Consider the following 56,036-nt stretch of genomic DNA (forward strand, 5'->3'; position numbering starts at 1 on the left):
AGTCGAAGCTCTGAAGCAAGCCTTTGAAGTTGCAGGGCTTCAGGTCAGCGGGGCAATTTTGAACGCCTTTGATCCCAAGAAATCGAAGAGTGGTCAGTATTACTACTACAATTATAGGTATAGTTACACGAACCGGAAGGAATGAGGCGTCGCAGCGTCTCTCGGTCGAAGTATGAAGATCCTATACAGGGTTTTTGGTGCTCCGTGCTGAATAGACGTATGTTTGCGTCTTGCAATCTTTGGCTGTATCTTGAGCATGTGCGCGCTTGAGATGTATTTGAGTCGGATCCGACTCGTGGCCGGAATACGCTCATGATCCAAGGTGGGGTTGTGATCTTGGCCAAGGGTGTCGAAGGTGACACATAGACGACATTGAGAGGAGCTAAGCTGCTCTCGTTCACTGGGTGATTGTCAGTGATCAGGTTTGTAAGGCGGTTCAGAGTATAGTGATGTCAGAGTTTGGCGAGACCCATTTAACCCTATTCCTACCCGTGTTTCTCGCGGCTCTGGTCGTCTCTGGGGTGATCGTCCTCACACGAAGCGCGCATATTCATCGCACGGCCAAAGGGCACGCCGATCTCGAAATCCAGAGTGTCCATCAGCAGCCGACACCACGTGTCGGAGGTCTTGCCGTTGCGGCGGGTCTCTTTGTCGCCTCTTGTTTGCTCTATGAGGTCTATGGAAACTTGCTTAGCCTGGTCTTGGTGGCGGCGATCCCTATATTTTGCGCGGGTCTCCTAGAGGATATCGGATCCTATTCCAGCCCCCGGACGAGACTGTATGTGGCAATCCTGAGTAGTCTGACGATGGTTGTCTTTACCGGCCAGACCCTGAACTCAGGTCTCGCGCCTGGTCTCGATCAATTGCTTCAGGTTTTCGCTGTTGGTGCTCTCTTTACTGTTCTTGCCACTGTCGCAGTCTGTCATTCTTTCAACTTGGTTGATGGGATGAATGGTCTCGCGATCAGCGTCGCGTCGATTGCGGCTCTTGCTTTGGCGGCCATTGCATACAGCGTCGGGGACTTTCAGGTCGCAGCAATGTCAGGGGCCATTGCGTCCGCGGCGCTGGGCGTGTTCTTCCTGAATTTCCCCTATGGGCGTGTGTTCCTCGGAGACTCGGGTGCCTACCTACTAGGCTTTAGTGTCGCTTGGACCGGGGTCTTGTTGCTGTCTCGGAACCCGGACGTCTCGAGTTGGGCCGTTCTATTGACGATCTTTTGGCCTTTCATTGATACGACGGCTGCAGTCCAGCGACGTGTCTTGAAGCGTGTACCGATTAGCAAGGCTGACAGACTGCATTTCCATCACGTGGTGATGCGCGGACTCGAAGCGAGTCCTCAACTGGGTGTCAGCAAGCGGATCGCGAACCCTCTCACGACCTTCATTCTCTTGCCTTTCGTCGCGATCCCTGCCGGTCTTGGTGTCTTGACGGCGCAGGACAACAGGTTGGCGCTTCTTTGTTTATTGCTATGTGTGTGTGGATATTTCGCGATTAAAAGCGCGGTTATTCGCCATTTCCGTGAGGTCTCCAGAAGCGCGACTCTCCGGTACGTCTTCGATGGCTGGAAAGACGAGTCCGTCGATAGTTTCGGCTGAGATACCCTGCCGCGCTATCGCGTGATCCGGTGGATCGCTCTCCCGACCCAGGCGCCAAGACCAATCCCGACGCCATCCGCGACAAAATCAAGCCACTCGCCAGATCGTCCGACATAGGGCTGGATCAATTCTATCGCTCCGGCGAAAATTAAGGCGCTAACCATGAACCAAGTAAGCCGCTCCCTCGAGAAAAGCGCGCAGGGCAGGATCAAGGTTCCAAAAGCAATCAGGTGATAGACCTTGTCGATATGTGAGAGTGCCGGCGGCGGGCCTGAAACAGGCGTCAGAGTCAGCCAGGCAATGAGGGCGGCAAGCCCGAGCGTTGCGGCATCTACGCTTCGATGCCGGTTGAGGAATGGCATTGTGAATTTCGGCAAAGGCATGGTTTTCGGTTTCTAGAGTTTGGTGGCCCAAGGGGCAACAGGCGCGCGACACCCTTTCAGGCAGATCAGGATGCTATGCTCCCAAGGCGCTTGAGGCTTCTCGGGCCAGCGTGGCGACGATATCACCAACCTGATCAATGCGATCTCGGGTCAGGCGAAATCCCGGCCCGGAAACCGAGAGCCCTGCAACCGCTTCACCATAGGCATTGGTGATTGGCGCTGCGATACAACGCATCCCCTCATTCGCTTCCTCGTCATCAACGGCAAATCCCTTCGCCTGAATCGTCGAAAGCTCCTTGTCGAGAGCGGCGCGTTCAACGATCGTCTTGCTTGTTAGGGCAGGCATCCCATGGAGCGAAAGGATTGCGTCGAGCCGGTCAGCCGAGAGTCGTGACAACAGCACTTTTCCAATACCGGATGCATGCATGAGGCTAAGAGTTCCGGGCGCGAAGAAGGCGCGGATCGTTTCCGGGGTCTCGACTTGGCTCAGGAACATCACGCGCCCGTCTCGCTCGATGCCAAGGTTGGCCGTTTCCCCCGTTTCCCTCATGAGCCGTTGCATGATGGGACGCGTTGCGGTGAAGAGATTGGTACGGTTTAGGAAGGTCGATCCAATGCGAAATGCGCCGGGTCCGATGTTCCAGATTTGCAAGTTCTGATCAAAGCTCACGATATCATGTTGCAAGAAGGTTGACAGGACTCGGTAAGCGGTCGTTGGAGATTGCGCAGTACGCTCGGACAATTCCGTCAATGATGCGCCATCCTCTTCTGCCAAAGCGGCAAGAATATGCAGCGCGCGATCTAACGATTGTATCGTGTTCGCGTCGCTCTTTTCATAGAAGGCACGTGGGCGCCCACGGTTCCGCTTTTTTGTTTCATCTGTCATTGGATCGCTATCCTCAATGTTTTCGAAAAATTATTTCGGCAGAAGAAAAAATGCAAGGCAATGATAATAAATGAATAATCCTAGAGTCTACCAAAACGAAAAAATTTTTCGAAAAAATTGAAGACTGATGGCTGGGCTTGCTACTGATGCATGAACATCAAAAAGGCCGCTGTCCCATGTCAGATCAGAACCCCATATTCATCCCCGGACCGACCAATATCCCCGAGGCCATCCGTCGCGCTTGCGATATTCCGACTTTGGACCATCGCTCGACCCTGTTCCGCGATATCTTCTTTCCTGTCTTGGAGAACATTAAACGGGTGCTCAAGACGGAGACTGGCGAGGCCGTGATCTTCCCGGCGTCGGGGACTGGCGGTTGGGAGGCGGCGATCTGCAACACGCTGTCGCCAGGCGACGTTGTTCTTGCTTCCGATTTTGGCATGTTTTCCCGAAAATGGATCGACATGTGCATGCGCCACGGGCTCGAGGTGCGCCGCGCCGATGCAGATTGGGGGCAGGGGCTTCCTGTCGAAGCGTTTGCCGATGTCCTGCGTGCGGACCACGCGCATGAGATCAAGGCCGTACTTGCAACCCACAATGAGACCGCAACCGGGGTACGCTCTGACATCGCTTCGCTACGGGCCGCTTTGAATGAGGCCAAACACCCTGCGCTGCTCCTCGTGGATGGGGTGAGTTCCATCGCCTCCATGGATTTTCGCATGGATGAGTGGGGCGTCGATGTGGCGGTGACCGGAAGCCAGAAAGGATTCATGCTGCCCGCCGGGTTGGCGATTGTCGGTGTGAGCCCGAAAGCGATCGCTGCAATGGAACACGCGCGTCTGCCCCGGTTCTTTTTCGATTTCAGAGATATGCTCACGATGAACCCTTCGGCGGGTTACCCCTACACCCCTGCTGTTGGGCTTTTGAACGGGCTGAAGGCGTCTTCGGAGATGTTGCTAAGCGAAGGGCTCGAGCAGGTTTTCGCACGACACAAGCGTCTCGCCGAGGGGGTGCGGCGCGCCGTTCAGGCGTGGGAACTGCCGATCTTTGCGGCGGACCCAGCCCTCTACTCGGACACGGTGACGGCGATTGCCTTGCCCCAAGGGATCGACGGCAACGCGCTCGTGGCCCATGCAGATGAAACCTATGGCGTTTCCTTTGGTGCCGGGCTTGGCGAAGTGGCGGGACGAGTGTTCCGCATCGGTCATCTTGGAAAACTGACAGAGGTACAGGCTCTTGCGGGGATTGCCACCGCTGAAATGGCCTTGGCTGATTTCGACGTCCCAATTGTGCCGGGGGCTGGCGTGGCAGCTGCGCAGTCCTACTTCCGCAAGTCCAAAGGAGCGTAAGCATGACGATACCGTCTTTTCAGGATGCGCTCGACGCGCGTGAGCGGATCGCGCCCTATATCCATCACACGCCCGTTCTGACGTCGCAAAGATTAAACGCCGCAGCCGGAGCAAAGCTGTTCTTCAAATGCGAGAACTTTCAGAAGGCGGGCGCATTCAAGGTACGCGGAGCGTCCAATGCGGTGTTTGGCCTTAAGGATTGCGATGCTACGAAAGGGGTTGCGACACATAGCTCTGGCAACCACGCTTTGTCCCTCTCCTATGCGGCAGGACAACGCGGCATTCCCTGTCATGTCGTGATGCCACGCACTGCGCCGCAGGCGAAGAAAGACGCGGTTAGAGGATACGGTGGCCTCATCACCGAGTGCGAACCGTCGACGTCTTCGCGTGAGGCCGTGTTTGCCGAGGTGCAGGCCGACACCGGCGCGAACTTTGTCCATCCTTATAACGATCCACGCGTTATTGCAGGACAGGCGACATGCTCGATGGAACTACTCGAGCAAACAGAAGGTCTTGATGCGGTCGTCGCGCCGATTGGAGGTGGTGGGATGATTTCCGGCACCTGCCTGACGCTTTCGTCGCTTGCGCCAGACGTTGAGATTTATGCCGCCGAACCTACACAGGCAGACGATGCTGCACGTAGCTTCGCTGCGGGGCATATCATCGCTGACGATGCACCAGAGACCGTGGCTGATGGTCTCAAGGTGCCCCTGAAAGACCTGACATGGCATTTCGTCAAGAACCATGTCTCGGCGATTCCGACAGCCTCCGAACAGGAGATCGTCGACGCCATGAAACTGCTCTGGAAGTATCTGAAGATCGTCGTCGAACCATCTTCTGCTGTACCGCTAGCGACAGTTCTGAAGACCCCAGATACCTTTGCCGGCAAACGTGTCGGTGTCATTCTTACCGGTGGCAATGTCGATCTTGATCGCTTGCCTTGGATGCCTCAGCAAGGAGACTTCACATGACCGCAGATATCTATACTGACCTCGAGGTTGGCTACGATGTGCCTGCTCTTCCGGGTATGGCGGAGGGGGACATTCAAACGCCGTGCCTTGTCCTTGATCTCGATGCGTTGGAGCGCAACATCAAGAAAATGGGCGACTATGCCAAGGCGCACGGGATGCGCCATCGCGTGCACGGCAAGATGCACAAATCTGTGGACGTGGCCAAGCTTCAAGAGCGGCTCGGTGGCGCGGTTGGTGTATGTTGCCAGAAGGTCAGCGAAGCTGAGGTCTTCGCCCGCGGTGGCATTAAGGACGTCCTCGTCTCAAACCAAGTGCGTGATCGGGCAAAGATTGACCGTCTTGCCCGACTCCCGACGTTTGGCGCGCGAACCATTGTATGCGTCGATGATCTGGCCAACGTCGGTGACCTCTCCGAAGCAGCGCAGGCCCATCAGACGACAATCGAATGCCTTGTCGAGATCGACTGTGGGGCGGGGCGTTGTGGTGTGACGACGACCGAGGATGTCGTCGCGATTGCCAAGGCGATCAAAGCTGCTCCTGGCCTCGATTTCACCGGAATTCAGGCCTATCAGGGTGCAATGCAACATCTCGACAGCTATGCGGATCGACAGGCCAAGCTCGACGTTGCGATCGCCATGGTGAAGGATGCGGTTCAGGGGCTAAGAGACGCGGGGATCACCTGTGAACTCGTTTCTGGCGGCGGCACAGGGTCGTATTATTTCGAGGCGAACTCTGGTGTCTATAACGAGCTTCAATGCGGTTCTTACGCGTTCATGGATGCAGACTACGGGCGGATCCTTGATGCAGAAGGCAACCGCATCGATCAAGGTGAATGGGAAAATGCCTTCTTCATTCTGACCTCGGTCATGAGCCATGCCAAAGCCGATATCGCGATCTGCGATGCGGGTCTCAAGGCGCAATCTGTCGATAGCGGACTTCCTGTCATCTTTGGACGTGAGGACGTGACGTATGCGAAATGCTCTGATGAGCATGGTGTGATCTCTGATCCGCAGGGCGTTCTCAAGGTCAATGACAAGCTGCGTCTTGTGCCGGGACATTGCGATCCGACCGCCAATGTTCACGATTGGTATGTCGGTGTGCGCAACGGCAAGGTCGAAACCCTTTGGCCGGTCTCCGCACGCGGCAAGGCGTATTGATCCGCAAGGCACGTTGTCAAATCGGGCTTGTGAAATCTCAATAGGAAGAATCTGATGATCATCGTCCCAGAAAAGGATGTCGCGCGTTTCGTCGGTCGTGAAGATGCCTTTCGCGCCGTCGAGCAGGTCTTTGCCTCAATGGCTGCGCGTGAGGCTGGGAACTTCCCCGTGATCCGAGAAGCAATCGGTCATGCGGAGGCTCTCTATGGCTTCAAGTCTGGCTTTGATAAATCGTCACTGGCGCTTGGGTTGAAGTCCGGCGGCTATTGGCCGGGCAATGAGGCTAGGGGCCTGACCAACCACCAATCGACCGTCTTCCTGTTCGATGCCGACACCGGGCGCGTCAAAGCGGTCGTCGGCGGGAACTACCTCACCGCAGTGCGGACTGCAGCCGCCTCCGCTGTATCGATCGCGCATCTCGCGCGCGAGGATGCTCGGGTTCTCGGCATCGTCGGGGCCGGACACCAATCCGCGTTCCAACTCCGTGCCGCTGCGGAACAACGCCCTTTCGAGAAGGTCGTGGGCTGGAACCGCAGTCCTGAACGCCTGGTGCGCTTGGCTGAGGCGGCAGAAGAGATGGGTCTCCCCTTCGAGGCCGTTGATCTTGACGCTCTGGGCGCGCAGTCGGATGTGATTATCACGATCACATCGTCCTACGCCCCGATCCTCTCTGACGCACAGGTGCGACCAGGAACGCATGTGGCGTGTATGGGAACGGATACGAAAGGCAAGCAGGAGGTGGACGCCGGATTGGTTGCGGCGGCACGCGTCTTCACAGATGAGCACGCGCAAGCGGTGAGTATAGGCGAATGCCAGCACGCCATTCGCGACGGCCTGCTTCAAGAGAGGGCGATCACCGAATTGGGCGCGGTCATCAATGGCACCGCAAAAGGACGCCAGTCCGCGGAGGAGATCACGCTCTTCGATGGCACCGGTGTTGGACTACAGGATTTGGCCGTCGCAAACAGCGTCGTGTTGCGCGCGTCGGAAGCAGGAAGCGCCATAGAAGTTGAGTTCTAAGCGGCTTAATCGTCTTCACGGATTGACGGCAATCGTCGAAGAACGCGCACCTTCCCATCATGGCCAAAGGCAACAACCCGACGGTCTCCGTGGCGGGAGGGGCGCAGCACGTGAATCGGGTCATGATCCTTAAACAGGTCGCCCTTGATATCATCAACGACCTGCCGGTAGTGGCCGCCATTCGCGATCATGCTCAGCAGCCACAAGTCTTTCCCCGAAGTCCAAGCTGCAACATTGGGCAGGCGCCCTCGACTGAGGTATTCTTCTGTCATCTCGTCATTCAAGAACGCCCAGATCAACGCTGCAGACGGGCGCTCGTTCTGATCGAGATAGATACGATACTGCCCCGTCATTAGAGCCGCGTGCAGGATCGATATGGCCTGATCCAGCCGGTAGGCGCCAAAAGAGGGCGTCGTCGCAGCCAATAGGGCAAGCCTGCCCAAATCGCGGTCATAGTCAGCCGGGTTTTCTTTCGGATTGGCATTAAGGTAGGTGAGTTTGGTCACAGGACTATCAAAAACGCTTTGAGAATGAAGGAAGTTGGGGCAGGGTAGATGGACTAGTGCCAACGATAATTCATTGGAGAGCGAAAATGTATAGCAAAATGACCGCTGCGGCTGAGAGCGCCAAAGACCTCATCCAAAGCAGACCAAGATGGCCGAGCGAGATTGAAGACCTCAAGAAGGGACGGCGTATTGCTGAGCCGCTTTCGAAAGAGCAGTTCAAAGAACTGCTGACCATGACCGGTACGTCGCAGACGGCCTAAGGGGCGCTGGGCTGTTCCGTGCCTTGATGGCGCGCGGTTTGCTGTCCCTTTTGTCCGATCAAGAGATAATCAGGAGGAAAGTAATGTATACCAAAGTTAAAGAAGCTATTGAGAACTCTATCTCTCTCGAGAAAAGCGCGTTCAAGATCCCGCGCGAACTGGGCGATCTCAAGAAGGAAGTACGTATTACCGAGCCTCTGACCGAGGAACAGTATGAAGAGCTTCTGACCATGACAGGCCCGCCGCAGACGGCCTAAGGTTTTTCGTCCGATTACATCGATCTTGAACCGGCAGCGCGCTATCACACGCTGCCGGTTTTTCTTTGAAGGTTACAGATTTGGCGGTACTGGGCGCGATTGCCGTTCGCAGCCGAAAGCAGCCTAAAAGTGTGTCCTACGGCGATCTGCTCATCCGGGGCTCGGCAGTGCTGAGCCAGCACCGCTGGTATTCGCCTCCGCTTGCCGGGATTGCGCGCGCTTGAACCCGTCGCGATCCTTCAGTCGGTCAAGATAGGCGCGTGTTTGCGGCGCATAGTCTGAGGCCGCCCCGGTGAACTCTCCAAGGTAAAGCGCATAGCCCACTGCGATATCTGCGACCGTGAAGCGATCCGCGACAAGCCATTCCCGACCGTCAATATGCTGATCGAGCCACCTTAGCCGCGCGAGGTACCATGCCCGATAGTCCCCGGCGACCTGTGGCTGTTTGCGCTCGTCCGGCTCAAAGACGCCGTAGCGCAGCATGAGCGCTTGCGGAAATGTAAGCGTTGCGTCGCTTTGATGTAGCCAGTTGAGATAGGCGCCATAGTCGGGATGATTTGAGGCAACGGACAGATTTGGCGCATAGCGATCTGCGAGGTATTGGCACATCGCGGCGCTCTCGGTCATACTGGTTTTTCCGTCCTTGAGGAATGGCACGGTGCCCAGTGGATTCACATCAAAATAGGGTTTGTGAAAGGCGCGCGGTGGGAAAGGAAGGACCACAAGGTCATAGTCCAGTTCCATTTCCTCCAAGGCCCAGAGCGGTCGAAAAGAACGGGCATCCAGACAATGCCATAGGGTAACGGTCATACGTGTGACTCCGATGAATCTGTGGCGTCGGGTGAAACAGTCGCAAGAAGCTGGCGCATCCGGACTTGATCTCCTTCGCGGATTGGTAGCTCTGAAAGAGTGCCGTCGATATCTGCTTTGATGGGATGTTCCATCTTCATCGCTTCAAGAACCGCGAGGGTTTGACCCCTTGCAACCCGCTCACCGGGTTTGGCGCGCAATGCAACGATTGCGCCATCCATGGGGGCCAAGAGGCGCCCGCTTCCCGTGGCTCGCGCGCTGGCCTTCGGGGCATGGGTGATGTTCTCGAAGTGGACCGCCCCAGAAGGAGTCTCAAGGTGTAGAATATCGCCATCTAGGACGAACGAGCGCTTACGGCGCACGCCGTCCAACATATAGATACATTGGTGGTCTCCCACCTCGACAAGGTCGAGGCTGACTTTTCCCGCATCGCTTTGCACTTCGTATGAGAGCGTGTCCCTCTCGCGCACAACTGAGAGGTTTAGCGCGACCTCTCCAGTCTCGCTCCGGAAACGATAGCGCCAAGGTGTGGCTGGCGTGTTTCGCCAATCTTGCAAGTCCTGATGAGCGGCCCTTGTGGAAGTATGGGTGAGAGCTGTGGCCAAAGCACAGCTTTCCATATCCGGCGCAACAGCGCGCAATGTGGTGTCCTCCGTAAAGACGGACCCTAGGAAGTCGGTGGTCGCTTCGCCCTCGGCGAATGTCGGGTGACGCAAGACTTTCGCTAGGAACGCGAGGTTGTTCCGCACGCCAAGCAAAGATGTCTCCTCGACCGCGCGCGCAAGCTTGCGCCGGGTGTCCTCGCGGGTCGCGCCCGATGCCACGAGCTTGGCAAGCATCGGGTCGTAGTGCGATGAGACCGCTTGACCGGTCGCGATACCGCTATCCATCCGCAGCCCCGGTCCTTCGGCAGGCTGCCAATGCAAAATAGGCCCGGTCTGCGGCAAGAACCCGTTCTGTGGATCTTCCGCGTACAAGCGTACTTCCATGGCCCAGCCAGAGAAGGTGATCTCGTCTTGTGCAAGGGGCAGGGTCTCTCCCTGCGCCACACGAAGTTGCCACTCGACAAGGTCGAGACCGGTGATCGCTTCGGTGACAGGATGTTCGACCTGGAGGCGTGTATTCATCTCGAGGAAGTAGAACGCGCCCTCGGTATCGACGAGGAATTCCACCGTGCCTGCGCCGCGATAGTCACAGGCTCGCGCCGCATCAACCGCCGCCGCCCCCATTTTCGCGCGCAACTTCGGGGTGACGAACGGAGAGGGCGCTTCTTCGACGACCTTCTGGTGACGGCGTTGAATAGAGCAATCGCGTTCGCCAAGATGCACGACATTGCCTTGGGCATCGGCAAAGACCTGAATCTCGATATGGCGGGGGCTAAGCACGGCGCGTTCGAGGATCAACTCGTCCGAACCGAAGGCAGAAAGCGCCTCTGAGCGGGCGGCCACAAGGTTCTCGGCAACCTGAGACGGTTCCGTTACGATCCGCATGCCGCGTCCGCCTCCTCCGGCGGAGGCCTTGATCATCAAGGGAAATCCGATACGCGCGGCTTCTTCGAGAAGCGTGTCATCCGATTGATCCGCGCCTTGGTAGCCCGGCACACAGGGCACGCCCGCCTCAAGCATTGCGAGCTTGGAGAGGCGTTTCGACCCCATGAGCGCGATGGCTTCCGGGGAGGGGCCAATAAAGACCAGCCCGGCCTCGCCGCAGGCACGCGCGAAATCCGCGTTCTCAGACAGGAACCCGTAGCCGGGATGCACAGCCTCGGCACCAGTGCTGCGCGCCGCGTCGAGGATGGCCTCGGGGTTCAGATAGCTCTCCCCGACCGCGGCAGCACCAATCAGCACCGCTTCGTCGGCAGCCTGCACATGTGGTGCGTCCTTGTCGGCCTCTGAGTAGACTGCAACCGTGCGAAACCCTAAATCATGGGCAGTGCGGATCACCCGCATAGCGATCTCGCCGCGATTGGCGATCAGGATCTTGTCGAACCTCGTCATTTTGCGCTCCCTAGATCCTAGCCGCGCCCTGGCGCGATCCCCATCAGCTTGCAGATGATGCCTTGCATGATCTCATCCGCACCGCCGCCAATCGGCACGATGCGCAGATCGCGGTAGAGCTGGTTCACGAGACTGTCCTCAACATATCCCATCCCGCCCCAGAACTGCAGGCATTGATCGGGGATCGTGCGCGTCAGGCGCCCAGCCTTGAGCTTTGCCATCGACGCCAGAAGCGTGACATCCTGCCCGGCAACATACGCCTCGGTCGCACGGTACGTGAGCGCACGTAGAGCCTCGACCTCGGTCTGCATCTCTGCGAGCTGGAAATGCACCATCTGATTGTCGAGGATCGAACGTCCAAAGGCTTTGCGGTCTCGCGTGTACTCGATGGTTGAACTTACACAGAGCTCGAGCCCCTTGATCGTCATCGCGGCGCCGAAGAGGCGCTCCTCCTGGAACTGCTGCATCTGGTAGGTAAAGCCCATGCCTTCCTCACCGATGCGAAACCGTTTCGGCACGCGCACGTTGTCAAAGAACACCGGGGCTGTGTCTGATCCACGCATACCAAGTTTCTTGAGCTTTGCGCCGGTGCTCACACCTGGCGTGTCGGCAGGCACAATAATGAGGGATTTGTTCCTGTGCCGATCCGCATCGCCGGTATTGGCGAGCACACAGAAGAAATCCGCCTGTGTCGAATTGGTAATCCACATCTTTTGGCCGTTGATGATGTAGTCGTCCCCATCGCTCTCGGCACGGGTCTTGATAGCGGCGACATCGGATCCCGCATGTGGCTCCGAAACGGCGATCGAAGCGATCTTCTCGCCGCTGATAGCAGGCGTCAGGAACTCATCGCGCAATGCGTCGCTGCCGTGCAGGGCAAGCGCCGGGGTGGCCATGTTGGTATGTGCCCCCACCGCCATGCCGATGGCACCAGCGCGCGCGCCGCCAATCTCCTCGGCAAAGATGGTCTCAAAGCTATAGTCGAGCGCCAGCCCGCCATTGGCCTCGGGACGCGAAATACCCAGAAGGCCGAGCGCGCCAAGCTTGGCAAAGATGTCGTGTAGCGGCATCGCGCCTTCTTTTTCCCAAGCCTCGCAATGCGGGTTGATTTCAGTTTCGACAAAACGTCGGACCGTTTCGCGCAGGTCTTTCTGTTCCTGTGACTCGAGCATGGTGTCCTCCCTCAGAACCGTGCGATGCCAAAACTATTGGCGTTGAGATCCCGCCGCTCGGCGCAGCGGCAGATGTCGAGAACGTAGGCCAGGATGCGCCGCGTATCGCGCGGATCAATCAGGCCGTCGTCTTCCATTCGTGCGGTAGAGGCGAGCGCGGAGGTCTGGGCCTCCATCATGTCGCGGGTTTGGGCTTCCATCGCCGTGAGCTTCGCCTCGTCCACTGCGCCTGCCTTGGCCATCTTTGCCTCGGCCACGATACGCAGGACCATTCCAGCCTGCGCCCCGCCCATGACCGCGGTGCGGCTATTGGGCCATGAGAACAGGAAGCGCGGATCAAAGCCGCGACCGCACATAGCATAGTTCCCGGCGCCATAAGAGCCGCCAACATTGATTGAGATCTTCGGTACTTTCGCGTTGGCCACCGCTTGGATCATCTTCGAGCCATGTTTGATGATGCCGTTCCTCTCGGGATCGGTGCCGACGAGAAAGCCGGTGATATTGTGCAAGAACAGGATTGGGATACCCGCCTGTTCACAAAGCTGGATGAACTGCCCACCCTTCGCCGCGCCCGGCGCGGTGATCGGTCCGTTGTTGGCAATCACCCCACAGGGCTGCCCCTCGATACGAATATGGCCACAGATTGTCTGGGCGTCATATTCGGGTTTGAAATCGAGGAAGTCCGAGCCGTCCGCGATCCGCGCAATGATCTCGCGACAATCATAAGGTTGTTTCGGATCGGCGGGCACCACGCCAACAAGCTCTTCGGCGGAGAACTTCGGTTCGCTGAAACCAGTGTTGGTGTTGTGCGCCGATTGCCAGCCGAGATTGGCGAGAATGTCGCGTGCAATGCGGATGCCGTCGGCATCGTCCTCGGCAAGGTAGTCTCCGACGCCCGAGATCTGCGTATGCATCTCTGCACCACCAAGCTCTTCATCCGTCGCAACCTCGCCCGTCGCGGCCTTGAGGAGGGGCGGGCCGGCGAGGTAGGTCGTTGCCTGCTGCTTCACCATGATGATGTAATCCGAGAGGCCCGGTTGGTATGCGCCACCCGCCGTCGCCGAGCCATGCACGACCGTGATTTGCGGCAGACCCGCCGCCGACATGCGCGCTTGATTGGCAAAGGCGCGTCCGCCCTCTACGAACATTTCCGCCGCATGAGCAAGGTTCGCACCGCCCGATTGCGCAAGTGTCACCACGGGGAGCTTGTTCTCGAGCGCGATCTCCTGAAGCCGGAGTTTCTTGCGCAGGCCCACGGGAGAGATCGTGCCGCCTTTGATCGCAAAGTTATCGACGATGACAACGGCCCGCGTCCCCGATATGTAACCGATCCCCGCGATACAGCCTGCACCCGCGCCGGTGCCATCCTTATCGTCGAACATTTTGTAGCCTGCGAGTGCGCTTAACTCGAGAAAGGGAGACCCGGAATCCAAGAGAAGATTGAGCCGGTCTCGCGGCATGAGGTTGCCGCGTTTCTCGTATCTCGGGCGTGCAGCCTCGGCGGCCTCTTCGACCTTTGCTTCTATGGCGCGGAAGTGATCGACATGAGCCTGCATCGCCTCGGCGTTGGCGTGGAACTCGGGCGAATGCGGGTCAAGGAGGCTCTCGAGTTTCGGCATGTGGGTCTCTCCTGAAAACGGTTCAGAGGAACAGGGCGCGGGCCTCGTCCGGTGAGGCGATGCTACGACCGGACTCTTCGGCGATCTTGGCAAGCGCCTCGATCAAGGGTCCATTGCCTGAGGTGCGGCTCCCGTCGGGGAGGTAGAAGGTATCCTCAACCCCTGTGCGCAGGTGGCCGCCCAACTCGGCGACCCGGCGGTGCACAGGCCAGATTTCCTGACGCCCGATCAATGTCGCCTGCCATCGCGCGTCCTTGGCCATGTATTTGCGCAGGAGCGGCAGGAGCTCCGCGTCGCAGGGCATGCCCGAGGCGACGCCCATCACGAGGTTGATATCGGCCTGATCGACAAGGTCAACTTGCCGGAACATCTCGACCGAGCGCACGATCCCAAGGTCGAAGCACTCGAACTCGGGCCGCGTGCCTGTTTCGCGCATTACAGCGAGCAGCTCCTCAATCTTCTCTACCGGGTTCTGGAAGAGCATTGGCGGCCAGGCCCAGCTTCCGTCGGATTTGGCTTTGAGGTAGTTGAGGCTCCCGGCGTTGCAGGCGGCGATTTCGGGTTTCGCGGCCCTGAGGCAGGCGATCGGGCCGCTTTGGTCGCTATCCATGGTGCCGGTGGTGAAATTCAGGATCACGCCGGGGCAGGCGGCGCGCACCGCGTCTGCGATCTCGGTGGCGACAGACGGATCCCATGACATGAGATGCCCCTTGCCCGGTTCCTGCTGGCGGAAATGCATGTGAATGACGGAGGCCCCGGCATCATAGGCCTCGCGCGACGCCTGCGCCATTTCCTCCGGAGTGACGGGGACCGGGTGTTGCTTTGGGTTGGTAAGGACGCCCGTGACGGCGCAGGTGATAACGACTTTGTCTGACATTGCTTTCCCTCCCACGGAACCAGCAGGACGCAACGGCGATTCCCGGTTGATCTTGCCATCAGGGTAAAGTTCAAACAGTATACCAAGCAAGCGCTTGGTTGGGAATCTTTCTATGACGTTGGGTCACAGCTGGGTGCGGGTTTGTGTGAAAGGAATGATGGCCGATGTCCCTGAGCTATTTCAACGAGACCCACGAGATGGTGCGCGATGCCGCGCGGCGCTTTGTCGAACGCGAGGTGAAACCCTACGTAGATGATTGGGAAGAGGCCGGGCACTTTCCGCGCGACCTATATGAAAAGGCCGGTGCGCTCGGTCTTCTTGGCATTGGTTATCCAGAAGACATTGGTGGCTCAGGTGGCGACGTGTTTCAGAAGGTTGCTTGGATCGAAGAGTTGATGCGTGCGGGGTCAGGTGGTCTTGCCGCGAGCCTTGGGTCACTCGATATCGGCTTGCCGCCGATGGTGCGCTTTGGGTCAGAGGATTTGCGGCGCAAGGTCGTGCCACAGGTACTCTCGGGCGAGAAGATCGCGGCCCTTGCAATCACCGAGCCTGGCGGCGGCTCGGATGTCGCCAACCTCCAGACCAAAGCCCACCGCGAGATGGTCAATGGGCGAGAGGTTTTCGTCGTCAATGGTGCCAAGACCTTTATCACGAGCGGCTGTCGTGCGGATTTCTACACGGTCGCGGTGCGCACGGGCGCGGAAGGCTATGGTGGTGTGAGCCTCCTGCTTGTGCCGCGCGAGACACCGGGGTTTTCAGCAAGCGCACCGCTTCGCAAGATGGGTTGGTGGGCGTCCGACACTGCGGAGTTGAGCTTTGAGAACTGCGTCGTGCCGGTCGAAAACCTCATTGGGGAAGAGAACCAAGGCTTCCGCATCATCACATCCAACTTCCAATCAGAGCGCCTGACACTTGCTGTCATGGCGAACATGACCGGGGAACTCGCCTTTGAGGCGGCGCGCGCGTATGCACAAGAACGAAAGGCCTTTGGCGCAGCCCTGACAGCGCATCAAACCATCCGCCACAAGCTTGCCGATATGGCGACGTTGCTCGAAGCGAGTCGCGAGTTTACCTACCGCTGCGCCGCTCGGATGGAGGCCGGAGAGGTGATCTTCAAGGAAATTTCCATGGCCAAGAACGTCGCCACAGATATGTGCGACAAGGTGACATATGACGCTGTGCAGATCCTTGGCGGCATGGGGTATATGCGCGAGACACTGGTCGAGCGGCTCTATCGCGATGCGCGCATTCTATCGATCGGTGGTGGCACGCGCGAGATCATGAACGAGATCATTGCGAAACAACTCTCTCTATGAGGGACAGGCACAGGATGGAGATGCGTCTATGAAAGCGGAGCAGTCAAAGGCGAATGCAAAGACGTCGCACGCAGCGCCAAGCGCTGCGAAGCGCCGCATTCTCGACGCGGCTGCGCGGCTCTTCCGACAACATGGGTTTGCCCGCTGCACGGTGCGAGAACTGGCTGAAGAGGTGGGGATTCTGTCGGGGAGCCTATTTCACCACTTCCGGAGCAAAGACGAGATCCTCTTTGCTGTCATGGAAGAGGTCATCCTCGAGATGGATCGTGCGTTGGAAGAAGGCTTGGGGCGTGCTGAGACCTCCGAGGCGCGTATCCGCGCACTCGTTCATAATCAGTTGCACTTTACCCATGGCCCGCGCGCCGATGCGACGGCGGTGCTCGTGCATGAATGGAACGCGCTTTCGCCTGAGGGGCAGGCGGATCTTCTGAAGCGCCGGGATCGCTACTTCGCGCGCTGGCACGCAGTTTTTATTGAGGCCAAGGTCGAGGGCCTTGTCGATGTCGAGCCGACCGTGCTGCGTCAGTTGCTGCATGGCGCGGTTGTCTGGACCGCCTACTGGTATGATCCGAATGGAGCGATGAGCCTCGAAGAGCTCGAAGAATCCGCGTTGTCGCTCGTGCTCAAGTAAACAGCAATCATGAGGGTGGGTGGATGTTTTTGAGAATCGTTCGCATTTAGCTTGACAGTTGCGAGTGATTTGCATTTACAGTGCGCAAAGATCGTCTATATTTCGACTGAAAGGAAACGCGCATGTCTCAATCTCTCTTAAAGGCAGCCACGCTCGCTGCTGCTCTGACAGCCACGGCTGGCATTGCAGTTGCGGAAGACAAGATGAAGGTGGTTACGACCTTCACGGTACTCGCTGATATGGCCGCCAACGTGGCGGGCGATGCGGCGGAGGTGGTCTCGATCACCAAGCCAGGCGCCGAAATCCACGGCTATGAGCCGACACCGCGCGACATCGTGCGCGCCTATGATGCAGACCTGATCCTGTGGAACGGGATGAACCTCGAGCTCTGGTTCGAACAGTTCCTTGCAAACCTTGGTGATATTCCCTCTGCGACGCTGAGCGACGGGGTCGACCCAATTCCGATCGCCGAAGGCTCTTACGAGGGCAAACCCAACCCACACGCTTGGATGGGGCTCGACAATGCGCTGATCTATGTCGACAACATCGCGACTGCATTCGCAGAGCAGGATCCGCAGAACGCGGAGCTCTACCAAGCCAATGCCAAAGCCTACAAAGACAAGATCCGCGCCACGATCGAACCGCTTCGCGAATCTGTCAGCGCCATCCCCGACCAGCAACGCTGGCTTGTCACCTGTGAAGGCGCGTTCAGCTATCTGGCGCGAGACTTCGGTATGAAAGAGCTCTATCTCTGGCCGATGAACGCCGATCAGGTCGGTACGCCGCAACAGGTGCGCGCGGTGATCGACGGGGTGCGCAGCAACGAGATCCCGGTGGTCTTTTGCGAAAGCACGGTCAACACGGCCCCGGCCAAGCAGGTCGCGCGCGAGACGGGTGTCGCCTATGGGGGTGAGCTCTATGTCGATAGCCTGAGCGAGGCCGACGGCCCTGTGCCAACCTATCTGGACCTTCTGACCGTCACTTCGCGCACAGTCTCGGATGGGCTTGCGGCGGCCATGAACTAAATCTCCTGCGCGGCACCGGTACCATAATGAAACGGCGCCGCGCACATACGAAGACAGGACGACCAAATGCTAGACGCCAAGACCGCTTCCGTTGAGCCGATGGAGGACAGCACCCACGCGGCAGGGATATCCGCTCGTGACGTGACGGTGACCTATCGCAACGGCCACACCGCCATGTGGAACGCAAGCTTTGAAATCCCGCGTGGCACGGTCACGGCGCTTGTTGGGGTGAACGGGTCCGGGAAATCTACGCTCTTCAAGGCAATCATGGGTTTTGTGCCTGCCGCAAAAGGCGATATCCGCATCCTCGGCATGAGCGTCCGTGACGCGCTGCGCAAGAACCTTGTTGCCTATGTGCCGCAAGCCGAAGAGGTCGACTGGGCCTTTCCGGTGTTGGTGGAAGATGTGGTGATGATGGGGCGCTATGGGCATATGGGTTTTCTGCGCCGTCCGAGCGCGAAAGACCATGCAATGGTCGATCAGGCCTTGGGGCGGGTCAATATGCAGGATTTCCGCCACCGCCAGATCGGCGAGTTGTCCGGTGGCCAACGTAAGCGCGTCTTCCTTGCCCGTGCGCTCGCGCAGGACGGGCAAGTAATTCTGCTTGATGAGCCGTTTACAGGCGTGGATGTGAAAACAGAAGATCAGATCGTTGCGCTTCTGCGCGAGCTGCGCGACGAAGGTCGTGTCATGCTGGTTTCGACCCACAACCTCGGCTCCGTGCCTGAGTTCTGTGATCGGACGGTCTTCGTCAAAGGCACAGTGTTGCGCTATGGTCCGACGGAAACCACCTTCACACGCGAAAATCTTGAGGAAGCCTTCGGCGGCGTCCTGCGTCACTTCACCCTTGGCGGCACGGACTTGCACGAGGATGAAGACGCGCGCTCGGTCACAATCCTGACCGATGACGAACGCCCCTTCGTCCAATATGGCGACAAGACCCGGACTCAGGAAGACGGCCCGACCGAGCCGGAGGGCGGCGCATGATTGACCTCATGCTCGAGCCGTTTTCCTACGGCTACATGACCAACGCCATGTGGGTCTCTGCCCTTGTCGGCGGGGTTTGTGCCTTCTTGTCGGCCTATCTCATGCTCAAGGGCTGGTCCTTGATCGGCGACGCTCTCTCGCATTCCGTCGTGCCAGGGGTGGCCGGGGCCTATATGCTCGGACTTCCCTTCGCACTCGGCGCGTTTATCGCGGGCGGTTTGGCCGCTGGGGCTATGTTGTTTCTCACGGAGCGCTCGGGCCTCAAGGTTGACGTGATCATCGGGCTGATCTTCACGTCCTTTTTTGGCCTTGGTCTCTTCATTGTCTCCATCAACCCAATGTCGATCTCAATTCAGACGATCACTATGGGCAATATCCTGGCCATCACTCCAGAAGATACCCTGCAGCTCGCGGTGATCGGGTTTGTCTCCCTCGCTGTGCTTTTGGCCAAATGGAAAGACCTCATGGTGACGTTCTTTGATGAAAGCCATGCGCGCGCGATTGGCTTACGTCCGGGGCTGCTCAAGGCCATATTTTTTATTCTCTTGTCGGCCTGCGTCGTTGCGGCAATGCAAACGGTCGGCGCTTTTCTCGTGATTGCGATGGTCGTCACACCGGGCGCGACCGCCTATCTCTTCTGTGACCGCTTCCCGCGCTTGATCGTCCTGTCGGTCTTGATCGGCACCCTGACAAGCTTCTTCGGCGCCTATATCAGTTACTTCCTCGATGGCGCGACAGGGGGCATTATTGTCACCTTGCAGACGCTGATCTTCCTTGCGTCCTTCGTCTTCGCTCCCAAGCACGGTCTCCTTGCCGCGCGACGCAAGGCCGAACAGGCGCTACGCAGTGGACCGAACACCACTCAGGAGGCATCGTGATGGAATACGATCTCGCCATGGCGCTCATGCCGTTCAAATTTCCCTTTATGCAGAACGCTTTCCTGATCTCGATGATCGTGGCGATCCCAACGGCGCTCCTGTCCTGCTTCCTCGTCCTCAAGGGCTGGGCACTGATGGGCGACGCAGTGAGCCACGCGGTCCTGCCGGGCATCGTCCTTGCCTATATACTTGGTATTCCGCTCATTGTTGGCGCCTTTGCCGCCGGAATGTTCACCGCGGTCGCGACCGGTTACCTCGCGGGCAATAGCCGGATCAAACAGGATACCGTGATGGGCGTCGTCTTTTCCGGCATGTTCGGGATCGGCATCGTTCTGTTCGTCTCGGTCGAAACCAATGCGCATCTCGATCATATCCTCTTTGGCAATATGCTAGGTGTCGGATCGGGCGATCTCTGGACCGCCGGGCTGATCTCGCTCGCGGTCGGCCTTATCCTGGTGGTGAAGTGGAAGGACTGGCTCCTGCATAGCTTCGACCCGGCTCAGGCACAGGCCTCCGGTCTCTGGGTCCATTGGTTGCACTACGGCATGCTTGCTGCGCTGTCCCTAACCATTGTCGCGACTCTCTCCGCGGTCGGACTTATCCTCGCCATCGGTCTCCTGATCGCGCCCGGCGCGATTGCCTTCCTGCTCGTGCGCAAGTTCTCGACCATGCTCTGGGTGGCAGTCGTGGTCTGTATGTCCTCGATGCTCGCAGGCACGTATCTGAGTTTCTTCCTCGATAGCGCACCGGCACCGACCATTGTTTTGATTCTTACTGTGCTCTTCATCATCGCCTTCATGCGCCGCCAAGTGCTCACGCGGCGCACCACGCGACAGGGAACCGAGACGCCCCAAGAGGGCTAAGCGCGACGCTACGGCCGCTGGCATGGGGTTGTGGGATCGGGTAAACACGAGGGGTTCAAACGCCGGGAGACACGATGCATATGCAGGCCCCTTTGCCCCTGACCCGTGATCTCGTGTTGATTGGCGGAGGCCACACCCACGCGCTCGTTGCGCGCATGTGGGGTATGAAACCGCTTCCCGGCACCCGTGTGACGATCATCAACCCCGGCCCGACCGCGCCCTATTCTGGCATGTTGCCGGGCCATATCGCGGGACACTACAGCCGTCAGGAACTCGATATCGATCTGGTGCAGCTTGCCCGCTTTGCTGGGGCTCGCCTGATCCTTGGTGCGGCGACGGCGATCGATCCTGTTAAGAATCTCATACATGTCGAGGGCCGGGGCGAGATCGCCTATGACGTGGCCTCGATCGATGTTGGCATCCACGCCGAGATGGCGAGCTTGCCGGGTTTTGCAAACCACGCCACAGGGGCCAAGCCGCTCGATCAATACGCGACGCGCTGGCAGGCCTTCCTTGCCCAAGCGGTGGCGGGCGACGTGGCCCCGGAGGTCGCCGTGATCGGAGGCGGCGTCGCAGGAATGGAACTCGCGCTTGCTATGTCGCATGCGCTGCGACAAGATCTTGGTGAGGCGCGCGTTTCTGTCGTCGAAGCCAGCACCGAAATCGCCGGAAAGAACCGGCCCGCTGCCGCGCTTTTGACCAAAGCCGCCGAAAAGGCGGGTATCGCGCTGCATACCAATGCCGAAGTATCCCGGATTGGGCCGAAGACCGTCTCGCTGGCCGATGGTACAGAGATCGCGAGCCGATTTACCGTTGGCGCGGCAGGGGCTTTCGCGCACGGCTGGCTCTCCGAAAGCCCTTTGCCCCTGACTGCGGATGGCTTTGTACTGGTCGAGCCGTCCTTGCGTGTGGAAGGTTGTGATGGCCTCTTTGCGACCGGCGATTGCGCCCATATGAGGCACGCGCCACGCCCCAAGGCCGGGGTCTTTGCAGTGCGCGCTGCGCCTGTTCTGCGCGACAACCTCGTGGCGGCGCTTTCGGGTGGGACGTTGAAGCCCTTCAAGCCGCAAAAGGACTATCTCAAATTGATCTCGCTTGGCGGCAAGAAAGCCCTTGCCGAAAAATGGGGGCGGACGATCTCTGGCCCTGGCCTCTGGGGTTGGAAGAATCGCATCGACCAGAAATTCATGGAGCAGTTCCGCAGCCTGCCAAAGATGAAACCACCTGCGCTTCCCGCCCCCGTGACTCTCGGCGTGGCAGAAGAATTGCAGGGAACAGGAAAACCCCTCTGTGCGGGATGTGGCGCGAAGGTTGCACCGGGCGCTCTGAGCGCTGCCTTGGAACAGGTCACACAAACGAGTCGCACGGATGTGCTTTCCGGCCCCGGCGATGATGCGGCGATCCTGTCGATAGGAGGAAAGCGCCAAGTCTTGACAACAGATCACTTGCGCGCCTTTACCGAGGATACTGGCCTCTTTGCACGTATCGCGGCGCTACACGCGCTGGGCGATATCTGGGCGATGGGCGCCAAGCCGCAGGCCGCGCTCCTCTCTATCACCTTGCCGCGTATGTCCGAGCCGCTACAAAGCCGAACCATGGCCGAGATCATGCGCGCCGCGCAGGAGGTGCTTGGTCGTGAAGGGGCCGAGATCGTCGGTGGTCACTCGACCATGGGGGCCGAGATGACCCTCGGATTGACCCTGACCGGTCTTTGTAACCGCGACCCGATCACCAATGCAGGCGCGCGTCCCGGAGATGTTCTTCTCCTGACCCGCCCCCTCGGCAGTGGCGTGCTGTTGGCGGCCGAGATGCAGGGCGAAGCGGACGGGAGCGATATCGCCTCACTTCTCGACATCTTGGCTACCCCCCAAGCCGACGCCGCGGCGTGTTTGGCCGAGGCGCACGCAATGACTGACGTAACTGGGTTTGGCCTTGCAGGGCATCTTCTCGCGATGTGCCGCGCCTCTGGGGTACGCGCGAGCGTGGGTCTTGATGATCTACCGATTTACGAAGGGGCGCTGGACCTTGCGGAAGAGGGGCACCGCTCCTCTATCTATGATGCCAATCTCGCCGCCGCACCGGTGATCAACGCGCATGACGCCCGCGCAGTCTTTCTGCATGATCCTCAAACCGCTGGCGGCCTGCTCGCGGCCCTTGCGCCCGAGGTGGCCGAAAGGGCATTGGCGTCTCTACAGGCCGCAGGTCATTCTGCCGCGATCATCGGGACCATCGACGAAGGCGCGCCCGAAATCATCTGCCGTGAGACGTGATAATGCGCGCTGCCGTCTTGGAAAGCTCGGCCTCCGAAAGGCTCTCAAGTGCGATCGTCTCAGAAGGTTCTTGCCGTGAGATGCGCGCATACCTCGGGTCATAATGCGCCTCAATAAGCTGTTGCGCCAGTGACGCGAAAGCGCCCGCCTTGGCGAGCGCACGCCACGCATCAACCTGCTCATGCCCATGATACCGCACCAGCATCCCAAGCACAGCGTCGAGCTTTTCGTGATCCTCGATCATATCCGGGTAGGCATTCAGCAAATGCGCTGCCCGTGCTGTGACCGGCGCGGCAAGAGCGATCGACCGCGCTTCGGTCATCGGCTTCCAAAGGCTCGGCGGCAGGATGAGACGCCCGATCTTTGAGCTTTCCGCCTCGACGTAGACCGGCTTCGATGGATCGAGACCGGCAAGCGTCATGGCAAGATGGCTTTCAAAGGATTTTTGAGACGGCTGTGTTTTCCCCATCGGGCCGAAAAGCGACCCACGATGCTCTGCCATTGCCTCAAGATCAAGAACCTGGCCGCCTTGCTCTGCAATATGGCCCAAGAGGCGCGTCTTCGCCGTTCCCGTGCCGCCATCAATGAGGACAACCTCATGCGGGAGCGGATCGTCATAAAGCGCGCGCACGACGAGGCGGCGATAGCTTTTGTAGCCACCTTCCAACACATCCGCGCGCCAACCGACCTGTTGCAGGATCGAGGTGAAAGACCCCGACCGCTGACCGCCGCGCCAGCAATAGACCAAGGGCCGCCAGCCGCCCGAACGATCCGCGAGCGGCCCCTGTAAATGCGCCGCCGCGTTGCGCGCGACAAGCGCCGCGCCAATCTTGCGGGCAAGGAACCGATCCTCTTGCACATAGATCGTGCCAACCTTCGCGCGTTCTTCGTTGGAAAGAACCGGCAGGCTGATCGCGCCCGGTACGTGGTCCTCTGCAAACTCTGCGGGCGAGCGCACATCTATGATGTCCTCAAAAGGCAGGGCGGTGAGGTCGGAGAGAGAGGCGATCTTGACGGGCATGGAAACCAGGTGAGGACAGAGTGTCCCCCGTCCTAGCGCGATTTCCCACGTCGCACCAGACGCGTTACCCTTGGAGCGCGTCGGGCGCGATCGCCGTTTTCAACGCATCGACAATCAGCCCGATATGCGCCTCTTCCATGATAAAGGGCGGCGCGAGGAGGATGTGGTTGCCCCGTTTGCCATCAAGCGTGCCCCCCATCGGATAACAGATCAGCCCCGCGTCGAACGTCCGCGCCTTGATCCCATCTTGGATCTTTAGGTTTGGATCAAAGGGTTCTTTGCTGTCGCGATCTTCTACGAGCTCGATTCCGATGAAGAGCCCGCGCCCGCGAATGTCCCCCACATGAGGATGATCCTCAAAAGCGTCGTCAAGGGCTGTGCGGAGTTTTTCGCCCATCGGGGCCACGCGCTCGGCGACGCCCTGATCAACAAGACGGTTCAACACGGCCAGCCCCGCCGCCGCCGCAGTGGGGTGCCCTAGGTAGGTGTGGCCATGCTGGAAAAAACCGCTGCCGTCGCGAATGCAATCATAGATTTCGCCGGTGCAGAGCATCGCACCAATCGCCTGATACCCCGCGCCAAGCCCCTTCGCGATGGCGCAGATATCGGGCGCAACGTCGTCCTGTTCACAGGCAAAGAGCGTCCCAGTGCGCCCCATCCCACACATCACCTCGTCAAGGATCAGAAGGATGCCATAGCGGTCGCAAATCTCACGGATACGCTTGAAATACCCCGGGGCAGGGGGCACTGCGCCCGCCGTCGCACCGACCACCGGCTCGGCGACGAAGGCGAGGACATTTTCCGCGCCTAGTTCCTCGAGCTTTGCTTCAAGTTCGTTGGCGACCCGTAGCCCATAGGCCTCGAGGCTCTCGCCCGGCTCTTGTCCGCGATAGGCAAAGCAGGGGGCGATGTGATGTGTTTCCATGAGGAGGGGCGCAAAGGGTTCGCGCCGCCATGCATTGCCACCGGTCGCAAGCGCGCCGAGCGTGTTGCCGTGATAGCTTTGTCGCCGCGCGATGATATGACGGCGGTTCGGTTCGCCCTTCTCGAGCATGTATTGCCGGGCGAGTTTAAGGGCGCTTTCCATCGCCTCCGATCCGCCAGAGACGAGATACACCCGTTCTAGCCCCTCCGGCGCATTCTCGATGAGCTTATCCGCAAGTGCCTCTGCCGGAGCCGAGGTAAAGAAACTTGTATGGGCAAATGCCACTTGGTCGACCTGTCCCTTGATGGCGGCGATCACCTCAGCGTCGGAATGTCCAAGGCAAGAGACCGCCGCGCCGCCGGACCCGTCGAAATAGGCTTTGCCGGTCGTGTCGTAGAGAAATGGACCCTCACCATGCGAAACGACGGGCGGATGTTTGTGGCAGTGACGGGGAAAAATGTGGCTCATGTCTCAAAAACCTTGTTGAGCTTGGGGGGCGGAGCAGGATTTGCGTAACAAGCAATACCGAGGAAAATCTGGGCAACCCGTTGAAAAAACAGGTCTCTTTCTTCAGGATAGGTGAGGCGATCTGCGGCTGCCAGCATGGCGCGCGAACTCCGTTTGCTCACGTGAAACAAATGTTTCTGTTGTTGACTTGAAATAATACGGATGGAAAATGCGAGTCAATAGGAGGGATTCGTGAACCTGTCTGCTCGGATCGAAGACCGAATTGCTGATTCATACGCCGACCTCAGCGCCAAGCTGAAGGATGCGGCAGACTATGTCGTGGCCAACCAGATGGATGTGGCGGCACGGTCTCTGCGCTCGGTCTCGGCGGCAAGCGGTGTTTCCCCTGCAACGCTCTCGCGCCTTGCGCGGACCCTTGGGTTCGACACCTACGAGGACATGCGCGAGCTGTGTCGCGGAGCGATGGGCGGACGCGCGATGTCTTTCTCGGAGCGTGCGGAACGCCTCAAGCTCGACAAGGATGAGGGCGCCACCTTCCTTCAGCGTCAGTCCGGAGCCTGCATCTGGAACATCACTGATCTGGCAGAAACCGTAGACCGCGCGCGCCTCGAGGCTGCTGTCGATGCTCTTGCGGAGGCGCGCAACGTGGTGCTTTTTGGCGCGCTGAGTTCGACGGGAATCGCGGAATACATGGCTTATCTCGCCAACTATTTCTGCACCAACTGGACGCTGGCCGGACGTATGGGGGCTTCGCTTGGGGCCTCCCTTTCGTCACTGGACGAAAACGATGCGCTTCTTGTTGTGACCAAGACACCCTATGCCTCACGCGCGATTTTTGCGGCTGAAATGGCCCGTGCGGCGGGGGCGCAAACCATCGTATTGACCGACAGCCATACCTGTCCGGCTTTACAACATGCGTCTTTCTCGTTCATCGTACCCTCAGAGAGCCCGCAGTTCTTCTCCTCCTACGCGGCGACCTTGGTCCTGATGGAGACGATGATCGCCATGCTTGTGGCGCGGTCAGGGGAAAGCGCCAGCCAAAGAATACGGGATGTAGAAGCCCGGAACCGTCGCCTCGGGGAATTCGGGGCGCTCGAATAAGCGATTTCGCAATCAACAAAGTCATCAACAAGGGAGCTTAAGATGATTTCCAAACTGAAACTGGCAGGTGCGGCACTGGTCGCATCCATGACCTTCTCCACGGCGGCCACCGCTCAGGAGTTCATTTCGATCGGGACCGGCGGTGTGACCGGCGTGTACTACCCGACCGGTGGTGCAATCTGTCGCCTCGTGAACAAGTCGCGCAAAGAGCACGGCATTCGCTGCGCCGTAGAATCGACGGGCGGCTCGGTCTACAACATCAACACCATTAAGGCCGGAGAGCTCGAGTTCGGTGTGGCCCAGTCCGACTGGCAGTACCACGCCTATAACGGCACCTCGAAATTCGCCGACAACCCGTTCCCGGATATCCGCGCGGTGTTCTCCGTGCACCCGGAACCCTTCACGCTTCTGGTGCGCTCCGATAGCGGCATCGAGAACTTCGAAGGCCTGAAGGGCAAGCGCGTCAATGTCGGCAACCCCGGTTCCGGCCAGCGCGCAACCATGGAAGTCGTGATGGACGCTTTCGGCATCGCGATGGACGACTTCGCTCTCGCGACCGAGTATAAAGGCTCGGAAATGGCCAAGCAGCTTTGCGATGGCAACATCGACGCGATGATCTACACCATCGGTCACCCGGCCGCTGCCATCAAAGAAGCCACCACAACCTGTGACGTGACCCTCGTTGACGTGGCCGGTGCACCGATCGAAAAGCTGGTCGCCGACAACCCCTACTACCGTGTCGCAACGATCCCGGGCGGTATGTATGCTGGCAATGATCAGGACACCACGACCTTCGGTGTCGGCGCGACCTTTGTGACCTCGGCCAAAATCTCGGATGATGTGGTCTATGTCGTAGCGAAATCCGTGATGGAGAACATCGACGATTTCCGCAACCTGCACCCGGCGTTCAAGCATCTTGACCCGAACCAGATGGTCAATGACGGTCTCTCCGCACCGCTGCATCCGGGTGCCGAGAAGGCCTACAAGGAGCTTGGTCTCAAGTAAGCTTCTCCTCGGAGACGTATGACAAACGAATGCGCCCCCGCAAAGAAGGGGCGCATTCACGTATCAGTTCAACGGGGACAGACACATGGCACAAGATCATCAGAACGATGGCACCTCCGCCGCAGACGCCATGGTGGCAGAAGCCGATACCGGCGCACGTAATCCAATCGGCATACAGGGGCGGGCGATCATCGCCATCTGCATCCTGTGGTCGCTGTTTCAGCTATATATAGCCTCCAAGGTGCCGGGTGTCGTGGCCCAGCTGACAGGGCTTTCCGATTTCGCCAATGTCGTTGCGCAGGCGCGCTATATCCACCTCGCTTTTGCCATAACGCTGGCGACGCTGGCCTTTCCCCTATTCAAATCCTCGCCGCGTGATCGCATCCCCGCCTATGACTGGGGCCTTCTCATCCTCGGGGTAAGCGCCTGTCTCTACCTCGTTGTTTTCCGCTACCAAATCGCGGATCGCCCCGGCCTCTGGACGAACACTGACGTCATCATGTCCGCGATCGGCATGATCGTCCTTCTCATCAGCGTCTATCGCTCGCTTGGCCTGCCGCTTGTCATCATTGCCTCGGCCTTTGTGATGTTTGCCTTCTTCGGTGGCTATTCTGAATGGGCCCGCAATATCACCAACTATGGCGGCGCGTCGCTGACGAAGGCACTCGGCCACTACTGGATGCAGACCGAAGGGGTCTTCGGCGTCGCGCTCGGCGTTTCGACAACGATGATCTTTCTCTTCGTCCTCTTTGGTGCGCTTCTCGATCGCGCGGGCGGCGGCAACTGGTTCATCAAAGTCGCCATTGCGCTCCTCGGCGCACTGCGTGGAGGGCCGGCCAAGGCCTCGGTCCTATCCTCGATGATGACCGGCATGATCTCCGGCTCGTCCATTGCCAACACTGTGACCACCGGTACGTTCACCATCCCGCTGATGAAACGGATCGGCTTCCCGGCAGAGAAGGCGGGCGCGGTCGAGGTTGCCTCGTCGACCAATGGTCAGCTCACCCCGCCCGTCATGGGCGCGGCGGCCTTCCTCATGGTCGAGTATGTCAACATCCCCTATATCGATGTGGTAAAGCACGCTTTCCTTCCGGCGGTGATCTCCTACATCGCGCTTCTGTATATTGTGCACCTCGAGAGCCTGAAGATGGGCCTCGAAGGCCTCAAGAAGGACGGTCGCAAGATCGGCGTGTTGATGATCCTGATCCTGTTCCTGACGGGGTTCATCTTCCTTGGCGCCGCGACCTACCTGATGGTGTTGGTGCGGATGCTTCTCGGCCCGTTCATGGCGGAAACCGTCTATGCCGCTCTGATCCTGGTGGCGGTGCTCTACGTCTTCCTCGTTGCGGTGGCGGCGCGTTACCCGGATATCGAGGTGGACGATCCGAACGCGCCCGTGCCACAGGCACCGCGCCTGACGCCGACGCTCATCGGTGGGGCATATTACGCGCTGCCAATCTTCATCCTGGTCTGGAACCTCATGGTGCGCACGGAGGAGCTTGAACGCTTGTCGCCCGCGCTTTCGGCCTTCTGGGCGACCGTGTTTATGGTCATCATTGCCCTGACGCACCGCCCGCTGAAAGCCTTCTTCCGCAGTGGCGATATCGGCAGTGAAGCCCGCGCTGGCTGGCAAGACTTTGTGCAGGGTCTCATCATGGGCGCGCGCAACATGATCGGCATCGGCGTCGCGACCGGCGCGGCCGGGATCATCGTCGGCACCATCTCTCTCACCGGCGCGCATCAGGTCATTGGCCAAGTGATCGAGGTGATCTCGGGGGGGAACCTGATGATCCTCTTGATCCTCGTCGCGGTCCTGTCGCTGATCCTCGGGATGGGCTTGCCGACCACGGCGAACTATATCGTGGTCTCTTCTCTGATGGCCCCGGTGATTGTCACTGTTGGCGCACAGGCGGGCCTCGTCGTGCCGCTTATCGCGGTGCATATGTTCGTGTTCTACTTCGGCATCCTAGCGGATGATACGCCCCCTGTGGGCCTCGCCGCCTATGCGGCGGCGGCGATTTCGCGCGGGGACCCGATCAAGACAGGTGTACAGGGCTTTGCCTATGACATCCGCACCGCGCTCCTGCCGTTCCTGTTCATCTTCAACACCGATCTTCTCTTGATCGACGTAGGGCCGCTCAAGGCCGTTGTGGTGTTCTTCGTGGCGCTTCTGGCGATGTTGCTCTTCGCCGCGGCGACACAGGGCTATTTCATTGCCAAGTCGCGCCGCTGGGAAAGCGCAGTGCTCTTGGTCATCGCCTTTACCCTGTTCCGACCGGGCTATTTCCTCGACCAAGTGTCAGAGAAATACATGAGCGCCTCCGGTCCCGCCGCCTTCGAGCTCATCGAGGCGCAAGAGACCGGTAAGGATATCCGCCTCCTGATCGAAGGTCCGGATTTCGACACGGCGAAGGTCCGCCCGACCACCGTCGTCATCCCGGCGTTGTCTGGCGATGCGAGCGGTGCGCTCTCTGCCGAGGGACTCACGGCCTTTGCCGAGGGCGAGGCGCTTCTTCTGGAAGAGCCGTTCCCAGGCACGCCGCATTTCGAGACGCTTGGCACAGAGTATGATTTCTATGGCGACAGCCCGGTGATCATCGCCGAGGTGCAGGTCGAGAACGATCGCTTGCCCAAGGAAATCTTCTTCATCCCGGCCTTGCTGCTCTTGGCCGGTATTGTCCTGATCCAGCGTCGCCGTGCGACCCAGCCGGCCTTTTGAGGAGTGAACGAGATGTTTGACACCATTCTCCTGACCGTCGACCTGAACGACCTCAAGGGCTCGGAACGCCCGGCGCAGGCGGCATTGCGCATGGCCAAGACCGAGGGCGCCACGTTGCACGTTGTCAACGTCGTGCCTGACTTCGGCATGTCTATCGTCGGAAGTTACTTTGACAAATCGCACAACAAGACAATCCTCTCCGACGCGAAAAAGGCGCTCGAGGCATGGGCCGGTGACACGTTCAAGGACATCGGCCCGGTGACGCTACACGTGGATCAGGGCACGATCTATGATCGCGTCTTGAAGGTCGCGCGTGAAGTGGATGCCAAGGCGATCGTGGTCGGTGCGCATAAGTCCCAGCTTCAGGATTATCTGATCGGCCCCAATGCCTCGCGTATTGCACGCCATGCGACCCAATCGGTCTTCGTGGTGCGATAAGAGGTGACGCTCTTCGGTTGACCATGCGGTGCAGGGCGCTTTTGTCGCGGCTGGCCGCTGGTCAAACTGGGAAAAAATCCAGTAAAGCTTGCGGGACCCGAGACGCGAACAAAACCAACGCTAGATCCCATGAGCCGCAACTCGTCTGCAAAATCCGCCGCATTGGCTAGGATTGATCGCGCCGCGCGCCCGGCGCTCAAACGCGCTTCTTACGCGCTGACGTTGGCGGGGGTGCTATGGCCGGTTCAGGCAGGTGCCGCCGCACTTTCCATTCAAGCGTGGGCCCAAGGCAACCCCGATGGACTTCTTTGGGCAGCACTGCTTTTTGTCGCGATCGGTGCCCTGCGCGCGCTCCTTGATCATTGGGCTGGTGGAGTTCTATTTCGCATGGCGGACGGCCTCATCTCGGAAGAGCGTCACGAATTGCTCGCCCGCGAGGCCGGGCGCGCCGAGCAAGCGGCGAGTTCGGCTGCCTTGGCCGCGCTGGCGGCGCAGAAGTTGCCGCTTCTTACGCCATATCTGACGCGCTACTACCCAGCGATGACCCGCGTGAAGGTGGTGCCGGTCGTCCTGCTTGCGCTGACTTTCTACATAAGCTGGGCGGCAGGGCTGGTTCTGCTGGTGGCCGGTCCGCTGATCCCGGTCTTCATGGCCCTGATCGGCATGGCGGCGAAGCAGGCGAGCGAACGCCAGATGGTCGAGATCGGCGCTTTGAACGACCTTCTGATTGACCGCCTCTCGGCGCTCGCCGATATCCGTCTTCTCGATGCGACGAAACAGGCCGAGGATGATTTCGAGGCCCGCGCCGAAGGCCTGCGCCATCGCACCATGGCGGTGCTGCGCGTGGCGTTCCTCTCCTCAACCGTGCTCGAGCTTTTCTCTGCGCTTGGGGTGGCGATGGTCGCCGTCTATGTCGGCTTTTCGCTTCTCGGCGAGATGCAGTTCGGCACGTGGGGCGGTGAACTGACGCTCTATTACGGCATCTTCATCCTGCTGCTCGCGCCCGAATATTTCCAACCCCTACGCGATCTTGCCGCCGCTTGGCATGACCGCGCCGCCGCGCTGGCCGTGGCCGAGGAGATGGACGCGCTCGAAGCCATCGAAAGCGACACCGTGCCGGGGCAGGGCGGCAAAGCTGCGCCGCTGGCAGGTATCGCCACGCTGTCGACCCGCGGCGCAGTGGTCTTACGTGGCGGGCAACCCGTCGCGCTTCCCGAAATTGATCTCGTACAGGGCGAGACCGTGGCTCTCTGCGGCCCAAGCGGTGCTGGCAAGACAAGCTGTCTTCTGGCGCTGGCAGGTCTTGTACCGCTCGCGGAGGGGCGGATTGTCGTTGCGGGCACCGATCTTGACGAGGCCACTGCCGACGCATGGCGCACGCGCCTGACACTCATCCCGCAGGCCGTCCACATGCCCGACATGACCTTGCGCGCCTTCCTCGATCCGGACGCGACCGGGGGTGGCCTCGACACAGCCCTCAAAGCGGCCCATGCGGACGGCATCGTTGCTGCGCTGCCTGACGGGCTCGAAACCCGGCTGGGTGAAACCGGCGCAGGCGTCTCAGGCGGGGAGGCGCGGCGCTTCCTCGTGGCCCGTGCGATCCTGCGTGGGGCCGATGTGGTCCTTGCCGACGAACCAACTGCTGACCTCGACCCCGACACAGCCGCGACCCTGATCGCCAGCCTCAAAGACCTCGCACAGGCGGGCGCAACAGTGCTTGTGGCCTCTCATGATCCCCAAGTCATTGCGGCGATGGATCGACATATCGATATGCCGCCTGCGCAAAAAGGGGAGAGCGGCGCATGAAACTCCTCTGGACCGCCTTTCGTCTGATCTGGTCCGCCGCGCCCGGTGCGATGTGGCGCGGGGCGTTGATGTTTGTCGCCGTGCTGCTCATGGGCGCCGCGCTTCTCGGCCTTTCGGGGTGGTTTATCACCGCAACGGGGCTCGCTGGCATCGCCGGGATCGGTATCGCCTTTGATGTCTTCCGCCCCAGCGCCGGTGTGCGCCTTCTCGCCCTTGGACGGGCCGGCACACGCTATGGCGAACGCCTCCTGACTCATGATGCGACGCTGCGTGCGCTCTCGGCCCTGCGCACGAGCCTCATGCGCCGCCTGTCGCGCCTGTCTCTGCCCGCGATGCAGCGCCTGCGTGGCCCTCTCGCCCTGACGCGGATCACGGCGGATGTGGATGCGCTTGACGGGATCGTGTTGCGCCTGGGCCTGCCGGTTGCTGCCGCGCTCTTGACGCATGCGCTTGTCTTCCTCGTGCTGCGCTGGCTGACAACGCCGGAAATGGCGCTGACGATTGCGCTTGGCTACCTTCTTGGTGGGGGGCTCGTGATGCTGCGCCTTGTGGGGGTGACCTTTGCCCCCTCCCGCGACGCCGAACGTGCCAATCAGACATTGCGGCAAGACACCATCGGCATGATGCGGGGCCGTGCCGATCTCTTCGTCCAAGGACGCCTGCAAACGCACCTTGCCGCCCTGCGCGAAACCGATGACGCGATGCGCGAAGCCATGACTCGCCTCGACCACGTGGACCGCGAAGCAGGTCTCATCCTGTCGCTTCTCGTCACCGTGATCGCAGGCGCGGCGCTGGCGCTTGGTGGTCATCTCGTGGCGACCGAGGCGCTCGATCCCGCTCGCGCGGCGATCGGCTTTTTCGTCGCCCTCGCGCTTGGTGAAACCGTGATGCCCCTGCGCCGCGGTATCGCCGAGATCGGGCGCATCCGCGATGCCGCTGAACGTATCCTCGAACATGACGAGCAAGGCACCGAAGCACCCCGCATTGGTGGCGCAGCACATGGGGCAGGGATCGCCGCCAAGGCGCTCTCATTCCGCCGGGAAGGAGCCTCTGCCGACCTGATCCATGACCTCTCCCTGCGTATCGCCCCCGGCGAGACCGTCGCCCTTGTGGGGCCAAGCGGGTCCGGTAAATCGACGCTCCTTGCCCTTCTGGCCGGGACCGAGCCGGGCTATCGCGGCGAGATCGAGGTGCTTGGTCAGGACCTGCGCGCTTTTGGCGAACGCGAGTTGCGCGCCGTGCTTACCATGGTGCCCCAGAGAAGCGCACTTGTGGGTGGCACGGTGTTTGAAAACCTCGCCCTCGCCAAGCCGGACCTCACCACGCAAGAGGCCGACGCCGTGCTCGAAGCCGTGCAACTTGCCAAGGTTGTCGCCCGGATGGGCGGGCTTGATGGAACGCTTGGCGAAAGCGGGGCAGGGCTTTCCGGAGGCGAAAGTCGCCGCCTCGTCCTTGCCCGCGCCTTGTTGCGCCACCCGGACGTCCTGCTGCTCGACGAGCCGACAGAGGGTCTTGATACCCAGACCGCGGAGAGGGTTCTTGCGGGCATCCGAGCCTGGTTGCCCGAAGCGGCGATCCTCATGGCCTCGCATCGTCGTGCCGAAATCTCGAGTGCCGACAGGGTGTTCCGCCTTTCTTAACGAAAAACATTTATCTTTGATTTATCTTTTGACCTAGATCAAAGGCATTGGCGCCCGACGGGAGTATGCCAACACTGAAAAGGTGAATTATTCACGCACCTTTGTGTTGCAATCTATTGAGGAGCGCTCGTTATGGAGTTGGATCTCGTCGAGCTGTCGCGGCTGCAATTCGCGATGACAGCGATGTATCACTTCCTCTTCGTGCCGCTGACGCTTGGTCTTTCGATCATCGTCGCGATCATGGAGACTGTCTATGTCATGACCAACCGCCCGATCTGGCGGCAGATGACAAAATTCTGGGCAACCCTGTTTGGCATCAACTTCGTGCTGGGCGTGGCGACCGGGATCACCATGGAATTTCAGTTCGGCATGAACTGGTCCTACTACTCCCATTACGTCGGTGACATTTTCGGCGCGCCGCTCGCGGTTGAGGGCCTGATGGCGTTCTTCCTCGAAGCGACTTTCGTGGGCCTGATGTTCTTCGGCTGGGACAAGCTGAGCAATATTGGCCACCTGATCGTGACGTGGCTCGTCGCGATCGGTTCAAACTTCTCGGCGCTCTGGATCCTGATTGCCAACGGCTGGATGCAGAACCCGGTTGGTGCTGAATTCAATCCGCTCTCGATGCGTATGGAGATGACCTCGTTCTTCGACGTGGTGTTCAACGAAGTGGCACAGGCCAAGTTCGTGCACACCGTCTCGGCAGGTTACGTCACGGCGAGCGTCTTCGTTCTCGGTGTCTCGGCTTGGTATCTGCTCAAAGGTCGTCACCTCGAACTTGCTCGTCGGTCCATCGCCGTGGCTGCGTCTTTCGGCCTGATGGCGGCGATTTCGGTGGTCATCCTTGGGGACGAATCCGGTTACTCCGCAACGCACAGCCAAAAGATGAAGCTCGCGGCGATCGAAGGCATGTGGCACACCGAAGTGGCTCCGGCCTCCTTTACCGTCTTCGGTTTCCCCGACGATCTCGCCCGTGAGACCCACTACGCCGTGCATATTCCTGCGGTGATGGGCCTTATCGGCACCCGGTCGCTCACCAAGGAAATCCCCGGCATCGCAGAACTCGTCGAGAACGCCGAGGCGCGAATTCGCACCGGTCTTATCTCTTATGACGCCCTGATGAAGATCCAAGCCCTCAAGGGCGCGCCGATCCCGGAAGACCTTCAGGCGCAGTTCGAAGCGCATAGCGCCGATCTCGGTTTTGCCTTCCTACTCAAACGCTATGTGGACGACCCGCGCGAAGCGACCGAGCATCAGATCGCTCTGGCCTCCAATGACACGGTGCCGACTGTCTGGCCGCTCTTCTGGGCCTTCCGCATTATGGTCGCGCTTGGCTTCGGCTTTATCGGCACGATGCTCTACTTCTTCTACCGGGCCTCGTTCCGCAAGATGGAGTTCCCGCGTCCCGCCCTGCGCCTTGCGGTCATCATGATCCCGGCGCCGTGGATCGCGGCCGAGCTTGGTTGGTTCGTGGCGGAATTCGGGCGTCAGCCTTGGACCGTGGACGGCATCCTGCCCACGGCGCTCTCGGCAAGCCACCTGAGTATCGCGGATCTTCTCATTACGCTCGCGGGCTTTGTCACCTTCTATTCTGTCCTGTTCGTCATCGAGATGAGCCTGATGGTGAAATACATCCGGAAGGGCCCGTATATGGACGTGGAAGAAACCGACGCTTGGACAGCCGCGCATACCGCCCGCCTGTCGGCGGATAACGCAACCCCTGCGGAGTAAGAGACATGATCCTGCATGAACTGATCGATATCGAAATCCTTCGCGTGATCTGGTGGGCGCTGCTGGGTGTCCTGCTGATCGGATTTGCCCTGACCGACGGGTTTGACATGGGCGTTGGTGCGCTGCTGCCCTTTGTCGGCAAGACCGACGTGGAACGCCGCATCGCCATCAACACGATTGGTCCAGTCTGGGAAGGGAACCAAGTGTGGTTCATCCTTGGCGGCGGCGCGATCTTCGCCGCTTGGCCACCGCTCTACGCGGTGAGTTTCTCAGGCTTCTACCTCGCCATGTTCGTCGTCCTCGCGGCGCTGATCCTGCGTCCCGTGGGCTTCAAGTACCGCTCCAAGCGCGATAGCCAATCTTGGCGCAACGGCTGGGATTGGGCGCTCTTCATCGGCGGTGCGGTGCCCGCGCTGATCTTTGGCGTGGCCGTGGGCAATGTCCTGCAAGGCGTGCCCTTCCACCTCACCGACAGCCTGATGCCGATGTATGATGGCACGTTCTACGGCAAGTTCCTTGGCCTCCTGAATCCCTTCGCGCTTCTGGCAGGTGTGGTCTCGCTCTCCATGCTCCTGATGCATGGTGCCGCGTGGCTGAGCCTCAAGGCTGAAGACCCGGTCAAGGGCCGCGCAACGCGCATCGGGACCGTCGCCGGGATCGTCGCCTTCGCGTCTTACGCGTTGGCCGGTGTCTGGCTCGCACTCGGCGTCGATGGCTATAGCTTCGTGAACGCAGCGGTGACCGATGGCCCCGCCAACCCTCTCCATAGCGAGGTGTTCAAGGGCGGATCCTGGATGGCGGCCTATGGCGCGCGACCATGGATCATCGTCGCGCCGATTATGGGCTTTGCCGGGATCGCCATGGCCGTCCTTGGCCTGCGCGCCGGGCGCGAGGTTTCGACGCTTCTATGGTCGAAGCTGGGCATCACGGGCATCATCTCCTCGGTGGGCCTGACAATGTTCCCCTTCATCCTGCCCTCGTCGAAAGACCCCAACAGTTCGTTGACCGTCTGGGACAGCTCCTCGTCGCACCAGACCCTCTTCGTGATGCTCGTGATGACGGCGATCTTTATGCCGCTCATCCTCGCCTATACGGCATGGGTCTACAAAGTGCTCTGGGGCAAGGTCACAGAGGCCGACGTCACCGAAAACTCGCATTCTGTCTATTAAGGAAAGGAACCGAAGATGTGGTATTTTGCCTGGCTCCTGGGCCTTCCGCTCGCCGCGATGTTCGCCGTGTTGAACGCCATGTGGCTCGAGATGCGCGAAGACCAGCGCCTTATGAACGATCAAGACAAGGACTGATCCGTCGCTTTGCGTCCCTTGACGGATTTGGACTGGAAAGGAGGCCGGGAGATCGGCCTCCTTTTCTTTTGGAGACACGGCCCCAAGGCGCAACGCAACAGCCTCAATCCCGAAGCTTACAGCGATAGATCAGATGTTTGGGGGAAGTGGCAGCCCGTAGGGGAATCGAACCCCTCTTTCCAGGTTGAAAACCTGGCGTCCTAACCGATAGACGAACGGGCCACAGGAACGGTTGGTCTTATTCAATCCAACTGTCCGGAGAACATTGCTTCGGTGGCAGCCCGTAGGGGAATCGAACCCCTCTTTCCAGGTTGAAAACCTGGCGTCCTAACCGATAGACGAACGGGCCGTGCCGAAGCGTGAGGCGGTATTTAGGCAATGGGCCTTCTGGGCGCAAGCGGAAATTTGGGACTCGGACGGATTTTTTCCCTGCCCGTGCGGATCATGCAGGCGCCGCGTCTTCAAGCCGGAGTTGCACCGATTGCCGCCCGCCCCAGCTATTGATCTCGATGCGCCCGGCAAGGTGGAACCGCGCCCCGCCATGCGCCATGAGTGCCGGCCCAAGTGCGGTGTCAAACGCACCAAAGGCAATCGCGTCGAGCCGCGTGCCGCTCTCGTCCCCAAAGGTCAGTTTGAGGTGGCTATCGCCGACCCGTTTGGCGAAACGAATCTCCATCGCCGGAAAGACGAAGCGTGGGGCAGGGGCGCCTGCTCCGAAGGGGCCGGCCTTCTCGATATCCTCAACAAGTTCCGGCGTCGCCGCCATCGGCATGAGCATCGCGTCGAGCCGCAAATCCGCCGGACCGGCCGCGCCCGCGCCTTGCTTGTCGAGAAGCTCTGAGAGCCGCGCCATGGCCGGCTCAAGCTGATCACGCATCACTGTGAGGCCCGCCGCCATCTTGTGCCCGCCGCCCTTCACGAGAAGCCCTTCCGCCGCGAGTTTCTGGATCGACGCGCCGAGGTCCACGCCCGAGATCGAACGCCCCGATCCCTTGCCTTCGTCGCCGTCAAAGCCGATCACGATCGCGGGTCGGTTGGTGGCTTCCTTGAGGCGACTCGCCACAATACCGACCACACCTGGATGCCAGCCTTCGCCCGCAGCCCAGACAAGCGGCGCCTCGAGACCCCGTTCCTCGGCCTGAGCCAGCGCTGCGGCACGTACGGCGGCCTCGATCTCGCGTCGCTCGGTGTTAAGCGCGTCGAGACGGTCGGCGATCGCACGGGCTTCCTGTTCGTTGTCCGTCGCAAGCAGGCGCGCGCCAAGATCGGCCTTGCCGATCCGTCCGCCTGCGTTGACCCGTGGGCCAAGGAGGAAGCCGAGGTGATAGCTATTGGGTGCCGAATCCATGCGCGACACGTCGCCAAGGGCGACAAGCCCCGGACGATCCCGCCGCGCCATGACCTTGAGGCCCTGCCGCACCAACGCGCGGTTCATGCCGATCAGCGGCGCGACGTCCGCAACCGTGGCAAGCGCCACGAGGTCAAGGAGCCCCATAAGGTCCGGCCCGCGCACATCGGCCTCGCGCAAGCTCCGGTTCGCCTCTACCAGCATCAAAAACACGACTCCCGCCGCACAGAGATGCGCCAGCGCACCATCCTCGTCCTGTCGGTTCGGGTTCACCACTGCACAGGCGGGCGGCAGCGTCTCGCCGCCGAGGTGGTGGTCGAGAACGATCACATCCGCGCCCTCTGCGGCGGCAATCGGCTCGTGGCTAAGGGTGCCGCAGTCCACACAGATGATCAGGTCGTGATCGCGTGCCAAGTTCTGCATCGCGGGCACGTTTGGGCCATACCCCTCGTCGATCCGGTCGGGAATATAGAGCGTCGCCTCGCGTCCCATCGACCGGAGCCACACAATCAAGAGCGCGGCTGACGACCCGCCATCCACGTCATAATCCGCAAAAACGGCAATCCGTTCGCGCGCCTTCACGGCCCGAAGGAACCGTTCCGTTGCTACCTCCATATCGCGCAGGCTGCGCGGATCGGGCAGGAGGTCGGCGAGCTTCGGGTCAAGGAACGCGTCCGCCTCTGCCGCTTCGACCCCTCGCCGCGCCAAGACCGCGCAGAGCGCCGGGGGCAAGGGGGTCGCTTGCTGCAGCGCTTCTGCTGCGCGGCTGACCTCGACGGAGGGGCCAACCCAGCGCCGCCCGGTTATGGAAGCGGAGACGTCAAGGAAATCGCTCATGCCAGCGCCTCAAGGATCGCATCGGTAGACATTGCACGGCAAAACTCGCCATGCAGTATCGAGACCTCCATGATGTGAATATCGTCGGCGCTCATGCGCGGCAGGCCCTCGGCCCAGTCATATGCGGCATGGGTCTCGAACGCCGCGCAGGCGTCATGGGCCAGCCATGTCTCAAAGCCAAGATTGGCCGCCATGCGCACCGAGGTCGAAATGCATTGCGGCGTCGAAAGCCCTGCGACCACGACGCCGTCCACGCCCGCAGCGCGCAGATCCGCTTCAAGTGTCGTTCCGATAAAGGCCGAGTTGGTGTCTTTGGCATAAACAGGCTCACCCTCGCGCGGGGCGACGACGGATTTGATCGCAGTGCCGCCATTGTCTGGATGAAGCGGTGAAGCGGGGCGCTTGGAAAAGTGATGCACGTGAAAGAGCGGCGCACCAGAGTCGCGAAACGCGGCGAGGAGCCGCGCCGCGTTGTCTTCTGCGTCTGGGTTGTTGCGCGCACCCCAGAGGGGACTGTCCATCCCCTCTTGGATATCAATGAGCAAGAGCGCGCGCGACATGAGGCTTAGGCCGGGGTGCGGTATTGCATCCGGCGCACGGACCCCGTCTTGGAGCGCATGATGAGTGTCTCGGTGGTGAACCAACCCGGCTCACGTTTGATACCGTTCACCAGCGACCCATTGGTGACGCCGGTTGCGGCAAAGATCACGTCCTGCGTGACCATCTCGTCGCGGCTATAGACACGGTCGAGATCGGTGATGCCTGCCTTGGCCGCGCGGCCTTTCTCGTCGTCATTGCGGAACAAGAGCTTGCCCCAGATCTGGCCGCCCATGCATTTGAGCGCGGACGCGGCGAGAACACCCTCCGGCGCGCCGCCTTCGCCCATGTACATGTCGATCCCGGTGATCTCGGCCTCGGCGCAATGCATCACGCCGGCCACGTCGCCATCGGTGATGAGACGGATCGCGGCACCCGTTTCACGGACTTCGTCAATCATGTCTTGGTGGCGCGGGCGTTCAAGGATGCAGACGGTGATGTCCGACATATCGCAGCCCTTGGCCTTGGCCAGCGCCGCAACACGCTCCTTCGGGCTCATGTCGAGGGACACCACGTCTTTTTCATAACCCGGCCCAATGGCAAGCTTTTCCATATAGACGTCCGGCGCATGCAGCATCGAGCCGCGCGGCCCCATCGCGATCACGGTAAGCGCGTTCGGCATGTCCTTGGCGGTCAGCGTCGTGCCCTCAAGCGGGTCGAGCGCGATATCAACGCCGGGACCATTTCCGGTGCCGACTTCTTCACCGATATAAAGCATCGGCGCTTCGTCGCGTTCGCCTTCACCGATCACGACCACACCCGCAATGTCGAGCAGGTTGAGCTGGTCGCGCATGGCGTTGACGGCGGCCTGGTCGGCGGCTTTCTCGTCGCCGCGGCCCACGAGGCGCGCAGACGCGATGGCGGCTTGTTCCGCGACGCGGGCAAGACCGAGCGAGAGCATACGGTCGTGAAATTCAGCTTGGGAGGTCATGAAAACTGTCCTTGGATTGAGGCTTTAACAATGGGGTTTAGACTCAGTGAACCCCACAGACAAGCATCGAAGCCCACTTGGCGGCGCCCGTGAGCGGTATCATTGTCATGATTTGCGGCGGGGGAGCGGTCCGCTTCCCCGTGTCGGTCAGATCATGGTTCTCGCGGACGCGAAACGACGCCTTAGACAGATTCGATCCGCAGGGCGACAGGTTCCCCCGCCATCACATCCGTATCCTTCATCGCCTCAATCGCGCTGTCGAGCGCCGCGCGCTGCGTCTTATGCGTCACGATCAGAACCGGAGCGTTCTCGTCATTGTGGCGGGTCTGGCGCATGCGGTCGATGCTGATGCCATGATCTCCGAGAACTGTGGCGATCTTGGCAAGCGCACCGGGGCGATCTTTGAGCGTCAGGCGCAGGTAATACGGTGCAGGCGAGTTGGATTTTGCCGATTTCGCATCCTGAAGGCCGCTCGCGGGAGCACCGAAAGTCGGGACACGAATGCCTCGCGCAATGTCACACACATCGCCCATGACCGCGCTTGCCGTCGGGCCTTCGCCCGCGCCGGGACCGCGCAGTACGATCTGTTCCACGGCATCGCCTTCGACAACAACCATGTTGGTGCCACCCTTCAATTGGCCAAGCGGGCTGTCCGCCGGAACGAGGCAGGGCGACATGCGTTGTTCAAGACCGCGCCCCGTCATCTGCGTCACCCCAAGAAGCTTGATCCGGTAGCCTAGATCTTCTGCCTGTTGGATATCCTCGATTGAGATCCGCTGAATGCCCTCAAGTTCGACGCCACCAAAGTCGACCTTGGTGCCAAAGGCGATCGAGGAGAGAAGCGCGAGCTTGTGGCCCGCATCGATCCCCCCCACATCAAGTTCGGGGTCTGCTTCGAGATAGCCGAGCGCATCGGCTTCGGCAAAGACCTCATCATAGGGAAGGCCCGCATCCTGCATCCGCGTCAGGATATAGTTGCAGGTGCCATTCATCACACCCATCACCCGGGTGATGTCATTCCCGGCAAGCCCCTCAAGCATCGCCTTGATGATCGGGATGCCGCCCGCGACGGCAGCTTCAAACCGGATCACACGACCCGCGGCCTCGGCGGCAAGCGCAAGATCCTGACCGTGCATTGCGAGCATCGCCTTATTCGCAGTGACAACGTCCTTACCGGCTGCGATGGCGGCTTCGGTCGCGGCCTTCGCCGGTCCGTCCGATCCGCCCATGAGTTCGACAAACACATCTACATCGTCGCGCGTCGCGAGCTTTACGGGATCGTCTTCCCAGTCATAGTTGGAAAGACTCACGCCGCGATCCTTATCGCGGGTGCGGGCGGAGACGGCTGTGATGACCACCGGGCGTCCTGTGCGTTCGGCCAGAAGGTTCGCCTTCTGACGCACGATTTTCACGACACCGATACCAACGGTGCCCAATCCGGCAATGCCGAGACGCAGGGGAGCGGACATCGCATTCTCCTTTGCAAACGCTTTTCTCAGGCCGTGTAGCGCCTTCCTTCGCACGGTGCAACGCGGCTTGTCGCCAAGCATTGCGCAGGACGCGTCTTCACGGGCTCACTTGCCTGTGAATTACTCGATTGGTGTGTTGCTGAGATCCGCCGCGCGTCGCTTCAGTCGGTTCACCCGACCTTGCAGCGACGCTTCGCTGGTTTCGTCGAGTCGTGGAGGTTCTTGATCAAGCACGTCTTCGACCGGAACAAGTGTCGGATAAGGCGCATCTGCAAGCGCCGGGTCCGTGGCACCTTCCACTTCTGGAAATTGCGCGCAACCTGCGGCGAGGATCATCGAAAAAGAGAAAACAAAGGCAGGTCGCATGGCATCGGCTCATTCAGTATGCCTTGTTTCTGCCCGAGCGCGGCCCAAAGGGCAAGCAGGGCTTTCAAATGAACATGTGTTCAGTTAATCTCACGTCATGGCAAGAACCGCTGGATCACATTCCGATATCACTGGCCCGCGCGTGCGAGAGGCGGCCCTTTCGCTCTTTGCGCGCCACGGCTTTGCCGCGGTTTCCATGCGCCAGATCGCCCGCGAGGTCGGGGTTCAGGCCGGGGCGCTCTACAATTACACGCCTGATAAACAAAGTCTGCTCTTCGATTTGATGCGCGGCCACATGGAAGACCTGCTCGACGCGCGTGCCGCCGTGGACGAGGGTGGATCGGCGCTTGCGCGGCTCGAAGCCTTTACTCGCTTTCACATCCGGTTCCACTCCGAACGCCTCGATGAGGTCTTTATCGCCTATATGGAGCTGCGCAATCTCACGCCCGAGAACTTCGCCGAGATCGAATCCCTGCGTCGCCGTTATGAGGACGAACTGGAAAATATCCTCAACGACGGTGTCGCCTCAGGCGCTTTCGCCATCTCGGATACAAAGATCGCGACTCTGGCGGTGATTGCTATGCTGACTGGGGTCAATACTTGGTTCCGCGAAGGCGGGCGCCTGTCGTTGGTTGAGGTGGAACGAATCTATTGGGATATGGTGCGCAAGGCCGTCGCGGCCTGACGCACCGTTTTTTCTTTGAGACTACGGCGCTTCCTTGATGAAGGTGCCGTTCTGCAGATCGCGAAACGCCTGACGTAGTTCGTCTTTTGTGTTCATCACGATCGGCCCATGCCAGGCCACAGGCTCTCGGATCGGCGCGCCTGAGATCAGGAGAAAGCGAATTCCCCGTGGCCCCGCCTGCACCGTGACCTCATCGCCCGTACCAAAGCGGATCAGCGTCCGGTCGCCGGACATGTCACGGATATGCACCTCTTCGCCCGCAACCTCCTTTTCAAGAAGGACACCCGTCGGCTTGGACGCATCCGCAAAGGCGCCTTCGCCTTCAAAGATATAGGCAAACGCCTTACGATAAGTGTCGACCGGGAAGGTCTTCTTGACGCCCGCCGGGATCGTGATGTCGAGGTAAAGCGGTTCTGCCGCGATGCCGTCGACCGGCCCCGTCTGGCCCCAGAAACTGCCGACAATGACCCGCACCTGCGTGCCGTCGTCTTCCATGATAACCGGGATTTCTCCCGATCCGACGTCCTGATAGCGCGGCGTCGTCATCTTCAGGTCGCGCGGCAGATTCGCCCAAAGCTGAAAGCCGTGGTTGCCGCCCGTCATGTCCGGCTGTGGCATTTCCTGATGCAGGATGCCCGACCCGGCCGTCATCCACTGCACATCCCCCGCACCGAGCGTGCCGCTGTTGCCAAGGCTGTCCTGATGGGTGACCGAGCCGGAGATCACATAGGTGATCGTCTCGATCCCGCGGTGCGGATGCCACGGAAACCCCCGCATGAACTTTTCGGGGTCTTCATTGCGGAAATGGTCCATCATCAGGAACGGATCGAGCTCTTCAGGGTCCGTGAACCCGAAAGCCCGGTGAAGATGCACCCCGGCGCCTTCCATCGTCGGCACCGCTTGTCTTTGTTCGAGAACCGGCCTGATCGACATCACGTGTCTCCTTTCATGGACGTCTGTTCGCTGATACCAATCTAAGCCGTTCTGAGCCGACGCCAATGGGGGGATCTGTGTCGCCCTGAACGGCGACTGTGCGGCGATGAACGGTTTCGACGCCACGGCAAATACAAAACCCCCTTGGAGTCCCATTGCTTACGCGTTTAACGTGCCCGAACCAAATTTCACCAACATCATCGGCAGGGGAGGGCCGTTCATGCTGGGTTCCATGATGATGCGTCCGTTGAAAATCGCGGACATCCTGACATATGCCGCCGAAGTGCACCCAACCGGAGAGATCGTCTCCGTGCGCACCGAGGGCGACATCCACAAGACGACGTATGCAGAAACCCTTGGCCGCGTGTCGCAACTCTCGCACGCCCTCGAGGCGCTTGGCATCGAGATCGGGGACCGGGTCGCGACGCTGGCGTGGAACGGCTATCGCCATTTCGAGCTCTACTACGCGATCTCCGGCATCGGCGCGATCTGCCACACGATCAACCCTCGCCTCTCGGCCGAACAGATGACCTATATCGTCAATCACGCCGAAGATCGGGTGCTCTTTGTCGACACCACCTTCGTGCCGATTGTCGAAGCACAGCGCCACGACTGGCCCGCCGATCTCAAAATCGTGGTGATGACCGACCGCGCCCACATGCCGGCTGGGGACTACCTCTGCTACGAAGACCTGCTCGAGGGGCAGCCCGACGCCCGTGATTGGCCGGACCTGCCCGAGGAAACGGCCTCTGGTCTCTGCTACACCTCTGGCACCACGGGCAATCCCAAAGGCACGCTCTACACCCAGCGCTCGACTGTGCTGCATGCCATGATGGTGGGCCTGTCCTTGCCCAAGGCGTTGCAACCGGGCAAGCGCATCCTGCCGGTGGTGCCTTTGTTCCACGTCAACGCATGGGGCCTCCCCTACACGGCCCCCCTGACCGGGGCCTCGCTGGTGTTCCCCGGCGGCGCGTTGGACGGCGAAAGCCTGTTCCGCCTCATGGACAGCGAAGAGGTCTTCTCCGCCTGGGGCGTGCCAACCGTTTGGCTTGGGCTGCAGGGTGAGATCGACAAGCAAGGACGCCTGCCAAAAGGCTTCGAAGATGTGGTCATCGGCGGCTCTGCCGCCCCGACGAGCATGATCCGCTACTTCGAAGAACGAGACGTCAATGTCTGCCACGCCTGGGGCATGACCGAGATGAGCCCGATTGGCACGCAAGGCAACCTGCCGCCACATCTGGCGCATCTGCCGATGGACGAACGCATCGCCCAAAAAAGCGGACAAGGGCGGCGTGTCTTCGGGGTGGATCTCAAAATCTCTGATGAAGACGGCAATCGCCTGCCGCATGATGGCAAGGCCACGGGCGAATTGTTCGTGCGCGGCAATACGATCACGGCCGGCTATTACAACAATGACGCGGCCAATAAGGACGCCTTTGACGGCGATGGTTGGTTCGGAACCGGTGACGTGGCCGCAATCGACGAACATGGCTTCCTGACCATCACTGACCGTGCCAAGGACTTGATCAAGTCTGGCGGCGAATGGATCAGCTCGCTTGACCTCGAGAACGTGGTTATGGCGCATCCCAAGGTGGCAAATTGCGCGGTGATCGCCGTGCCCCATCCGAAATGGGATGAGCGCCCGCTTCTGGTCGTGGTGCCGGGGAGCGATGGCAAACCGCCGATCGCCGAGATGATGGATATGCTGGGCGAGCATTTCGCCAAATGGCAGTTGCCCGATGGCGTGGTGTTCGTTGAGGAACTGCCGCTGACAGCAACCGGCAAGGTATCCAAGCTGACCCTGCGCCGCATGTATGGCGAGAATCAACTGCCTGCGCCGGAGACGGAATAACGACGCGTTACTTCGCTTGTTTCCCAATGTGACGCAGGGTTCTTCGCTCCGCCGGGGGCTTGCGTTGATTGGGGCAGATTATACCGTTGCTTGAAACGTGCATGAGGAGGAGCGCATGTCCAAAGACCATCATTTGCCCAAGGCCCTGCAAGGGCTTCGGATTCCCGCCGTGGCGTCGCCGATGTTCATCGTTTCCACCCCGGCGCTGGTCATCGCCCAATGCAAGGCCGGCATCGTTGGCAGTTTCCCGGCCCTGAACGCCCGCGAAGGCGAGGGCGAGTCGCCGCTTCTCGAAGCATGGCTCAAGGAAATTAACGAAGAGCTGGACCGCCATAATCAGGCGAATCCCGACACGCCTGCGGCGCCGTTTGCCGTGAACCAGATCGTGCACCGCTCCAATACCCGACTGGATCGCGATCTCGAGATTTGCGCCCGCTGGAAAGTTCCGATCTGGATTACCTCGCTCGGTGCGCGTGTTGAGGTCAATGAGGCCGCCCATAGCTGTGGTGGCATTGCGCTGCACGACATCATCAACAACACCTTCGCCAAAAAAGCGATTGAGAAAGGCGCCGACGGTCTGATCGCCGTGGCCGCAGGGGCAGGTGGCCACGCAGGGCCACAATCGCCCTTTGCCCTCGTGCGCGAAATCCGTGAATGGTTCGAGGGTCCGCTTCTTCTTTCCGGTTCCATCGCAACGGGCGACGCGCTCCTCGCAGCACAGGCGATGGGGGCTGATCTTGGCTATATTGGCACGCCCTTTATCGCCACGGATGAGGCCAACGCCGTGCAGGGCTACAAGGACATGATCGTCGAGAGCAGTGCCGAAGATATCGTCTATTCCTCGCTCTTCACCGGCGTCTGGGGCAACTACCTCAAAGGCTCTATCAGCAACGCTGGCATGGACCCCGATAACCTGCCGCTTGGTGATGTGGCCGATATGAGCTTTGGCAGCGACCGTGAGAAGCCAAAGGCATGGAAACATATCTGGGGATCGGGGCAGGGCATCGGCGCGGTCAAATCTGTTGGCCCGGCGGCCGATCTCGTCGCCCGGATTGAACGCGAATACCACGCCGCCTTTGATCGCCTGAAAGACCGCATGTCATGAGCATGGTCTTTCATCTTGTCCGCCACGCCCAAGCCTCTTTCGGGGCAGCGGACTACGACAACCTCTCTCCCCTCGGTCACCGCCAGTCCGAAGCGCTGGGCGCAGCTATGGCGCGGCAAGGTGTCGTGCCTGACGCGGTCTTCATCGGCGCGCAGAAGCGCCATCGCCAGACTTGGGAGGGCATGGCCAAAGGGATGGGCTGTGACCTCGAGCCTGTGATCCTGCCGGGGTTCAACGAGTTTGACTTCAAAGGCCTGCTCGACGCGCGTTTTGCAGAAGAGCCTGCGCCAGAGGGAATCCATAGCGACCGGCGCACGCATTTTCGCAAACTCCGCGAAACGGTCCTCATGTGGCAGCGGGACGAGATCACCAACCCGCCCGAGCGTTTCGCCGATTTCGCCGCCCGCGTCCGCGATGCCCGCGATATTGTCGCTGCGAGCGGGGCGAAGACCCCGGTGGCTGTTTCTTCCGGTGGTGCCATCGGCCAGAGCGTCGCGTCGGTCATGGGCGCCCCCGCCGACCAGATGATCGCCCTGCAACTTCAGGTCAAGAACTGCGCTGTGGCACGGTTCGTGATCGCCTCGACCGGCACATGGTTGCACGGGTTCAACGAGACCCCCCATATCAACGCCGACAACGCGGCGGAAATGCTCACCTATAGCTGAGGAGACCCGCATGGCCACGAACACACTCGACACCAAAGCCGTCGCGGCATGGCTCACCGATCATCTTGATGGGTTTGAAGGCCCCATCGAGGCCGAGAAATTCCCCGGCGGCCAGTCCAATCCGACCTTCCTCCTCAAGACACCTGCGCGTGACTATGTGCTACGCCGCAAACCGCCCGGAACGCTCCTCAAATCCGCCCACGCGGTAGATCGTGAATTCCGCGTTCAGACTGCGCTTGCCGACACCGACGTGCCGGTCGCCAAGATGCATGTGCTGTGCGACGACGATGATGTGATCGGCTCGATGTTCTACGTCATGGACCGGGTCAATGGCCGCAATTTCGACGACCCGCGCCTGCCGGACCTGACCAACGCCGAGCGCAGCGCCGTTTTCGACCAGATGAACACCGTCCTCGCCGCGATCCATACGGTCGACATCGACGTTGTGGGCCTTTCCGACTATGGCCCCGAAGGCAACTATTTCGAACGTCAGGTCGGCCGCTGGACCAAGCAATACCGCGCCTCCGAGACCGAGACCGTGGCGGATATGGACGCCCTGATCGACTGGCTCGCCGCGAACATGCCCGAGGATGATGGCAAACGGACGCTGGTGCATGGCGACTATCGCCTCGACAACCTCCTATTCGCCAAAGATAGCACTGACTGCATCGCGGTTCTGGATTGGGAGTTGTCAACCATCGGCCACCCCTACGCCGACCTCGCCGCGGTCATCATGCAATGGCAAATGCCGCCCGGTGGCTCGGGGAGGGGCTTGCAGGGCGTGGATCGCGCCGCGCTCGGTATTCCTTCGGATCAGGCCTTCATCGAGGCCTATTGCCGCCGCACCGGAACGCCCGGCATCGAAGGGTTCAACTTCTACCTCGCCTTCTGTTTCTTCCGCATGGCCGCGATCATCCAAGGCGTCCTGAAGCGCGCTCTGGACGGCAACGCCTCGAACCCCGAACGCGGGCGCAAGATGGGGGAATATGTCCCGCTTTTCGCCAGGGCCGGTTTGGAGGCGGCCAAGAATGGATAAACGCTACAAGGATCAGGTGGTCATGATCACCGGCGCCGCAAGCGGTTTCGGCAAGCGCGCCGCCGAGATGTTCGCCGCCGAGGGCGCACGCCTCGCGCTCTCCGATATTTCCGCCGAAGCGCTCGAGGCCCATGCCGAAACCCTGCGCGCCAAAGGCGCCGAGGTCATTGCGGACGCCTTCGACGTCTCCGAAGAGGCTCCGCTCAAGGCCCATATCGCCCGTATTTCCGAGACCTATGGCCGCCTCGACGTGGCGATCAACAACGCCGGGATGGGCCATGAGCCCGCCCCGCTCCATATGCTCACCGCCGAGGATTTCGACCGCAACACCGCCGTCAACGCCCGAGGCGTGTTCCTCGGTATGAAATACCAGATCCCGCTCATGCGCGCGGCGGGCCAGGGGGCGATCCTCAATGTCGCCTCTGCGGCGGGTCTCGTCGGCTCTGGCAACCTCTCGGCCTACTCGGCGGCGAAACATGCGGTGGTTGGCCTCACGCGTGCCGCCGCCGATGAGAACGCGCGCAAGAATATCCGCGTCAACGCGCTTTGCCCGTCCTTCGCCTCTACGCCGCTTGTCGATGACATGACGAACATGGTCAGCGCCCGCACCGGCCTCGACACTGAAGGCGCCGCGCGCCAGATCACAGCCCGTATCCCGATGGGCCGCATGGCAAGCACGGACGAGATCGTGCAGGCCATGCTCTGGATCTGTTCGCCGGAAAACACTTTCATGACCGGACAGGCCGTGGCACTGGATGGTGGCCTGACTGCCGTCTGACGCCTGCCAATTGGAGAGACCCGCATGACACCGCTTGATCCCGCCCTCGACGAAAGCCCCTATCCGCTGCAAAAGCATCTTGGCTTTCGCCTGACACATTGGAGCGAGGATTTCGCCCGGATCGAGCTACCGATTGAGCATTACCTCGGCAATCGCGCCGGCCTGCCACATGGCGGGATTTATGCGACGCTTCTCGATACGGTGATGGGCTACTCGGGCTGTTTTACCGGTGATCCCGATCACAAACGCCTTGCCCTGACCCTTTCGATGACGGTGAACTTTCTGTCACGCCCCAAGGGGCACGTCCTCATTGCTGAAGGGCGCAAGGTCGGCGGCGGTGCTTCGACCTTCTTTGCCGAGGCGACCGTGCTTGATGAAACGGACGAGTTGATCGCGCGCGGCTCTGGCGCGTTCAAGTATCGCAAGACGACGCTTTAGGCCGCTCTCTCCCGCGCCTCCGATACGAGGGTGGCCACGGCGCCAAGGATCGTGTCGACCGTATCGTCCTCCATCAACACGCTGAGGTTCAGGCGGACAAAGCCCGGCTTATGACTCTCGTCGCCCGCGAGGATTTCTGCGCGCAGAGCGTCCGATTGCGCGTCCCCGATCTGCAAGAGACGATGCACATAGGGCCCTGCACAGGCACAGCCGCCGCGCGCCTGAATGCCGAATTGCTCTGAAAGCGCGCGGGTAAAGACGCGGTGATCCATCGCCCGTCCCTCCGCATCGCGCGGCACGAAAGAGAAGAAAGGAAGGCGCTCGGTTCTCTCGGGCGCAAGGATGTCGATTCCCGGCACATCGCGCCACGCCTCGAAAGCGTGCTGTGTCAGCACCCTGTTGCGCTCCCCGATCCGGTCCTGCCCGATCACCTCCTTCACAATCATCGCAAGCGCTGCGCGAATGTCTCCAATGACATTCGGCGTGCCACCTTCCTCGCGCTCCTCGAGCCGCGTGTGATAGTCGTGCCGGTAAGCGTTGACGAAGGTCACTGTGCCGCCGCCCGGACGGCTGGGCCGTGTGGTCTCGACGGTGTCGCGGCGCAGGATCAAGACGCCGCTCGCGCCAGGGCCGCCCATGAACTTATGCGGAGAAAGTGCGAGTGCGTCCGCCTTGCCAATGGCAATGGGCAGGTAGGGACCGCCGCCCGCGTAGTCCCAGACCATCTTGGCCCCATGCGCTTTGACCAGAGCCGTAACGCGCGCGACGTCGGTGCAGACGCCGGTGACATTCGAGGCCGCCGAGAAGGCCGCAATCGTAAGATCCGCCGGAGTCCTGAGCGCGGTCTCGAGCGCCGTCATATCCGGCCCGCCTTCTGCCGCTTCCGCGACCTCGACAACCTCCGCCCCGCTTTCACGCCACGGCAGCAGGTTGGAGTGATGTTCATATGGCCCGACGATCACCCGCACCTTTTCGCCGCGCGCCAAGGCCGCGCCGATGCCGAAGAGATGCACGAGTTGGTTCAATGCCGCCGTCGCGCCAGACCCCGAGAAGATCACCGCGTGTTCTTCAAGTGTCGCGCCACAATGCGCCGCGATGACTGCGCGCGCCTCTTCGCGCATCTGCGTCATGACCGCGCCGCAATAGCTGTCTTCGGTGTGGCTGTTGGCGTAGAAGGGCAGCACTTCCTCTGCGATGAAATCCTCCACCTGCCGAAGCGCCCGCCCTGACGCGATGTAATCCGCGTAGATCAACGGCTTCGGCCCTGTCGGTGTCGGGATCATCATCCCCTTGCCGATCTGCCCCTCCCGCAGCGCCGCAACCGGGTCAGGGGACGCACAGAGACCGGCTTTGAAACGGGCGAGGGGAGAGGGCAGATCGAACATGAGATACCTTTGGGTCTTGATGATGTTCTGCCGAGATTAGTCCCGAAAAGATGCAAAACTGATGCCGATGTTTTTGGCTTTTTCCAAAATATTGTGTCATATGATCTTATATGGATGAAAAACTCGATCAAATTGACCGCCGCATTCTCGACCTTGCCCAACGCGACGGTGCGCTGTCGCAACGCGAGATGGCCGAGCGCATCGGCCTGTCCCAAAACGCCCTTTGGCGGAGGTTGCATCGGCTTGAGGAGACGGGCCTTCTTCTCGGCGCGCGCCGCCGGGTCGATGCGGAGCGCCTTGGCCTCGATCTGACGGTCTTCGTCATGGTCCGCACCCGCAACCATTCCGACGACTGGATCGAGGCCTTCCGCGCCCATGTCGCCCGCATCCCCGAAGTGGCCGAGATGCACCGGATCGGCGGCGACTGGGACTATATGCTCAAGGTCGTCACCCGCGGCATGTCCGGGTATGACAGCGTCTACAAGCGCCTTACCAAGGGGATCGAACTTGAAACCGTCACCGGCTTCTTCTCGATGGAAACCATGCTCGAGGACCGCCCCCTCGACGTGTTTGGCTAGGCCCTGTCACAAAACATTCACCGCCAAGAGCCACATATGGGCTTGAGAATCGGACAACATATCAATAATTCCTGAAATATGGAAAAGAACGACGCCCTCGCAGCCTTCTCGGCCCTGAGCCAGCCCACACGCCTTGACGTGTTTCGCCTGCTGGTCGAAGTCGGTGAGGCAGGGATGAGTGCAGGTGACATCGCCACCGCCCTCGACGTGCGCCAGAACACGCTCTCGGCCAACCTCTCGGTGCTCCTGCATGCAGGGCTCGTGCGCAACCTGCGCGAAGGGCGCAGCATCCGCTATTTCGCCGATACCGACGGCCTGCGCGGCCTTCTGGGCTATCTCCTGCGCGACTGCTGTGGCGGGCGCCCCGAAATCTGTGACCCCCTCATCGAAGACATCGCCTGTAGCTGCTGAAAGGGCTTCAAGATGACTGACACGACCTACAATGTGCTTTTCCTCTGCACCGGAAACTCCGCCCGCTCCCTCATGGCCGAGGCCATCCTCGCGCGTGAGGCACCGGGCCGGTTCCGCGCCTTTTCCGCCGGGTCCAACCCGCGCGGCGCACCACACCCCTATACAATCGACCTCCTCAAAGGGTTGAACCACGACACAGGCTTTGCCCGCTCCAAGAGCTGGGATGAATTCGCGAGGCCCGACGCGCCGAAGATGGATTTCGTCTTTACCGTTTGTGACAAGGCTGCCGCGGAAACCTGCCCGGTCTGGCCCGGTCAACCGATGAACGCCCATTGGGGCGTGCCGGACCCGACACAGGCCATCGGCAGCGAGGCCGAAAAACGCGTCGCCTTTACCGAAACCTACCGGATGCTGCGCAATCGCATCTCGATCTTCACCAACCTGCCGCTGGACACGCTCGACCGTTTCGCCCTGCAAGAGCGTCTCGACGAGATCGGCAAGGACACGGCACTCTCGGAGGACGTATGAGCACTTCTGATCAGGTCGACGCCGGGCTCGGCACCTTTGAACGCCTCCTCTCCCTCTGGGTCGCCCTCGCCATCGCGGCGGGGCTGATCCTCGGGAGCCTGATCCCCGGCGTTTTCGCGACGCTGGCCGCGATGGAGGTCGCCTCGGTCAACCTTCCCGTGGCGGTGTTGATCTGGGCGATGGTCTACCCGATGATGGTCGGCGTCGATTTCGGTGCGCTCTCTCATATCGGGGAACGCCCCAAGGGCCTTGTCATCACGCTCGTCGTCAACTGGCTCATCAAGCCCTTTACCATGGCCGCGCTTGGCGTCCTGTTCTTCAACTATGTCTTTGCAGGCCTGATCCCGCCGGATGATGCGCAGGCCTATCTTGCCGGGGTGATCCTCCTTGGTGCCGCGCCTTGCACGGCGATGGTGTTCGTCTGGTCCAACCTGACGCGCGGCGATGCGACCTATACGCTCGTGCAGGTGAGCGTGAATGACGTGGTGATGGTCTTTGCCTTCGCCCCGATCGTCGCCTTTCTCTTGGGCGTAAGCGACATCACCGTGCCTTGGGAAACCCTGATCCTCTCGGTCGTCCTCTACGTGCTTTTGCCGCTCGCGGCAGGACTGCTGACGCGCCGTAGCCTCGTCAAACAGGGCGGGGAGGCCGCCGTGGACGCCTTCAAGGCCCGCGTAGCGCCCTTCTCGATCACCGGCCTTCTGGTGACCGTGGTTCTCCTCTTCGGGTTTCAGGGGCAGGTGATCCTCGACCGCCCGCTCGTGATCCTCTTGATCGCGATCCCGCTTTTGATCCAGTCTTATGGCATCTTCTTTGTCGCCTATGGCGCGGCGAAACTCTGGCGCGTGCCGTTTAATGTCGCCGCGCCCTGTGCTCTGATCGGCACATCGAACTTCTTTGAACTGGCGGTCGCCGTGGCGATCTCGCTGTTCGGCCTCGGCTCCGGGGCGGCATTGGCCACGGTGGTCGGCGTGCTCGTCGAAGTGCCCGTGATGCTCTCGCTTGTCGCCTTCGCCAACCGGACGCGCGGCTGGTTCCCGAATTAAAGGACGAACTCAATGACTAAAATCGCCATCAATGGCCTCGGCCGCATGGGCAAACTCGTGATCCGGAGCTTCTTTGACGTCGGCATCGACGCCGAGATCGTGCTTCTCAACGATGGGATGGGCGATGCTGAACTGCACGCGCATCTTCTCGAATTCGACACGGTGCATGGCCGCTGGCGCGCGGATTTCGCCCATGACGACGAAAGCATCACGATCGACGGCCAGAAGATGCGCTTCACCTCGACGCGCGACCTCTCGGAGCTGCCGCTGAAAGAGCTCGGCGTCGATCTCGTCGTGGATTGCACTGGCGCGTTCAAGACCAACGCAAAGCTTCAACCCTATTTCGATGCGGGTGTGAAAAAGGTCGTGGTGTCGGCCCCTGTGAAAGAGGACGATGTGGCCAATATCGTCTATGGCGTGAACCACGAGATTTACGACGCAGAGGCCCACAATGTCATCACCGCCGCCTCCTGCACCACCAACTGCATCGCGCCCATCGTCAAGGTGATCCGTGAAAAACTCGGCATCGAAGAGGCGTCCTTTACGACGATCCATGACGTGACCAATACTCAGGTCATCGTGGACCGCGCCCACAAGGATCCGCGCCGTGCCCGGTCTGCGCTCAATTCCCTGATCCCGACGACCACGGGTTCGGCCAAGGCCATCATTCAGATTTTCCCCGACCTTGAGGGCAAGATCGACGGCCATGCCGTGCGCGTGCCGCTTCTCAATGCCTCGCTGACCGATATCGTTTTCAACGTCTCGCGCGAAACAACGGCGGAAGAGGTCAATGCCATGCTCGAAGAGGCTGCGAATAGCGATCTTGACGGCATCCTTGGTTACGAGACGCGGCCGCTGGTCTCCTGCGACTATACCAATGACGACCGCTCGACGATTGTCGATGCGCTCTCGACCCGTGTGATTGGCGGCAAACACGTCAAGATTTACGCGTGGTATGACAATGAATGGGGCTATGCGTGGCGTCTTGCTGACGTGACCCGCATGGTCGTCGATACGCTCTGATCGGACTCTCGCCATGACCGCCGCACCGCACCGCCCCGAAGGGCTTGCCGCCTATATCACGGTGACCGCCGCCTATTGGGCCTTCATGCTCACCGACGGGGCGCTGCGGATGCTGGTCCTGCTGCATTTCCACACACTCGGTTTTTCGCCGGTGCAGCTCGCCTATCTCTTTATCCTCTACGAGGTGATGGGCGTGGTGACGAACCTCTCTGCAGGTTGGCTCGCGGCGCGGTTTGGACTGACCTCGACGCTCTATGCCGGGCTCGGGCTTCAGATCATTGCGCTCATTGCACTAGCGCAACTCGATCCCACATGGTCGCTCACCACCTCCGTTGTCTTCGTGATGGTCGTGCAAGGCCTCTCCGGCGTGGCTAAGGATCTCGCCAAGATGTCCGCCAAATCTGCCGTGAAACTCCTCGCACCCGAAGGCGAGGGGGGCTTGTTCAAATGGGTCGCTGTCCTGACTGGATCGAAGAACGCGGTGAAGGGGCTTGGCTTTCTTCTCGGTGCGGTGATCCTCGCGGTTTGGGGATTTCAGGCCTCGGTCTGGGTCATGGCTGCCGTACTTGCCGTCATCCTCGTCGGTGTCATCGCCTTCATGCCGCCGGGCCTGCCGCAGGGCAAGAAATCCGCCAAGTTCAGCCATGTCTTTTCCAAGGACCAGAACGTCAACCGGCTCTCGCTTGCCCGCATGTTCCTCTTTGGGGCGCGCGATGTGTGGTTCGTGGTCGGCATCCCGATCTATTTCTATGCCGTCCTCTCGGATGGCTCCGAGGAGGGCAACCGCGCCGCCTTCTTCATCATCGGTACTTTCATGGCCGCTTGGATCATCCTATATGGGTTTGTTCAGGGCCTCGCCCCGAAGCTCCTGAAGGCCAAGACCGCCACCACGCCCGAGATCACCCGCAAGGCGATCCTCTGGGTCGCCGTCCTGACGTTGATCCCGCTCGCGCTTGCCGCCGCCGTCTATGCCAATCTGCCCGGCCTGACACCGATCCTCGTCGCAGGGCTTCTCGTCTTCGGCTTTGTCTTTGCGGT

Annotated in this window: 54 protein-coding genes and 2 tRNA genes (1 of these 56 running past the window's edge); 36 read left to right on the forward strand and 20 right to left on the reverse strand. The window is 60.4% G+C overall.

Going from position 1 to position 56,036, the window contains the following annotated elements; genetic code table 11:
- The first annotated feature begins 449 nt into the window (after positions 1–449).
- A complete protein-coding gene (locus MK745_RS16645; protein ID WP_243614357.1) occupies positions 450–1,595 on the forward strand; it encodes an MraY family glycosyltransferase in 1,146 nt (381 codons plus the stop codon).
- A gap of 14 nt (positions 1,596–1,609) precedes the next feature.
- On the opposite strand, the gene MK745_RS16650 is transcribed toward MK745_RS16645, so the two are convergent.
- Entirely contained in the window at positions 1,610–1,978 is a 369-nt protein-coding gene (locus MK745_RS16650; RefSeq protein ID WP_243614358.1) for a VanZ family protein, read from the reverse strand.
- A 73-nt stretch (positions 1,979–2,051) separates the two neighbouring features.
- Positions 2,052–2,864, reverse strand: coding sequence for an HTH-type transcriptional regulator BhcR (bhcR, locus tag MK745_RS16655; RefSeq protein ID WP_279391840.1), 813 nt, complete (start codon positions 2,862–2,864; stop codon positions 2,052–2,054).
- Positions 2,865–3,040: 176 nt separating this feature from the next.
- On the opposite strand from bhcR, the gene bhcA reads away from it, so the two are divergent.
- From bhcA to bhcD, 4 genes are read left to right on the forward strand one after another with little or no spacing between them, the layout of a single operon-like run.
- The gene (gene bhcA / locus MK745_RS16665) at positions 3,041–4,213 is read left to right on the forward strand and encodes an L-aspartate--glyoxylate aminotransferase BhcA (protein WP_243614359.1); all 1,173 of its coding nucleotides are present in this window, start codon (positions 3,041–3,043) and stop codon (positions 4,211–4,213) included.
- 2 nt (positions 4,214–4,215) lie between these two features.
- Entirely contained in the window at positions 4,216–5,184 is a 969-nt protein-coding gene (bhcB, locus tag MK745_RS16670) for a beta-hydroxyaspartate dehydratase BhcB (RefSeq protein WP_243614360.1), read from the forward strand.
- On the forward strand, positions 5,181–6,341 hold the full coding sequence (gene bhcC / locus MK745_RS16675) for a 3-hydroxy-D-aspartate aldolase BhcC (protein ID WP_243614361.1): 1,161 nt from the start codon (positions 5,181–5,183) through the stop codon (positions 6,339–6,341). The genes bhcB and bhcC overlap by 4 nt, the downstream gene beginning before the upstream one ends.
- 54 nt (positions 6,342–6,395) lie before the next feature.
- Positions 6,396–7,361, forward strand: coding sequence for an iminosuccinate reductase BhcD (gene bhcD / locus MK745_RS16680; protein ID WP_243614362.1), 966 nt, complete (start codon positions 6,396–6,398; stop codon positions 7,359–7,361).
- A 5-nt stretch (positions 7,362–7,366) separates the two neighbouring features.
- On the opposite strand, the gene MK745_RS16685 is transcribed toward bhcD, so the two are convergent.
- Positions 7,367–7,867 (reverse strand): toxin-activating lysine-acyltransferase, encoded by a 501-nt coding sequence (locus tag MK745_RS16685; RefSeq protein WP_243614363.1) that lies wholly within the window; start codon positions 7,865–7,867, stop codon positions 7,367–7,369.
- Between the two features lie 86 nt (positions 7,868–7,953).
- Here MK745_RS16685 and MK745_RS16690 point away from each other — a divergent pair, with 86 nt between their 5' ends.
- The gene (locus MK745_RS16690; RefSeq protein WP_243614364.1) at positions 7,954–8,127 is read left to right on the forward strand and encodes a hypothetical protein; all 174 of its coding nucleotides are present in this window, start codon (positions 7,954–7,956) and stop codon (positions 8,125–8,127) included.
- A gap of 83 nt (positions 8,128–8,210) precedes the next feature.
- Complete coding sequence (locus MK745_RS16695) at positions 8,211–8,384, forward strand: hypothetical protein (protein ID WP_243614365.1); 174 nt, start codon at positions 8,211–8,213, stop codon at positions 8,382–8,384.
- Positions 8,385–8,534: 150 nt separating this feature from the next.
- Here the strand turns inward: MK745_RS16695 and MK745_RS16700 are convergent, their stop codons facing one another.
- The 5 genes from MK745_RS16700 to MK745_RS16720 are packed head-to-tail and all read right to left on the reverse strand — an operon-like array spanning position 8,535 to position 14,859.
- The gene (locus MK745_RS16700) at positions 8,535–9,194 is read right to left on the reverse strand and encodes a glutathione S-transferase family protein (protein WP_243614366.1); all 660 of its coding nucleotides are present in this window, start codon (positions 9,192–9,194) and stop codon (positions 8,535–8,537) included.
- Positions 9,191–11,191 carry an acetyl-CoA carboxylase biotin carboxylase subunit gene (locus tag MK745_RS16705; RefSeq protein ID WP_243614367.1) on the reverse strand — a complete coding sequence of 667 codons (2,001 nt, stop codon included), beginning with the start codon at positions 11,189–11,191 and terminating at the stop codon, positions 9,191–9,193. Before MK745_RS16705 ends, MK745_RS16700 begins: the two co-directional genes overlap by 4 nt.
- 17 nt (positions 11,192–11,208) lie before the next feature.
- Entirely contained in the window at positions 11,209–12,363 is a 1,155-nt protein-coding gene (locus MK745_RS16710) for an acyl-CoA dehydrogenase family protein (protein ID WP_243614368.1), read from the reverse strand.
- Positions 12,364–12,374: 11 nt separating this feature from the next.
- Positions 12,375–13,982 carry an acyl-CoA carboxylase subunit beta gene (locus MK745_RS16715; protein WP_243614369.1) on the reverse strand — a complete coding sequence of 536 codons (1,608 nt, stop codon included), beginning with the start codon at positions 13,980–13,982 and terminating at the stop codon, positions 12,375–12,377.
- Between the two features lie 22 nt (positions 13,983–14,004).
- Entirely contained in the window at positions 14,005–14,859 is an 855-nt protein-coding gene (locus tag MK745_RS16720) for a 3-keto-5-aminohexanoate cleavage protein (RefSeq protein ID WP_243614370.1), read from the reverse strand.
- Between the two features lie 164 nt (positions 14,860–15,023).
- On the opposite strand from MK745_RS16720, the gene MK745_RS16725 reads away from it, so the two are divergent.
- The 7 genes from MK745_RS16725 (at position 15,024) to selD (ending at position 22,829) form a co-directional block, all read left to right on the forward strand.
- A complete protein-coding gene (locus tag MK745_RS16725) occupies positions 15,024–16,175 on the forward strand; it encodes an acyl-CoA dehydrogenase family protein (RefSeq protein WP_243614371.1) in 1,152 nt (383 codons plus the stop codon).
- Positions 16,176–16,203: 28 nt separating this feature from the next.
- Positions 16,204–16,806: a TetR/AcrR family transcriptional regulator gene (locus tag MK745_RS16730; RefSeq protein WP_243614372.1), complete on the forward strand. Its 603-nt coding sequence runs from the start codon at positions 16,204–16,206 to the stop codon at positions 16,804–16,806.
- A gap of 122 nt (positions 16,807–16,928) precedes the next feature.
- On the forward strand, positions 16,929–17,831 hold the full coding sequence (locus tag MK745_RS16735) for a metal ABC transporter substrate-binding protein (RefSeq protein WP_431978983.1): 903 nt from the start codon (positions 16,929–16,931) through the stop codon (positions 17,829–17,831).
- A 66-nt stretch (positions 17,832–17,897) separates the two neighbouring features.
- Positions 17,898–18,818 (forward strand): manganese/iron ABC transporter ATP-binding protein, encoded by a 921-nt coding sequence (locus MK745_RS16740; protein WP_411028171.1) that lies wholly within the window; start codon positions 17,898–17,900, stop codon positions 18,816–18,818.
- Entirely contained in the window at positions 18,815–19,696 is an 882-nt protein-coding gene (locus MK745_RS16745) for a metal ABC transporter permease (protein WP_243614373.1), read from the forward strand. The genes MK745_RS16740 and MK745_RS16745 overlap by 4 nt, the downstream gene beginning before the upstream one ends.
- Positions 19,696–20,559, forward strand: a complete 864-nt coding sequence (locus MK745_RS16750) for a metal ABC transporter permease (RefSeq protein WP_243614374.1) — start codon at positions 19,696–19,698, stop codon at positions 20,557–20,559. Before MK745_RS16745 ends, MK745_RS16750 begins: the two co-directional genes overlap by 1 nt.
- Positions 20,560–20,633: 74 nt before the next feature.
- On the forward strand, positions 20,634–22,829 hold the full coding sequence (gene selD, locus MK745_RS16755; protein WP_347813660.1) for a selenide, water dikinase SelD: 2,196 nt from the start codon (positions 20,634–20,636) through the stop codon (positions 22,827–22,829).
- Here selD and mnmH read toward each other — a convergent pair.
- The 3 genes from mnmH to MK745_RS16770 form a co-directional block, all read right to left on the reverse strand.
- The gene (mnmH, locus tag MK745_RS16760; protein ID WP_243614375.1) at positions 22,810–23,850 is read right to left on the reverse strand and encodes a tRNA 2-selenouridine(34) synthase MnmH; all 1,041 of its coding nucleotides are present in this window, start codon (positions 23,848–23,850) and stop codon (positions 22,810–22,812) included. The two genes, selD and mnmH, sit on opposite strands and share 20 nt — an antisense overlap.
- A gap of 64 nt (positions 23,851–23,914) precedes the next feature.
- Positions 23,915–25,243 (reverse strand): aspartate aminotransferase family protein, encoded by a 1,329-nt coding sequence (locus tag MK745_RS16765; protein WP_243614376.1) that lies wholly within the window; start codon positions 25,241–25,243, stop codon positions 23,915–23,917.
- The gene (locus MK745_RS16770; RefSeq protein WP_243614377.1) at positions 25,240–25,380 is read right to left on the reverse strand and encodes a hypothetical protein; all 141 of its coding nucleotides are present in this window, start codon (positions 25,378–25,380) and stop codon (positions 25,240–25,242) included. The genes MK745_RS16765 and MK745_RS16770 overlap by 4 nt, the downstream gene beginning before the upstream one ends.
- A 94-nt stretch (positions 25,381–25,474) precedes the next feature.
- On the opposite strand from MK745_RS16770, the gene MK745_RS16775 reads away from it, so the two are divergent.
- The 9 genes from MK745_RS16775 to cydX all read left to right on the forward strand — a co-directional run bounded on the left by MK745_RS16775 (position 25,475) and on the right by cydX (position 36,987).
- Positions 25,475–26,344, forward strand: coding sequence for a MurR/RpiR family transcriptional regulator (locus tag MK745_RS16775; protein ID WP_243614378.1), 870 nt, complete (start codon positions 25,475–25,477; stop codon positions 26,342–26,344).
- 42 nt (positions 26,345–26,386) lie between these two features.
- A complete protein-coding gene (locus tag MK745_RS16780) occupies positions 26,387–27,349 on the forward strand; it encodes a TAXI family TRAP transporter solute-binding subunit (RefSeq protein WP_243614379.1) in 963 nt (320 codons plus the stop codon).
- Positions 27,350–27,434: 85 nt separating this feature from the next.
- A complete protein-coding gene (locus MK745_RS16785; protein WP_243614380.1) occupies positions 27,435–30,068 on the forward strand; it encodes a TRAP transporter permease in 2,634 nt (877 codons plus the stop codon).
- A gap of 12 nt (positions 30,069–30,080) precedes the next feature.
- Positions 30,081–30,506 carry a universal stress protein gene (locus MK745_RS16790; protein ID WP_243614381.1) on the forward strand — a complete coding sequence of 142 codons (426 nt, stop codon included), beginning with the start codon at positions 30,081–30,083 and terminating at the stop codon, positions 30,504–30,506.
- A gap of 129 nt (positions 30,507–30,635) precedes the next feature.
- Entirely contained in the window at positions 30,636–32,312 is a 1,677-nt protein-coding gene (gene cydD, locus MK745_RS16795) for a thiol reductant ABC exporter subunit CydD (protein ID WP_243614382.1), read from the forward strand.
- Positions 32,309–33,952, forward strand: a complete 1,644-nt coding sequence (locus MK745_RS16800) for an amino acid ABC transporter ATP-binding/permease protein (protein ID WP_243614383.1) — start codon at positions 32,309–32,311, stop codon at positions 33,950–33,952. The genes cydD and MK745_RS16800 overlap by 4 nt, the downstream gene beginning before the upstream one ends.
- A 132-nt stretch (positions 33,953–34,084) precedes the next feature.
- Positions 34,085–35,683 carry a cytochrome ubiquinol oxidase subunit I gene (locus tag MK745_RS16805; protein WP_243614384.1) on the forward strand — a complete coding sequence of 533 codons (1,599 nt, stop codon included), beginning with the start codon at positions 34,085–34,087 and terminating at the stop codon, positions 35,681–35,683.
- A gap of 5 nt (positions 35,684–35,688) precedes the next feature.
- The gene (gene cydB / locus MK745_RS16810) at positions 35,689–36,852 is read left to right on the forward strand and encodes a cytochrome d ubiquinol oxidase subunit II (protein ID WP_243614385.1); all 1,164 of its coding nucleotides are present in this window, start codon (positions 35,689–35,691) and stop codon (positions 36,850–36,852) included.
- A 15-nt stretch (positions 36,853–36,867) separates the two neighbouring features.
- On the forward strand, positions 36,868–36,987 hold the full coding sequence (cydX, locus tag MK745_RS16815; protein ID WP_243614386.1) for a cytochrome bd-I oxidase subunit CydX: 120 nt from the start codon (positions 36,868–36,870) through the stop codon (positions 36,985–36,987).
- Positions 36,988–37,134: 147 nt separating this feature from the next.
- Here cydX and MK745_RS16820 read toward each other — a convergent pair.
- From MK745_RS16820 to MK745_RS16850, 7 genes are all read right to left on the reverse strand, one after another.
- Positions 37,135–37,209 (reverse strand) — tRNA-Glu (locus tag MK745_RS16820).
- 52 nt (positions 37,210–37,261) lie between these two features.
- Positions 37,262–37,336 (reverse strand) — tRNA-Glu (locus MK745_RS16825).
- Positions 37,337–37,429: 93 nt separating this feature from the next.
- The gene (gene recJ / locus MK745_RS16830; RefSeq protein ID WP_243614387.1) at positions 37,430–39,172 is read right to left on the reverse strand and encodes a single-stranded-DNA-specific exonuclease RecJ; all 1,743 of its coding nucleotides are present in this window, start codon (positions 39,170–39,172) and stop codon (positions 37,430–37,432) included.
- Positions 39,169–39,732, reverse strand: coding sequence for a cysteine hydrolase family protein (locus tag MK745_RS16835; RefSeq protein WP_243614388.1), 564 nt, complete (start codon positions 39,730–39,732; stop codon positions 39,169–39,171). The genes recJ and MK745_RS16835 overlap by 4 nt, the downstream gene beginning before the upstream one ends.
- A gap of 5 nt (positions 39,733–39,737) precedes the next feature.
- Entirely contained in the window at positions 39,738–40,700 is a 963-nt protein-coding gene (gene glpX, locus MK745_RS16840; protein ID WP_243614389.1) for a class II fructose-bisphosphatase, read from the reverse strand.
- A gap of 182 nt (positions 40,701–40,882) precedes the next feature.
- Positions 40,883–42,169, reverse strand: coding sequence for a homoserine dehydrogenase (locus MK745_RS16845; protein ID WP_243614390.1), 1,287 nt, complete (start codon positions 42,167–42,169; stop codon positions 40,883–40,885).
- 120 nt (positions 42,170–42,289) lie between these two features.
- Complete coding sequence (locus MK745_RS16850; RefSeq protein WP_243614391.1) at positions 42,290–42,535, reverse strand: hypothetical protein; 246 nt, start codon at positions 42,533–42,535, stop codon at positions 42,290–42,292.
- 97 nt (positions 42,536–42,632) lie between these two features.
- On the opposite strand from MK745_RS16850, the gene MK745_RS16855 reads away from it, so the two are divergent.
- Positions 42,633–43,220 (forward strand): TetR/AcrR family transcriptional regulator, encoded by a 588-nt coding sequence (locus MK745_RS16855; RefSeq protein ID WP_243614392.1) that lies wholly within the window; start codon positions 42,633–42,635, stop codon positions 43,218–43,220.
- A 21-nt stretch (positions 43,221–43,241) separates the two neighbouring features.
- On the opposite strand, the gene MK745_RS16860 is transcribed toward MK745_RS16855, so the two are convergent.
- Positions 43,242–44,153, reverse strand: a complete 912-nt coding sequence (locus MK745_RS16860; protein WP_243614393.1) for a pirin family protein — start codon at positions 44,151–44,153, stop codon at positions 43,242–43,244.
- Positions 44,154–44,373: 220 nt separating this feature from the next.
- On the opposite strand from MK745_RS16860, the gene MK745_RS16865 reads away from it, so the two are divergent.
- From MK745_RS16865 to MK745_RS16890, 6 genes are all read left to right on the forward strand, one after another.
- Entirely contained in the window at positions 44,374–46,005 is a 1,632-nt protein-coding gene (locus MK745_RS16865) for a long-chain fatty acid--CoA ligase (RefSeq protein ID WP_243614394.1), read from the forward strand.
- 115 nt (positions 46,006–46,120) lie between these two features.
- Complete coding sequence (locus MK745_RS16870; protein WP_243614395.1) at positions 46,121–47,110, forward strand: NAD(P)H-dependent flavin oxidoreductase; 990 nt, start codon at positions 46,121–46,123, stop codon at positions 47,108–47,110.
- On the forward strand, positions 47,107–47,775 hold the full coding sequence (locus MK745_RS16875) for a histidine phosphatase family protein (RefSeq protein ID WP_243614396.1): 669 nt from the start codon (positions 47,107–47,109) through the stop codon (positions 47,773–47,775). The genes MK745_RS16870 and MK745_RS16875 overlap by 4 nt, the downstream gene beginning before the upstream one ends.
- 10 nt (positions 47,776–47,785) lie before the next feature.
- Positions 47,786–48,811, forward strand: a complete 1,026-nt coding sequence (locus tag MK745_RS16880) for a phosphotransferase family protein (protein WP_243614397.1) — start codon at positions 47,786–47,788, stop codon at positions 48,809–48,811.
- The gene (locus tag MK745_RS16885) at positions 48,804–49,589 is read left to right on the forward strand and encodes an SDR family NAD(P)-dependent oxidoreductase (protein ID WP_243614398.1); all 786 of its coding nucleotides are present in this window, start codon (positions 48,804–48,806) and stop codon (positions 49,587–49,589) included. Before MK745_RS16880 ends, MK745_RS16885 begins: the two co-directional genes overlap by 8 nt.
- Positions 49,590–49,613: 24 nt before the next feature.
- On the forward strand, positions 49,614–50,027 hold the full coding sequence (locus MK745_RS16890; protein WP_243614399.1) for a PaaI family thioesterase: 414 nt from the start codon (positions 49,614–49,616) through the stop codon (positions 50,025–50,027).
- Here the strand turns inward: MK745_RS16890 and MK745_RS16895 are convergent.
- Positions 50,024–51,412 carry an aminotransferase class V-fold PLP-dependent enzyme gene (locus MK745_RS16895; RefSeq protein WP_243614400.1) on the reverse strand — a complete coding sequence of 463 codons (1,389 nt, stop codon included), beginning with the start codon at positions 51,410–51,412 and terminating at the stop codon, positions 50,024–50,026. The two genes, MK745_RS16890 and MK745_RS16895, sit on opposite strands and share 4 nt — an antisense overlap.
- Before the next feature lie 110 nt (positions 51,413–51,522).
- Between MK745_RS16895 and MK745_RS16900 the strand changes: the two genes are divergently transcribed.
- The 6 genes from MK745_RS16900 to arsJ all read left to right on the forward strand — a co-directional run.
- Positions 51,523–51,990 carry an Lrp/AsnC family transcriptional regulator gene (locus tag MK745_RS16900; protein WP_243614401.1) on the forward strand — a complete coding sequence of 156 codons (468 nt, stop codon included), beginning with the start codon at positions 51,523–51,525 and terminating at the stop codon, positions 51,988–51,990.
- Positions 51,991–52,068: 78 nt separating this feature from the next.
- Positions 52,069–52,401, forward strand: a complete 333-nt coding sequence (locus tag MK745_RS16905; RefSeq protein WP_243614402.1) for an ArsR/SmtB family transcription factor — start codon at positions 52,069–52,071, stop codon at positions 52,399–52,401.
- A gap of 12 nt (positions 52,402–52,413) precedes the next feature.
- A complete protein-coding gene (locus MK745_RS16910; RefSeq protein ID WP_243614403.1) occupies positions 52,414–52,929 on the forward strand; it encodes an arsenate reductase ArsC in 516 nt (171 codons plus the stop codon).
- Complete coding sequence (gene arsB, locus MK745_RS16915) at positions 52,926–53,975, forward strand: ACR3 family arsenite efflux transporter (protein WP_243614404.1); 1,050 nt, start codon at positions 52,926–52,928, stop codon at positions 53,973–53,975. The genes MK745_RS16910 and arsB overlap by 4 nt, the downstream gene beginning before the upstream one ends.
- Positions 53,976–53,987: 12 nt before the next feature.
- Positions 53,988–54,998: an ArsJ-associated glyceraldehyde-3-phosphate dehydrogenase gene (locus tag MK745_RS16920; protein WP_243614405.1), complete on the forward strand. Its 1,011-nt coding sequence runs from the start codon at positions 53,988–53,990 to the stop codon at positions 54,996–54,998.
- A 13-nt stretch (positions 54,999–55,011) separates the two neighbouring features.
- Positions 55,012–56,036, forward strand: partial view of an organoarsenical effux MFS transporter ArsJ gene (gene arsJ / locus MK745_RS16925; RefSeq protein ID WP_243614406.1) — the 5' portion only. 244 nt of this gene lie beyond the right edge of the window; 1,025 of the gene's 1,269 nt are visible here — the first part of the coding sequence; its start codon is at positions 55,012–55,014; the stop codon falls past the right edge of the window.

The organism is Shimia aestuarii (genome assembly GCF_022814865.1).
GTDB lineage: Bacteria > Pseudomonadota > Alphaproteobacteria > Rhodobacterales > Rhodobacteraceae > Shimia > Shimia aestuarii_A.

Coding starts and splice junctions, on each gene's coding strand:
- MK745_RS16880 (WP_243614397.1), top strand. CDS start 47,786: ATGGCCACGAACACACTCGACACCAAAGCCGTCGCGGCATGGCTCACC.
- MK745_RS16745 (WP_243614373.1), top strand. CDS start 18,815: ATGATTGACCTCATGCTCGAGCCGTTTTCCTACGGCTACATGACCAAC.
- MK745_RS16890 (WP_243614399.1), top strand. CDS start 49,614: ATGACACCGCTTGATCCCGCCCTCGACGAAAGCCCCTATCCGCTGCAA.
- MK745_RS16785 (WP_243614380.1), top strand. CDS start 27,435: ATGGCACAAGATCATCAGAACGATGGCACCTCCGCCGCAGACGCCATG.
- MK745_RS16900 (WP_243614401.1), top strand. CDS start 51,523: ATGGATGAAAAACTCGATCAAATTGACCGCCGCATTCTCGACCTTGCC.
- MK745_RS16750 (WP_243614374.1), top strand. CDS start 19,696: ATGGAATACGATCTCGCCATGGCGCTCATGCCGTTCAAATTTCCCTTT.
- bhcC (WP_243614361.1), top strand. CDS start 5,181: ATGACCGCAGATATCTATACTGACCTCGAGGTTGGCTACGATGTGCCT.
- bhcB (WP_243614360.1), top strand. CDS start 4,216: ATGACGATACCGTCTTTTCAGGATGCGCTCGACGCGCGTGAGCGGATC.
- bhcA (WP_243614359.1), top strand. CDS start 3,041: ATGTCAGATCAGAACCCCATATTCATCCCCGGACCGACCAATATCCCC.
- recJ (WP_243614387.1), bottom strand. CDS start 39,172: ATGAGCGATTTCCTTGACGTCTCCGCTTCCATAACCGGGCGGCGCTGG.
- MK745_RS16885 (WP_243614398.1), top strand. CDS start 48,804: ATGGATAAACGCTACAAGGATCAGGTGGTCATGATCACCGGCGCCGCA.
- MK745_RS16860 (WP_243614393.1), bottom strand. CDS start 44,153: ATGTCGATCAGGCCGGTTCTCGAACAAAGACAAGCGGTGCCGACGATG.
- MK745_RS16805 (WP_243614384.1), top strand. CDS start 34,085: ATGGAGTTGGATCTCGTCGAGCTGTCGCGGCTGCAATTCGCGATGACA.
- arsB (WP_243614404.1), top strand. CDS start 52,926: ATGAGCACTTCTGATCAGGTCGACGCCGGGCTCGGCACCTTTGAACGC.
- MK745_RS16695 (WP_243614365.1), top strand. CDS start 8,211: ATGTATACCAAAGTTAAAGAAGCTATTGAGAACTCTATCTCTCTCGAG.
- MK745_RS16715 (WP_243614369.1), bottom strand. CDS start 13,982: ATGCCGAAACTCGAGAGCCTCCTTGACCCGCATTCGCCCGAGTTCCAC.
- MK745_RS16770 (WP_243614377.1), bottom strand. CDS start 25,380: ATGCTGGCAGCCGCAGATCGCCTCACCTATCCTGAAGAAAGAGACCTG.
- MK745_RS16865 (WP_243614394.1), top strand. CDS start 44,374: ATGCTGGGTTCCATGATGATGCGTCCGTTGAAAATCGCGGACATCCTG.
- MK745_RS16855 (WP_243614392.1), top strand. CDS start 42,633: ATGGCAAGAACCGCTGGATCACATTCCGATATCACTGGCCCGCGCGTG.
- MK745_RS16710 (WP_243614368.1), bottom strand. CDS start 12,363: ATGCTCGAGTCACAGGAACAGAAAGACCTGCGCGAAACGGTCCGACGT.
- glpX (WP_243614389.1), bottom strand. CDS start 40,700: ATGACCTCCCAAGCTGAATTTCACGACCGTATGCTCTCGCTCGGTCTT.
- cydB (WP_243614385.1), top strand. CDS start 35,689: ATGATCCTGCATGAACTGATCGATATCGAAATCCTTCGCGTGATCTGG.
- MK745_RS16690 (WP_243614364.1), top strand. CDS start 7,954: ATGTATAGCAAAATGACCGCTGCGGCTGAGAGCGCCAAAGACCTCATC.
- selD (WP_347813660.1), top strand. CDS start 20,634: ATGCATATGCAGGCCCCTTTGCCCCTGACCCGTGATCTCGTGTTGATT.
- MK745_RS16725 (WP_243614371.1), top strand. CDS start 15,024: ATGTCCCTGAGCTATTTCAACGAGACCCACGAGATGGTGCGCGATGCC.
- MK745_RS16740 (WP_411028171.1), top strand. CDS start 17,898: ATGCTAGACGCCAAGACCGCTTCCGTTGAGCCGATGGAGGACAGCACC.
- cydX (WP_243614386.1), top strand. CDS start 36,868: ATGTGGTATTTTGCCTGGCTCCTGGGCCTTCCGCTCGCCGCGATGTTC.
- MK745_RS16870 (WP_243614395.1), top strand. CDS start 46,121: ATGTCCAAAGACCATCATTTGCCCAAGGCCCTGCAAGGGCTTCGGATT.
- MK745_RS16705 (WP_243614367.1), bottom strand. CDS start 11,191: ATGACGAGGTTCGACAAGATCCTGATCGCCAATCGCGGCGAGATCGCT.
- MK745_RS16800 (WP_243614383.1), top strand. CDS start 32,309: ATGAAACTCCTCTGGACCGCCTTTCGTCTGATCTGGTCCGCCGCGCCC.
- cydD (WP_243614382.1), top strand. CDS start 30,636: ATGAGCCGCAACTCGTCTGCAAAATCCGCCGCATTGGCTAGGATTGAT.
- MK745_RS16835 (WP_243614388.1), bottom strand. CDS start 39,732: ATGTCGCGCGCGCTCTTGCTCATTGATATCCAAGAGGGGATGGACAGT.
- MK745_RS16730 (WP_243614372.1), top strand. CDS start 16,204: ATGAAAGCGGAGCAGTCAAAGGCGAATGCAAAGACGTCGCACGCAGCG.
- MK745_RS16780 (WP_243614379.1), top strand. CDS start 26,387: ATGATTTCCAAACTGAAACTGGCAGGTGCGGCACTGGTCGCATCCATG.
- MK745_RS16910 (WP_243614403.1), top strand. CDS start 52,414: ATGACTGACACGACCTACAATGTGCTTTTCCTCTGCACCGGAAACTCC.
- MK745_RS16905 (WP_243614402.1), top strand. CDS start 52,069: ATGGAAAAGAACGACGCCCTCGCAGCCTTCTCGGCCCTGAGCCAGCCC.
- MK745_RS16895 (WP_243614400.1), bottom strand. CDS start 51,412: ATGTTCGATCTGCCCTCTCCCCTCGCCCGTTTCAAAGCCGGTCTCTGT.
- MK745_RS16920 (WP_243614405.1), top strand. CDS start 53,988: ATGACTAAAATCGCCATCAATGGCCTCGGCCGCATGGGCAAACTCGTG.
- MK745_RS16700 (WP_243614366.1), bottom strand. CDS start 9,194: ATGACCGTTACCCTATGGCATTGTCTGGATGCCCGTTCTTTTCGACCG.
- MK745_RS16765 (WP_243614376.1), bottom strand. CDS start 25,243: ATGAGCCACATTTTTCCCCGTCACTGCCACAAACATCCGCCCGTCGTT.
- MK745_RS16845 (WP_243614390.1), bottom strand. CDS start 42,169: ATGTCCGCTCCCCTGCGTCTCGGCATTGCCGGATTGGGCACCGTTGGT.
- MK745_RS16645 (WP_243614357.1), top strand. CDS start 450: ATGTCAGAGTTTGGCGAGACCCATTTAACCCTATTCCTACCCGTGTTT.
- MK745_RS16875 (WP_243614396.1), top strand. CDS start 47,107: ATGAGCATGGTCTTTCATCTTGTCCGCCACGCCCAAGCCTCTTTCGGG.
- bhcR (WP_279391840.1), bottom strand. CDS start 2,864: ATGACAGATGAAACAAAAAAGCGGAACCGTGGGCGCCCACGTGCCTTC.
- mnmH (WP_243614375.1), bottom strand. CDS start 23,850: ATGCCCGTCAAGATCGCCTCTCTCTCCGACCTCACCGCCCTGCCTTTT.
- MK745_RS16735 (WP_431978983.1), top strand. CDS start 16,929: ATGTCTCAATCTCTCTTAAAGGCAGCCACGCTCGCTGCTGCTCTGACA.
- MK745_RS16720 (WP_243614370.1), bottom strand. CDS start 14,859: ATGTCAGACAAAGTCGTTATCACCTGCGCCGTCACGGGCGTCCTTACC.
- MK745_RS16650 (WP_243614358.1), bottom strand. CDS start 1,978: ATGCCTTTGCCGAAATTCACAATGCCATTCCTCAACCGGCATCGAAGC.
- bhcD (WP_243614362.1), top strand. CDS start 6,396: ATGATCATCGTCCCAGAAAAGGATGTCGCGCGTTTCGTCGGTCGTGAA.
- MK745_RS16790 (WP_243614381.1), top strand. CDS start 30,081: ATGTTTGACACCATTCTCCTGACCGTCGACCTGAACGACCTCAAGGGC.
- MK745_RS16850 (WP_243614391.1), bottom strand. CDS start 42,535: ATGCGACCTGCCTTTGTTTTCTCTTTTTCGATGATCCTCGCCGCAGGT.